The 55,566-nt window shown below is 63.5% G+C and carries 55 protein-coding genes and 1 pseudogene (2 of these 56 only partly in view); 38 read left to right on the top strand and 18 right to left on the bottom strand.

All coding sequences use genetic code 11. The features are described from left to right. The 12 genes from tssJ to ACF8O8_RS25285 form a co-directional block, all read left to right on the top strand. A protein-coding gene (gene tssJ / locus ACF8O8_RS25340; protein ID WP_004576638.1) for a type VI secretion system lipoprotein TssJ crosses the window boundary here: on the top strand, nt 1-359 show its end. 364 nt of this gene lie to the left of the window's left edge; 359 of the gene's 723 nt are visible here — the last part of the coding sequence; the start codon falls outside the window, past its left edge; the stop codon is at nt 357-359. Beyond that, nucleotides 356-1,699 carry a type VI secretion system baseplate subunit TssK gene (gene tssK / locus ACF8O8_RS25335; protein WP_010953991.1) on the top strand — a complete coding sequence of 448 codons (1,344 nt, stop codon included), beginning with the start codon at nt 356-358 and terminating at the stop codon, nt 1,697-1,699. Before tssJ ends, tssK begins: the two co-directional genes overlap by 4 nt. Then, nucleotides 1,696-2,412: a type IVB secretion system protein IcmH/DotU gene (gene icmH / locus ACF8O8_RS25330; RefSeq protein WP_010953990.1), complete on the top strand. Its 717-nt coding sequence runs from the start codon at nt 1,696-1,698 to the stop codon at nt 2,410-2,412. The genes tssK and icmH overlap by 4 nt, the downstream gene beginning before the upstream one ends. A gap of 30 nt (nt 2,413-2,442) precedes the next feature. Next, nucleotides 2,443-6,243, top strand: a complete 3,801-nt coding sequence (locus ACF8O8_RS25325) for a type VI secretion protein IcmF/TssM N-terminal domain-containing protein (protein WP_392510675.1) — start codon at nt 2,443-2,445, stop codon at nt 6,241-6,243. Further along, on the top strand, nt 6,240-7,148 hold the full coding sequence (gene tagF / locus ACF8O8_RS25320; RefSeq protein ID WP_392510674.1) for a type VI secretion system-associated protein TagF: 909 nt from the start codon (nt 6,240-6,242) through the stop codon (nt 7,146-7,148). The genes ACF8O8_RS25325 and tagF overlap by 4 nt, the downstream gene beginning before the upstream one ends. Next, the gene (gene tssM, locus ACF8O8_RS25315; protein WP_221100012.1) at nt 7,145-9,640 is read left to right on the top strand and encodes a type VI secretion system membrane subunit TssM; all 2,496 of its coding nucleotides are present in this window, start codon (nt 7,145-7,147) and stop codon (nt 9,638-9,640) included. Before tagF ends, tssM begins: the two co-directional genes overlap by 4 nt. A gap of 143 nt (nt 9,641-9,783) precedes the next feature. Further along, nucleotides 9,784-10,302, top strand: coding sequence for a type VI secretion system tube protein Hcp (locus tag ACF8O8_RS25310; protein ID WP_012052417.1), 519 nt, complete (start codon nt 9,784-9,786; stop codon nt 10,300-10,302). A 95-nt stretch (nt 10,303-10,397) separates the two neighbouring features. After that, nucleotides 10,398-11,483, top strand: coding sequence for a type VI secretion system protein TssA (tssA, locus tag ACF8O8_RS25305; RefSeq protein ID WP_010953986.1), 1,086 nt, complete (start codon nt 10,398-10,400; stop codon nt 11,481-11,483). Between the two features lie 167 nt (nt 11,484-11,650). Continuing rightward, the gene (locus ACF8O8_RS25300) at nt 11,651-14,167 is read left to right on the top strand and encodes an excinuclease ABC subunit A (protein WP_392510673.1); all 2,517 of its coding nucleotides are present in this window, start codon (nt 11,651-11,653) and stop codon (nt 14,165-14,167) included. An 88-nt stretch (nt 14,168-14,255) separates the two neighbouring features. After that, nucleotides 14,256-14,762, top strand: coding sequence for a sigma-70 family RNA polymerase sigma factor (locus ACF8O8_RS25295; protein WP_010953984.1), 507 nt, complete (start codon nt 14,256-14,258; stop codon nt 14,760-14,762). Next, nucleotides 14,762-15,724 (top strand): FecR domain-containing protein, encoded by a 963-nt coding sequence (locus ACF8O8_RS25290; protein ID WP_049586091.1) that lies wholly within the window; start codon nt 14,762-14,764, stop codon nt 15,722-15,724. Before ACF8O8_RS25295 ends, ACF8O8_RS25290 begins: the two co-directional genes overlap by 1 nt. 149 nt (nt 15,725-15,873) lie before the next feature. Then, nucleotides 15,874-18,291 (top strand): TonB-dependent receptor, encoded by a 2,418-nt coding sequence (locus ACF8O8_RS25285; protein WP_350297814.1) that lies wholly within the window; start codon nt 15,874-15,876, stop codon nt 18,289-18,291. Nucleotides 18,292-18,423: 132 nt separating this feature from the next. Here the strand turns inward: ACF8O8_RS25285 and ACF8O8_RS25280 are convergent, their stop codons facing one another. After that, nucleotides 18,424-19,299, bottom strand: a complete 876-nt coding sequence (locus tag ACF8O8_RS25280) for an AEC family transporter (RefSeq protein WP_014591064.1) — start codon at nt 19,297-19,299, stop codon at nt 18,424-18,426. Between the two features lie 426 nt (nt 19,300-19,725). On the opposite strand from ACF8O8_RS25280, the gene ACF8O8_RS25275 reads away from it, so the two are divergent. The 15 genes from ACF8O8_RS25275 (at nt 19,726) to ACF8O8_RS25205 (ending at nt 37,386) form a co-directional block, all read left to right on the top strand. Further along, nucleotides 19,726-21,024, top strand: a complete 1,299-nt coding sequence (locus tag ACF8O8_RS25275) for an MFS transporter (RefSeq protein ID WP_020190937.1) — start codon at nt 19,726-19,728, stop codon at nt 21,022-21,024. 81 nt (nt 21,025-21,105) lie between these two features. After that, nucleotides 21,106-21,414, top strand: coding sequence for a hypothetical protein (locus ACF8O8_RS25270; RefSeq protein ID WP_392510672.1), 309 nt, complete (start codon nt 21,106-21,108; stop codon nt 21,412-21,414). A 48-nt stretch (nt 21,415-21,462) separates the two neighbouring features. Continuing rightward, a complete protein-coding gene (locus ACF8O8_RS25265; protein WP_350297812.1) occupies nt 21,463-22,014 on the top strand; it encodes a YbhB/YbcL family Raf kinase inhibitor-like protein in 552 nt (183 codons plus the stop codon). Between the two features lie 554 nt (nt 22,015-22,568). Next, on the top strand, nt 22,569-23,630 hold the full coding sequence (locus ACF8O8_RS25260; protein ID WP_014591068.1) for a 3-deoxy-7-phosphoheptulonate synthase: 1,062 nt from the start codon (nt 22,569-22,571) through the stop codon (nt 23,628-23,630). Between the two features lie 80 nt (nt 23,631-23,710). Beyond that, nucleotides 23,711-23,992: a peptidylprolyl isomerase gene (locus tag ACF8O8_RS25255; RefSeq protein WP_003248318.1), complete on the top strand. Its 282-nt coding sequence runs from the start codon at nt 23,711-23,713 to the stop codon at nt 23,990-23,992. 142 nt (nt 23,993-24,134) lie between these two features. Continuing rightward, on the top strand, nt 24,135-25,934 hold the full coding sequence (locus ACF8O8_RS25250) for an extracellular solute-binding protein (protein WP_392510671.1): 1,800 nt from the start codon (nt 24,135-24,137) through the stop codon (nt 25,932-25,934). Beyond that, nucleotides 25,931-26,989, top strand: a complete 1,059-nt coding sequence (locus tag ACF8O8_RS25245; RefSeq protein ID WP_064490558.1) for a microcin C ABC transporter permease YejB — start codon at nt 25,931-25,933, stop codon at nt 26,987-26,989. The genes ACF8O8_RS25250 and ACF8O8_RS25245 overlap by 4 nt, the downstream gene beginning before the upstream one ends. After that, a complete protein-coding gene (locus ACF8O8_RS25240; RefSeq protein ID WP_392510670.1) occupies nt 26,989-28,005 on the top strand; it encodes an ABC transporter permease in 1,017 nt (338 codons plus the stop codon). Before ACF8O8_RS25245 ends, ACF8O8_RS25240 begins: the two co-directional genes overlap by 1 nt. Before the next feature lie 59 nt (nt 28,006-28,064). Then, the gene (locus ACF8O8_RS25235; RefSeq protein WP_392510669.1) at nt 28,065-29,447 is read left to right on the top strand and encodes a sigma-54 interaction domain-containing protein; all 1,383 of its coding nucleotides are present in this window, start codon (nt 28,065-28,067) and stop codon (nt 29,445-29,447) included. Between the two features lie 225 nt (nt 29,448-29,672). Next, nucleotides 29,673-31,064 (top strand): GntP family permease, encoded by a 1,392-nt coding sequence (locus ACF8O8_RS25230; protein ID WP_010953973.1) that lies wholly within the window; start codon nt 29,673-29,675, stop codon nt 31,062-31,064. Between the two features lie 10 nt (nt 31,065-31,074). Next, entirely contained in the window at nt 31,075-31,845 is a 771-nt protein-coding gene (gene hbdH, locus ACF8O8_RS25225; protein ID WP_392510668.1) for a 3-hydroxybutyrate dehydrogenase, read from the top strand. 55 nt (nt 31,846-31,900) lie between these two features. After that, nucleotides 31,901-32,380, top strand: a complete 480-nt coding sequence (eco, locus tag ACF8O8_RS25220) for a serine protease inhibitor ecotin (RefSeq protein ID WP_012052429.1) — start codon at nt 31,901-31,903, stop codon at nt 32,378-32,380. Nucleotides 32,381-32,472: 92 nt separating this feature from the next. After that, complete coding sequence (locus ACF8O8_RS25215; RefSeq protein WP_392510667.1) at nt 32,473-34,425, top strand: acetoacetate--CoA ligase; 1,953 nt, start codon at nt 32,473-32,475, stop codon at nt 34,423-34,425. Nucleotides 34,426-34,520: 95 nt separating this feature from the next. Beyond that, complete coding sequence (locus ACF8O8_RS25210) at nt 34,521-34,796, top strand: peptidylprolyl isomerase (protein ID WP_010953969.1); 276 nt, start codon at nt 34,521-34,523, stop codon at nt 34,794-34,796. A 112-nt stretch (nt 34,797-34,908) separates the two neighbouring features. Beyond that, nucleotides 34,909-37,386, top strand: coding sequence for an autotransporter outer membrane beta-barrel domain-containing protein (locus ACF8O8_RS25205; protein WP_350297809.1), 2,478 nt, complete (start codon nt 34,909-34,911; stop codon nt 37,384-37,386). Here the strand turns inward: ACF8O8_RS25205 and ACF8O8_RS25200 are convergent. After that, on the bottom strand, nt 37,383-38,006 hold the full coding sequence (locus ACF8O8_RS25200; protein ID WP_012052432.1) for a LysE family translocator: 624 nt from the start codon (nt 38,004-38,006) through the stop codon (nt 37,383-37,385). The two genes, ACF8O8_RS25205 and ACF8O8_RS25200, sit on opposite strands and share 4 nt — an antisense overlap. Before the next feature lie 131 nt (nt 38,007-38,137). Between ACF8O8_RS25200 and ACF8O8_RS25195 the strand changes: the two genes are divergently transcribed. Together ACF8O8_RS25195 and ACF8O8_RS25190 are read left to right on the top strand one after the other, a co-directional pair. After that, nucleotides 38,138-38,947, top strand: coding sequence for an AraC family transcriptional regulator (locus ACF8O8_RS25195; RefSeq protein ID WP_392510666.1), 810 nt, complete (start codon nt 38,138-38,140; stop codon nt 38,945-38,947). A gap of 83 nt (nt 38,948-39,030) precedes the next feature. After that, nucleotides 39,031-39,645 (top strand): LysE family translocator, encoded by a 615-nt coding sequence (locus tag ACF8O8_RS25190; protein WP_392510665.1) that lies wholly within the window; start codon nt 39,031-39,033, stop codon nt 39,643-39,645. Here the strand turns inward: ACF8O8_RS25190 and ACF8O8_RS25185 are convergent. Then, nucleotides 39,593-40,318 carry a serine/threonine protein phosphatase gene (locus ACF8O8_RS25185; RefSeq protein WP_010953919.1) on the bottom strand — a complete coding sequence of 242 codons (726 nt, stop codon included), beginning with the start codon at nt 40,316-40,318 and terminating at the stop codon, nt 39,593-39,595. The genes ACF8O8_RS25190 and ACF8O8_RS25185 overlap by 53 nt on opposite strands. 214 nt (nt 40,319-40,532) lie before the next feature. Between ACF8O8_RS25185 and ACF8O8_RS25180 the strand changes: the two genes are divergently transcribed. Together ACF8O8_RS25180 and ACF8O8_RS25175 are read left to right on the top strand one after the other, a co-directional pair. Beyond that, nucleotides 40,533-41,264 carry a carbon-nitrogen hydrolase family protein gene (locus ACF8O8_RS25180; RefSeq protein WP_392510664.1) on the top strand — a complete coding sequence of 244 codons (732 nt, stop codon included), beginning with the start codon at nt 40,533-40,535 and terminating at the stop codon, nt 41,262-41,264. Next, nucleotides 41,261-41,503 (top strand): hypothetical protein, encoded by a 243-nt coding sequence (locus ACF8O8_RS25175; RefSeq protein WP_010953917.1) that lies wholly within the window; start codon nt 41,261-41,263, stop codon nt 41,501-41,503. Before ACF8O8_RS25180 ends, ACF8O8_RS25175 begins: the two co-directional genes overlap by 4 nt. Before the next feature lie 4 nt (nt 41,504-41,507). Here the strand turns inward: ACF8O8_RS25175 and ACF8O8_RS25170 are convergent, their stop codons facing one another. The 3 genes and pseudogenes from ACF8O8_RS25170 to ACF8O8_RS25160 all read right to left on the bottom strand — a co-directional run. Further along, nucleotides 41,508-42,008: a methylated-DNA--[protein]-cysteine S-methyltransferase gene (locus tag ACF8O8_RS25170; protein ID WP_010953916.1), complete on the bottom strand. Its 501-nt coding sequence runs from the start codon at nt 42,006-42,008 to the stop codon at nt 41,508-41,510. A gap of 70 nt (nt 42,009-42,078) precedes the next feature. Then, the gene (locus ACF8O8_RS25165; protein ID WP_020192962.1) at nt 42,079-42,879 is read right to left on the bottom strand and encodes an LPS biosynthesis protein; all 801 of its coding nucleotides are present in this window, start codon (nt 42,877-42,879) and stop codon (nt 42,079-42,081) included. Nucleotides 42,880-43,054: 175 nt separating this feature from the next. Then, nucleotides 43,055-43,213 (bottom strand): annotated as a pseudogene (locus ACF8O8_RS25160) (hypothetical protein); the annotation flags it as partial. A 157-nt stretch (nt 43,214-43,370) separates the two neighbouring features. Here ACF8O8_RS25160 and ACF8O8_RS25155 point away from each other — a divergent pair. After that, on the top strand, nt 43,371-43,577 hold the full coding sequence (locus tag ACF8O8_RS25155) for a hypothetical protein (RefSeq protein ID WP_020191128.1): 207 nt from the start codon (nt 43,371-43,373) through the stop codon (nt 43,575-43,577). A 42-nt stretch (nt 43,578-43,619) separates the two neighbouring features. Here the strand turns inward: ACF8O8_RS25155 and ACF8O8_RS25150 are convergent, their stop codons facing one another. Next, nucleotides 43,620-43,979 carry a hypothetical protein gene (locus ACF8O8_RS25150; RefSeq protein ID WP_010953913.1) on the bottom strand — a complete coding sequence of 120 codons (360 nt, stop codon included), beginning with the start codon at nt 43,977-43,979 and terminating at the stop codon, nt 43,620-43,622. A gap of 169 nt (nt 43,980-44,148) precedes the next feature. Between ACF8O8_RS25150 and ACF8O8_RS25145 the strand changes: the two genes are divergently transcribed. Further along, a complete protein-coding gene (locus tag ACF8O8_RS25145) occupies nt 44,149-44,349 on the top strand; it encodes a hypothetical protein (protein ID WP_049586128.1) in 201 nt (66 codons plus the stop codon). A 225-nt stretch (nt 44,350-44,574) separates the two neighbouring features. On the opposite strand, the gene ACF8O8_RS25140 is transcribed toward ACF8O8_RS25145, so the two are convergent. The 3 genes from ACF8O8_RS25140 to ACF8O8_RS25130 all read right to left on the bottom strand — a co-directional run bounded on the left by ACF8O8_RS25140 (nt 44,575) and on the right by ACF8O8_RS25130 (nt 46,144). Then, complete coding sequence (locus ACF8O8_RS25140) at nt 44,575-44,883, bottom strand: hypothetical protein (protein WP_019438490.1); 309 nt, start codon at nt 44,881-44,883, stop codon at nt 44,575-44,577. A 201-nt stretch (nt 44,884-45,084) separates the two neighbouring features. Further along, entirely contained in the window at nt 45,085-45,453 is a 369-nt protein-coding gene (locus ACF8O8_RS25135) for a hypothetical protein (RefSeq protein ID WP_010953909.1), read from the bottom strand. Nucleotides 45,454-45,856: 403 nt separating this feature from the next. Further along, nucleotides 45,857-46,144: a hypothetical protein gene (locus ACF8O8_RS25130; RefSeq protein WP_012052457.1), complete on the bottom strand. Its 288-nt coding sequence runs from the start codon at nt 46,142-46,144 to the stop codon at nt 45,857-45,859. A gap of 216 nt (nt 46,145-46,360) precedes the next feature. Between ACF8O8_RS25130 and ACF8O8_RS25125 the strand changes: the two genes are divergently transcribed. From ACF8O8_RS25125 to ACF8O8_RS25115, 3 genes are all read left to right on the top strand, one after another. Continuing rightward, nucleotides 46,361-46,888 carry a DUF3455 domain-containing protein gene (locus ACF8O8_RS25125; protein WP_392510663.1) on the top strand — a complete coding sequence of 176 codons (528 nt, stop codon included), beginning with the start codon at nt 46,361-46,363 and terminating at the stop codon, nt 46,886-46,888. A 103-nt stretch (nt 46,889-46,991) separates the two neighbouring features. Then, complete coding sequence (locus tag ACF8O8_RS25120; RefSeq protein ID WP_010953906.1) at nt 46,992-47,540, top strand: sigma-70 family RNA polymerase sigma factor; 549 nt, start codon at nt 46,992-46,994, stop codon at nt 47,538-47,540. After that, nucleotides 47,537-48,229: an anti-sigma factor domain-containing protein gene (locus ACF8O8_RS25115; RefSeq protein WP_049586130.1), complete on the top strand. Its 693-nt coding sequence runs from the start codon at nt 47,537-47,539 to the stop codon at nt 48,227-48,229. The genes ACF8O8_RS25120 and ACF8O8_RS25115 overlap by 4 nt, the downstream gene beginning before the upstream one ends. 52 nt (nt 48,230-48,281) lie before the next feature. On the opposite strand, the gene ACF8O8_RS25110 is transcribed toward ACF8O8_RS25115, so the two are convergent. From ACF8O8_RS25110 to ACF8O8_RS25080, 7 genes are all read right to left on the bottom strand, one after another. Continuing rightward, entirely contained in the window at nt 48,282-48,539 is a 258-nt protein-coding gene (locus ACF8O8_RS25110) for a hypothetical protein (RefSeq protein ID WP_014591103.1), read from the bottom strand. A gap of 241 nt (nt 48,540-48,780) precedes the next feature. Continuing rightward, the gene (gene aroQ, locus ACF8O8_RS25105) at nt 48,781-49,218 is read right to left on the bottom strand and encodes a type II 3-dehydroquinate dehydratase (protein ID WP_010953903.1); all 438 of its coding nucleotides are present in this window, start codon (nt 49,216-49,218) and stop codon (nt 48,781-48,783) included. Nucleotides 49,219-49,222: 4 nt separating this feature from the next. After that, complete coding sequence (gene aroE, locus ACF8O8_RS25100; protein WP_010953902.1) at nt 49,223-50,041, bottom strand: shikimate dehydrogenase; 819 nt, start codon at nt 50,039-50,041, stop codon at nt 49,223-49,225. Beyond that, nucleotides 50,038-51,270 carry a CaiB/BaiF CoA-transferase family protein gene (locus ACF8O8_RS25095; protein WP_010953901.1) on the bottom strand — a complete coding sequence of 411 codons (1,233 nt, stop codon included), beginning with the start codon at nt 51,268-51,270 and terminating at the stop codon, nt 50,038-50,040. Before ACF8O8_RS25095 ends, aroE begins: the two co-directional genes overlap by 4 nt. Further along, entirely contained in the window at nt 51,267-51,722 is a 456-nt protein-coding gene (locus tag ACF8O8_RS25090) for a MaoC family dehydratase (protein WP_010953900.1), read from the bottom strand. The genes ACF8O8_RS25095 and ACF8O8_RS25090 overlap by 4 nt, the downstream gene beginning before the upstream one ends. Next, the gene (locus ACF8O8_RS25085) at nt 51,719-52,117 is read right to left on the bottom strand and encodes a VOC family protein (protein WP_010953899.1); all 399 of its coding nucleotides are present in this window, start codon (nt 52,115-52,117) and stop codon (nt 51,719-51,721) included. Before ACF8O8_RS25085 ends, ACF8O8_RS25090 begins: the two co-directional genes overlap by 4 nt. After that, nucleotides 52,114-53,061, bottom strand: coding sequence for a ketopantoate reductase family protein (locus ACF8O8_RS25080; RefSeq protein WP_392510662.1), 948 nt, complete (start codon nt 53,059-53,061; stop codon nt 52,114-52,116). The genes ACF8O8_RS25085 and ACF8O8_RS25080 overlap by 4 nt, the downstream gene beginning before the upstream one ends. A gap of 93 nt (nt 53,062-53,154) precedes the next feature. On the opposite strand from ACF8O8_RS25080, the gene ACF8O8_RS25075 reads away from it, so the two are divergent. Next, nucleotides 53,155-54,054, top strand: a complete 900-nt coding sequence (locus tag ACF8O8_RS25075; RefSeq protein WP_350297801.1) for a LysR family transcriptional regulator — start codon at nt 53,155-53,157, stop codon at nt 54,052-54,054. 323 nt (nt 54,055-54,377) lie between these two features. Beyond that, nucleotides 54,378-54,857, top strand: coding sequence for a carboxymuconolactone decarboxylase family protein (locus ACF8O8_RS25070; RefSeq protein WP_392510661.1), 480 nt, complete (start codon nt 54,378-54,380; stop codon nt 54,855-54,857). Here the strand turns inward: ACF8O8_RS25070 and ACF8O8_RS25065 are convergent. Next, nucleotides 54,850-55,566 carry the 3' portion of a PLP-dependent aminotransferase family protein gene (locus ACF8O8_RS25065; RefSeq protein WP_392510660.1) on the bottom strand. The gene runs 717 nt beyond the window's last position, so only the last 717 of its 1,434 coding nucleotides appear in the window; its start codon lies off the right edge, out of view; it ends in the stop codon at nt 54,850-54,852. The genes ACF8O8_RS25070 and ACF8O8_RS25065 overlap by 8 nt on opposite strands.

Below are 55,566 nucleotides of genomic sequence, written 5' to 3'. Positions count from 1 at the left end.
TGGCCAAGAACGCGCGCTACGTCGGCGTGGCGGCGTTCTTCCGCGATGAGCAGGACGCGCGCTGGAAAGTCGCCTTCGACGCCAACTCGCTGCGCAAGGACGGTATCTGGTTCTCCTCCGACGGCCTGCGGGTGCTGGTGGACAACACCGAAATCAGCGCCATGCGGGGCGTGGACGTACTGAACAAACCGCCGACCGCCGACCAGCTTGCCGCTGCGCAGAAGGCCAAGGATGCCGACGCGACCCTCACCGACAAGGTGCAGGACGCGGCCATCGACAAAGCCACCGACGCCGCCAGCCAGTCGGCCAGCAACGCCATGGATTCAACCTTCAACTCTTTAGTGGATAGCGTCAAATGAGCAAGCAGAGCCGGGTGATGTGGTCGGAAGGCATGTTCCTGCTGCCCCAGCACTTCCAGTATCAGGACGAATTCCATCAGCACCAGTTGGCTGAGGCGACCCTGCGCAGCACCCCTTTCCATTGGGGGGTTCAGGCGTTGCAGGTGGACGAGGACGCCCTGGCCAATGGTTCACTGCAGCTCAAGCGCCTGAAGCTGGTGTTCCCCGATGGCAGCCTCTACGACGCGCCGCAGCACGATCCGCTGCCGGCCGCGCGCGACCTCAAGGACCTGCTCAAGGCCAACGACCTGAAGGTCTATGCTGCGCTCAAGCTGCCCGAGCCATTCGGCCTCAACTACGTCGAGGATGGCCACGAACACAAGGCCGCACGGCGTTTCCGCAAGCAGTTCGACACCCTGCCCGACCTTAATGAAGGCGAGCTGGAGAACGAAATCACCAGCTTGCGCTTGAACGTCGTACTGCTGGTCGACGGTGACAGCCTCGACGGTTACAGCCACTGCCCTCTGGCCAAGCTGACACGCAACAGCATGGGCGGTTTCAACCTTGACCCGCATTTCGTCCACCCCACCTTGCACCTGGGCAGCCACGAGACCATTGCCGGCATCGGCAAACGCCTGCTCGGCGCCCTGCAGGCCAAGAGCAAGGCGCTTTCCGGCCGGCGCCGCGAGCGCGCCGACCAGATCGCCGAGTTCGGCTCCAGCGATGTAACCCTGTTCTGGCTGCTGAACACGGTCAACCGTGCCCACCCGCAGCTGGCTCATCTACTGGCCCACCCGCGCCTGCACCCAGAGCGCCTGTACCTGTTCCTGGCCGACCTTGCCGGCGGCCTGCTGACCTTCACCCTGGACACCCAGCTCAGCGACATCCCCGAGTACGACCACCACGACCCGGCCGCGTCGCTGGTCAAGCTCGACGAAATGATCCGGGTGATGCTCGACAACGTCGTGCCCAACCAGTGCATTGTCATCAACCTGACCCAGACCAAGCCATCGCACTGGCAAGGCCAACTGCACGACCCGCGCCTGGCCGAAGCCGACTTCTATATCGCCGTGCACGCCGACATGCCCGGCGCCAGCCTGCTGGAGCTGGTGCCCCGTGCCTTCAAGGTCGGTTCGCCGGAAGACATTGAAGTGGTGGTCAACAGCGCCATGCCGGGTGTCACCCTCAATCATGCCGCGCGGCTGCCGAACGCGATTCCGGTGCGCCTGGACAACCAGTACTTCGCCATCGAGCCACACGGCACTGTGTATGAGCGAATGATCAGCGCCCAGGCCATCTGCTTCTATGCGCCCAGCGCCTTTACCAACCTCAAGCTTGAACTGATGGCGGTGCTCAAATGACCGAAGCCGTACTGCAACAGGGCGCCGTCCCGGCCGCCAGCGACAAACCGACGCTCAAGGACCTGGTCCAGGACTTCATCAGCATGGCGTTGATCGTACGTCGCGGCCGCCAGGTCACCTCGGTGCAGGCCTTCGAAGGTAGCGTCGAACGCTTCTTCGCCAACCTGGAACGTGATGCCCGTGCCGCCAACTACAGCGTCGAGCAGGTCAAGGACACCCAATACGCGTTGTGCGCCTTCCTCGACGAAAGCGTCCTGCGCTCGGACGACAATGCGCTGCGTCGGCACTTTGAGCTGCAGCCGTTGCAGTTCCGCTATTTCGGCGTGCACCTGGCCGGCGAAGGCTTCTTCGAGAAGGTCGATGCGCTGCGCGCCGACGTCAAGCAGAACATCGACGTGCTCGAGGTTTACCACCTGTGCCTGGCACTGGGCTTCGAGGGCAAGTTCAGCCTCGGCCAAAAGGACCAGCTGCGTTACCTGGCCAATACACTGGGCCAGGATATCGCCCGCTACCGCAAGGCGCCCAAAGCCCTGTCACCGGACTGGGCACTGCCCGACCAGGTGTCGCAGATGCTGCGCCATGAAGTACCGCTGTGGGTGTATCTGGCGCTTATCGCGTTGGTCTGCGTCGCCGTGTACCTGACGCTGGACTGGTTGCTTGGCAAGGACGTCGCCGCCCTGTCCGAACAAATCCGCCAGCTGTTCAGTGCCTGAGCACATACCAGGTAGCCGAGTCAGGAAGACATGAAAACATTACTGCGTCTGTTGAAAAGTTTCTGGTTGCTGCTGCCATTGCTGTGGCTGGCTAGCCTGTTGATTTGCTGGCTGGCCGCGCCGCTGGTGCCGTGGCTGCGTCATCACGTGCCTGAAGCGCTGGCAATCATCAGTGCCTGCTTCCTGCTGGTAATCGTGCTGCGCCAATACCAGCGTATTCGCGCCGAACACAACCTGGAGAACCTGCTGCAGATCGAGGTCGACCGCTCGTGGAATGCCACTGGCGAGTTCCGTGACCAGCAGGTGCTGCGTGAGCGCCTGAAGCACGCCATCGCCATGCTGCGCACCGACCGCTCCGCCGGTGGCGGCGGCAAGGCGGCCCTGTCCGACCTGCCCTGGTACCTGGTGGTCGGCATGTCGGCGGCCGGCAAGACCTCGCTGTTGACCCATTCCGGCCTGTCGGCCAGCATCGCTACGGCCAACGACAGTGAAAGCGGCACCCAGCACTGCGACTGGTACTTCAGCCCCGACGCCGTGATGATCGACACCGCCGGGCGCTACCTGCGCGACGACCAATCGGCCAGCGAGTTCTCGGCCTTTCTGCGCATGCTGCGTAAGCAGCGCGGCAAAGCGGCGATCAATGGCCTGGTCCTGGTGGTCAGCCTGCCCGAACTGCTGGCGGCCAACAGCGATGAGCGCAATGCCCTGGCTGCCCAGCTGGTGGCCCGGGTGGAAGAATACGCCGAATGCCTCGATGCCAACCCGCCGGTTTACCTGATGCTGAGCAAGACCGACCAGTTGCCGGGCTTCAGCCAGGCTTTCGACGGCCTCGACCTGCACGAACGCCAGCAGCCGCTGGGCATGACCTTTGGCCTTTCGGAAATCCGCACCAACGGCCTGCACGCCGTGCTGCAGACGCGCCTGAGGAAGCTGCAAGCTCATATTCGCCAGCACGTCGACGCGCAGATGATCGCCCTCGGTGCCGAAGCCGACAGCACCCTGCTGAATTTCCCGCAGTACTTCGCCGCCCTCAGCGGTGTGCTCGAGCAATTCCTCGAACACTTTACCCGCGGCCATCGCGGCGGTGCCCCGCTGCTACGTGGCCTGTACTTCACCAGTGCACTGCAGAACGGGCAGCAACTGGGGCAGGTCTATGAAGACGTCATCGCCGACGAATTCGCCCTGCAGGCCGCCTACGATGAACAGGCCGGGCACGTCGGCAAGGCCCTGGGCAACCGCAGCTACTTCATCACCGACACTTTCCGCCAGGTGATCTTCCCCGACCGCGACCTGATCCTTTACCAGTCGCGCCTGGGCCGCCAGGCTGCGTTCAGCCCGCTGCTACTGGGCCTGGCCGCCGCCACCGGGTTGCTGTTTATCGGTTGGCAAGCGCTGTCGTTCGCCAATAACCGCCAGTGGCTGGACAGCCTGCGCGGGCAGCTGGCGCACATCGAACAGGCAGCAGACCGCGAGCAGCAGTTGGCCGCAGGCAAGGGCCTGGAAGTGCTGCGTGAGCAGATGGCCAACGTCGAGGCCCATCGCCTGCAGGGAGTGCCCTTGCAGTTGGGTGGCGGCCTGTACCAGGGCGAGGCGATTCACCAGGTGACCCGCAGCGCCTACCTGGCGCAGCTGCGCAGCCAGGCGCTGGAACCGATCGCACGCAGCCTGCAAGTGCAGATGCGGGCGTTCAATACCTTCGCCAACGGTATCAACCAGGAGCTGGAATTCACCCCGGCCCCGCAGCCGAAGAAGCGCAATGGCAAGCCGCTGGCCCCTGCCATTGCGGCCAGGGCCAAGGCCGCGCTGGGCAACACCCGCGCTGGCGCCTATGCCGCCAAGGTCAACCTGGCCACTGCCAGCGATGGCGCCGAGCTGTCCGCCGCCACCGGTGGGCTGTCACTGTCCGAAGAAATGCTCGGGCGCCTGGACGAGCAGCAGGTGGCCTCGATCATCGAGGCCTACAACACCCTCAAGCTGTACCTGTTGCTGACCGAGCCCCAGGCCCATCCAGACCCGGCCTTCGTCGCTGCCAGCCTGCCCCAGGCCTGGGCCAGCGCCGCAGGCGAAGGCACCCCGGCCGACGCTGGCGTGATCGCAGAAAATGCCCCGCTGTACGTGCACTTGCTGGAGCAGGGCCAGGCGCCGTCGTTGCCGCGCAACGAACAGCTGATCAACGAAACCCGGCAGAACCTCAAGTCGTTCATGATCTCCAGCTCGCTGGTCGATCGCGAATACCTGCGCCTGCAGCTCGAGTCGAGCCGGCAGTTCCCGGCGCTGAGCCTCAACGACCTGGTCCCGCAACCAGGCCGCGCGCTGCTGTACGGAACCGCTGGTGTGCCGGCGATCTACACCCGCCAGGGCTGGGACACCTTCGTCAAGCCCGAGCTGATCAAGCTGGTGTCGGGCAACCTGCGCAACGAGTCGGACTGGGTGCTGGACGGCGAAGGCGGCGATGCCCTCGTGCAGAAGGCCAACTTCGTGCGCGAGTTCATGACCCGCTACAAGCGCGACTACACCCAGGCCTGGTACAAGATGGTCAGCAGCGTTGGCGTGCGCCACTTCGCCGACCTGGCCTCGGCGACCCGGGAGCTGGGGCTGTTGAGCGACGTACAGAACTCGCCAGTGAAGAACCTGCTGCAGGCGGTCAACGACAATACCCAGTGGGACCTGCCGGTCAAGCAGGCCATCCCGGCCCCAGGCACCAGCCGCGATGACGGTTTCTGGAGCAAGGTCACCGGTCTGTTCGACGCCAACGACACCCTGCCTGCCAACGTCGCCCCGGCCCTGCCGGCGGTGGACGACGGCAGCCTGGCCAAGCGCTTCGAGCCGGTGGCGCGGGTGTTCGCCGAAAACAACGCCGAAGGCGCCGACAGCACCATCATGGATCGCTACCTGGCCGCCTTGCGCAAACTCAAGGTGCGCATGAACAACATCCAGCGCTCGCAGGATGTGGGCAAGAGCAGCAAACAGTTGATCAGCGAGACCCTGGAAGGCCAGCCGAGCGAGATCACCACCGTGCGCAACTACGTGGAAAGCAGCGTCGACACCAGCCAGGATGGCCTGTCGCGCTCGCTGCAGGGGCTGTTCAGCCTGCCCATCCAGTATGCCTGGGCGACCCTGCGCGACCCGGCCGGCGAGCAGATCGCCAAGGCCTGGGCGCAGCAGATCGCCAAGCCCTGGGAGCAGGTCATGGCACACCGTTACCCGATTGCTGGCAGCAGCCGCAACGAGGCTTCGGTGAAAGACCTGCAACGCTTCGTAGATCCCGACAGCGGCCTGCTGCCGGCCTTCAAGCGCAACGAAATCGGCAACCTGGCCGGTGGTGAAGGTCTGGGAGTGGGCGATGGCAAGGGGCCGGCGCTGGTCAACCCTGGCATGCTCAACAGCATCGACAAGGCCAGCTCCGTGGGCCAGGTGATCGCCAGCCTGTCGGACCGTGACAACGGCTTCGAAATCATGCTGGAGCCTTCAGCCAACTTCACCGACATCGTCTTCACCCTCGATGGCCAGGAGCAGCACTACCGCAACGGCCGCAGCAGTTGGAACCGCTTCGCCTGGCCGGGCACCAGCAACGCTCCGGGCGCGCGCCTGGACGTCGTCACCCTGAGCGGCACACGGGTCACCGTGTTCGACTTCCCAGGGCGGTGGGGCCTGCTGCGCATGAACGAGAGCGCTCGGGTCGACGACCTGGACGGCATTCAGCAACGCTTCAGCTGGAACACCGCCAGCGGCCGCGTAAGCCTTGTCGTGCGCAACTTCGGCGGGGTCAAGCTGACCGATCTGGGTGACGTCAAGGCCCTGAGCGCCCTCAACAGCAGGGGCGCGCAATGATCGGTTGCTTCGGCAAGCTGCCGTCGAGCGCAGATTTCGTCAGCCTGCATGGGGCGGCGGAAGAAGTCTGCGAGTTCGACGCCTGGTTGCAGTCATCGCTGGCAGCCATGCGCTACCGCGATGACTGGCAGGCGTTGTTCGACGCGCTGCCGATGTGTTTTTTCACCTACCGCGCACGCAACGGCAACTGGCTACTGGGTGGCCTGCTCAGCTCGCGCGATGCCAGCCAGCGGCGCTACCCGTTCTTCATCTTCCAGTTGCTCAAGGGCGATGACAGTACTGGGCTGGTCAACCCGTTCACGCTTGGCGAGCTGTTCAGCGCGCAGATCAAGCCGATGCTGCACCAGGCCGTGCAAGGCGCCGACTGCACCCGCCTGTTCGAACGGATCAAGGCCTTGCGCCCGCTGCAGGGCCAGGACCTGGACCTGTTCCGCCGGGTGCACGCCAAGTTCCTGCATGATTTCAGCTTCGCGGATGTGGCCCGTGCCCTTCATGGATCCTGGCCAGGTTTCGACAGTGCCACTGCCCTCGCCCACCTCAAGCTCGGCCGTGCCTCGCTGCGGGGCGACTTTGCAGGCGGCATCGAATTGCCGTTGCCGGCCGAACGTGGCCTTAAAAACCCCACTGCCGACCTCTGGCTAACTTGGCTGGCCCGCATGAGCGAACACCGAGAGCTGCCGGCAGTGAGCCTGCTGGCCGACGACTTCATGCACCCGCAGCTGTACTGCTTCCCCGCGCGCCACGCCAGCTGTGCCTACCGCCTGCTCAGTGGCTGTGCCGACCCGTGCCAGCACCTGGAGTTGCTCAGCCCGCTGACAACGGTGCCACGGCTGCACGATTACGACCGCCCCCTTGAACATGTCATCGACCAGTTCGTCGATGCACTGGATGCGACGCCTGTATGAACAAGCTCAAGTACTACTGCCTGCGCTACCAACCCTACCTGCTGGGCGTGGCGTTCTTCCTGGCGATCTTCCTGGTCTGGGCCATCGGCCGCGCCTTCGGCTTCGCCTCGCTGCACAGTCTGCTGGCCGGGATCGGCGTGTTTCTGCTGCTGTCGGCGGGCTATGTACTGCTGCTGTACCGCGGAGTGGGTCAGCACCACAACCTTGAAGGCCTGCTGCGCGACGACGCCGACCAGGCTGTACTCAGTGCAGCCCCGGCCGACCGGGAAGAAGTCAGCCTGTTGCGCGAGCGCCTGCTGCAGGGCATCGAGCGCCTGCACAGCAACAAGCCGCGCGGTACTTCGAACAAGGATGCCCTGTATGCCCTGCCCTGGTACCTGGTCATTGGCCAGCCTGCCGCCGGCAAGAGCACGATGATCCTGCAGTCGGGCCTGAACTTCCCCTATGCCGAGCGCGAAGGCGTGCGGGTCGCGGGCCTGGGCGGCACGCGCAACTGCGACTGGTTCTTCAGCTCTGAAGCGGTACTGCTGGACACTGCCGGGCGTTACATGAACAGCCCCGAGGAAGCCGGCAAGTGGCGCGGCTTTTTGCAACTGCTGCGCCAGCACCGCCAGCGCCGTCCCCTTAACGGCTTGATCGTCAGCGTCAGCATCGCCGATATTCTGCATGGCTCGGTCGAAGACCAGGAGCGCGTGGCCAAGCGCCTGCGCGAACGCATTCAGGAAAGCTGCGCGCTGCTTGAAGTGCGCCTGCCAATCTACCTGGTTTTCACCAAGTGCGACCTGATCCCTGGTTTCACTGCGTTCTATCGCCAGCTGGACGACGCCGCGCGTGGTGAAGTGATGGGTAAAACCTTCTCTCACAAGGGGTACGAGCAAGCCGACTGGGGCCAACGCTTCAGCAATGCGATGGACGAGCTGACGCGTTACTGGGGGCAGATGGCGAGCCAGCAGCTGGTGCAGCAGGACATACAAGTCACCCGGCGGAACGACGCTGCCTACCGCTTCCCGCTGGAGCTGGCCGCGCTCAAGCCGCGCCTGCATCAGTTCGTCGACAGCCTGCTGCGTGCCAACCCTTACCAGAATGCCGAAATGCTGCGCGGTTTCTATTTCACCGCGGCGCTGCAGGCCGACGAGGCTCAGTGGGGCTGCCACGGCCAGCATGTGGCCGAACGCTTCGCGCTCGAACACGCAGAAGGAACGGGCACTGCCGGCAGCCAGCCGGCGCCGCTGTTCATCAACAGCCTGTTCCGCAAAGTGATCATTCCCGACCAGCATTTGGTGGCGCTGTACACCAGCAACCACCGTGAACGCCGGCGCAAGGCCGGGTGGGTGGGCGCTGCCGGCCTGGCGGCACTGGTGCTGTGCAGCCTGTGGGGCTGGTCGTACCTGAACAACCGCGCCACCCTGGCCAGCATTGCCGATGAATTGGCCCAGGCCAAGGCCGACGACCAGGCGGCCAGCGGCCAGTACACCGCCTGGCGAAGCCTCGACCGCTTGCGCTTCTGGGCTGCCCACTACCATGAGCAACACCACGCTAAGGGCGTGCCCCTCGGCATGCGCCTGGGCCTGTACCAGGGCCATGAGGTCGAGCCGCTGCTGCGCGACCGCTACTTCGCCACGTTGCAGAATGTGATGCTAAAGCCCACGGCCGATAATCTGACCCGTACCCTGTACCTGCTGACCACGCTCAAGGTCTACCAGCGCAACACCCGTGAGCTGCAGCCAGTGAGCGGCATTGACAGCGTAGAGGCCGAGGCGCTGCCCCATGACAACCGCGCCCAGTCGATCGCCAATTTCGGAAAGGCGGCGCTGGACACTTACGTGATGCTTTCTCCGGGCCAGCGCGAGCATGCCGACCCGGCGTTTCTCAAGGCGCACCTGCCGGACTACTGGTACCCGGCCATCGCCCGCCATACCGGCAAAAGCATGGCCGCCGCTGGCAGCGAGGCCGGTGGCAACCAGGACTACCTGTACGCCAGCCGCCAGATCACGTTCTACAGCGACCAGATCCGTGAGCCAGATGTACCGCGCATCCTCGACAACGCCTTCCTGATGTCCAGTTCGCGCAACTACATCGACAGCCTGCGGGCCCAGTCACTGCGTGCGATCGAGACCATCACGCTGGAATCCGACACCCTGTTCGCCTTCGGCCGCGCCGATTTCCAGAGCCTGAAAAACGAAGGCCAGCATCAGCTGAGCGCCATTGCCAGCAAGCTGCTGAACACCCCGAATATCGGCAAGATCATCATCTCGGGGCACGCCGACCAACTGGGTGACAGCCAGGGCAACCTGCAGGTTTCGAAACAACGGGCGCAAACCATCCGCACCTATCTGGTTGGCAAGGGCGTCCCTGCCGAACTGGTGGTCGCGCAGGGTGAAGGCAGCCGCAAGCCATTGGTCAACTGCGACATGCAACAGCCGCGAACGCAGTTGATCAAGTGCCTGGAGCCCAACCGCCGGGTGGAAATCGAAGTGCGTGGGCTTAACTGAGCCGCGCCGCAAAAACCGGTCGCCGGGGCCTCACAGGATGAGGCCCGGGCGGCGGCAAGCTACCTCTGCCGGCGCGCCCGGCGAGGTCAAAACCAAGGGGCGCATGAGCAACCCTTTACATGTTGTTAATGGAGAGTTTCACAATGGCATTTGACGCGTATATCCAAATCGACGGCATCCCAGGCGAAGTACTGGATGAAAAACACAAGGACTGGATCGAAGTGCTGGGCTACGAGTACGGCGCCACCCAGGCTACGTCGGCAACCGCCAGCTCCTCGGGCGGTGCGTCCTCCGAGCGCGTTGCCCTGAGCGACTTCAAGATCCGCAAGGCAGTCGACAAGGCATCGGCCAAACTGTTCGAACACTGCTGCACCGGCAAGCACATCGCCAAACTGAAGCTGAACGTGAACCGCGCCGGTGGTGACAAGGTCACCTACCTGACCATCGACATGGAAGAAGTGGTGGTCTCTTCGGTCAAGTTTGTCGCCGGTGGCAACCAGAATGGTGAAGACAAGGCGGTCAGCGACCTGCCGGTTGAAGAAATCAGCTTCAACTTCGCCCGCATCAAGACCACCTACACCCAGCAGAACCGCACCGACGGCCAGGCCGGCGGCAACATCGTAGGTGGCTGGGACCGCACCGCGAACAAAGTGTTTGCCTAAGCACGTACCGAACCATGGGCCGCTTCGGCGGCCTGTGTTCCGCAGCGCGCCGGGTTTTCCGGCGCGCTGTTCACTAGCCATGTCCAGAGTGTTCTATGCCTGAAATTCTCAATGACCTCTCGCTGGCCACACTGGTCGCCCCTATCGAGGGTGGCAGTGGCGAAGACTTGAGCTTCTCTGCCTTGTTCGATCAGATCAAGGAGGCACGCCGGGCGGACCCTGACTACCTGACCCAGGGCGACTGGCAAACCGACTTGAAGACTGCCGACTGGGAGCAGGTGATCAACCTGTCGGCTCAAGGGCTTGCGCAGCAAAGCAAAGACCTGATGCTGGTGGCCTGGCTCTGCGAGGGGCTGGCCCAGCGTGAACACTTCGAAGGCATCACCTTTGGCCTCGAGCTGACCGAACAGCTCCTGGTTGCGTTCTGGGAAACACTGTACCCCACCCTCGAAGACGGCCTGGACGAGCGCGCGGCGCGACTGTCCTGGCTGAAGACCACGCTCACCGACATTGCCGGTGGCTTGCCCATTATCCAGGGGCAGAATTTTGGCGTGTTGCGCTATGACGAATCACGCCATGTAGAGAACCTCGCCTTGCAAAACCCCAAGGCGATGCAGACAGCACTGAACGAAGGCAAGATCAACGCCGAGATCTTCCAGCGCTCGGTAGCGCTTACCGACACCGATTACCTGCGCGCCAAGGCGCAGCAGATCGCTACCAGCCTGAATGCATGCAAACGCCTGCAGGCCAGCGCCGACCGCCTGTTCGGCCACGAGGCGCCCAGCTTTGCCAGCCTTGCCGACATGCTTTCGCGTGCCAGCCAGCTGGCGGAAAAACTGCTCAAGGACCGCGGCGTAGAGCTACACCCCGCCATCCCGGAAGAAGCACAGCCACAGGCCATGGCTGCCAACCTCCACGAAGCAGGTGAGCCGATGAATGCCACGCCCCCGACGACCGCGCCAGCAGCCCTGCGCACCACCCCGCTGACCCGCGACGAGGCATTCACCATGCTTGCGGGCATCGCCCAGTACTTCAAACAGAGCGAACCGCAAAGCCCGGTACCCTACCTGATCGAACGTGCGATCAAGTGGGGCAACATGCCGTTGGAAGGCTGGTTGAGTGACGTGATCAAGGACAACAATGTGGTGGACAACATCCGCGATGTGCTGGGCACCCGCTAGGGGCTGCAATAAAAGCCTTGAGACGAACGTCAGGTAAGGCGAAGACAGCCGGCGCCCTGCCACCCCACCGGCTCTATCAGGTAGATTCCTTGACTGCTGCCCACGCAAGGGCGCTGCAATTGCTGTTAACTTGAGCGCACTGCTCAGCTTCAGACAAGGACTGCTTCATGCCTCCAAGCCCGACCACCCCAAGCGGTTTCATCCGCGTCCGTGGCGCCCGCGAGCACAACCTGAAGAACATCGATGTCGATATCCCCCGCGACGCCTTGGTGGTGTTCACCGGCGTGTCCGGCTCGGGCAAGTCCTCGTTGGCGTTCTCCACGCTGTATGCCGAAGCCCAGCGGCGTTATTTCGAATCGGTCGCGCCCTATGCCCGGCGCCTGATCGACCAGGTTGGCGTGCCGGATGTCGATGCCATCGATGGCCTGCCGCCGGCGGTGGCCCTGCAGCAGCAACGCGGCACGCCGAGTGCACGTTCCTCGGTGGGTAGCGTGACCACCTTGTCCAGTTCGATCCGCATGCTCTATTCCCGCGCTGGCCATTACCCGCCCGGGCAAGCGATGCTGTACGCCGAAGACTTTTCTCCGAACACGCCCCAGGGCGCTTGCCCGCAGTGCCATGGCCTGGGCCGTGTCTACGAGGTGACCGAAGCGACCATGGTCCCCGACCCGTCGCTGACCATCCGTGAGCGTGCGGTGGCGGCGTGGCCAATGGCCTGGCAAGGGCAGAACCTGCGCGACATCCTGGTCACGCTGGGCTATGACGTCGATATCCCTTGGCGCGACCTGCCTCAGGCGCAGCGCGACTGGATCCTGTTCACCGAAGAGACGCCCACCGCCCCCGTGTACGCCGGCCTGACTCCGGCGCAGACCCGCGAAGCGCTCAAGCGCAAACTCGAGCCCAGCTATCAAGGCACGTTCATGGGTGCCCGGCGTTACGTGCTGCATACCTTCATGCACTCGCAGAGCGCGCAGATGCGCAAGCGTGTGGCCCAGTACATGCACCCCAGCCCCTGCCCGCTGTGCCAGGGCAAACGCCTGAAGCGCGAAGCGCTGGCCGTGACCTTCGCCGGGCTGGACATCGCCGAACTGTCGCACCTGTCGTTGCAGGCGCTGGCTGAGGTGTTCCGCAAGGTGGCGGCAGCCGACTACCTGACCCAGCAGCAGGACGAGCTGACACTGGAAAAACGCCTGGCGGCCCAACGCATCGCCAAAGAACTGCTCGAACGCATTGATACGCTGCTTGACCTCGGCCTCGGCTACCTGGCCCTGGAGCGCAGCACCCCGACCTTGTCTTCTGGTGAACTGCAACGCCTGCGCCTGGCCACCCAGCTGAATTCGCAGCTGTTTGGGGTGGTTTACGTACTCGACGAGCCGTCGGCCGGCTTGCACCCGGCCGACAGTGAAGCGCTGTTCGAAGCCCTGCAGCGCCTGAAACAGGCTGGCAACTCGGTGTACGTGGTGGAGCATGACCTGGACACCATGCGCCGCGCCGACTGGCTGGTGGATGTAGGGCCCGCTGCCGGCGAACACGGCGGCACCATCCTCTACAGCGGGCCGCCCGCCGGCCTGGCCGAGGTGCAACAGTCATGCACCCGCACCTACCTGTTCGATGCCCCGGTACAGGCCACACGCGCCCCCCGCCAGGCCCGCGACTGGCTGAAGCTTGAAGGCATCACGCGCAATAACCTCGATAACCTGAGCGCCGCATTTCCGTTGGGCTGCTTTACCGCCGTTACCGGTATTTCCGGCTCGGGCAAATCCAGCCTGGTCAGCCAGGCCCTGCTGGAACTGGTGGGGGCACACCTGGGCCATGCCGAGCAACGTAGCGAGCCCGAAGCGCAGAGCCTGGAAGACGAACCTGAACAGACCAGCAGCGGCCACGTAAGCGCCGGGCTTGGCAGCATCAAGCGGCTGGTGCAGGTTGACCAGAAGCCGATCGGCCGCACGCCGCGCTCCAACCTGGCCACCTACACAGGCCTGTTCGACCACGTGCGCAAATGCTTCGCGGCTACCGAGCAGGCCAAGGCACAGGGCTTCGACGCCGGGCGCTTTTCCTTCAACGTTGCCAAGGGCCGGTGCGCCAACTGCGAGGGAGAGGGTTTCGTCAGCGTCGAGCTGCTGTTCATGCCCAGCGTGTACGCGCCCTGCCCGACCTGCCAGGGTGCCCGCTACAACCCCGAAACCCTGGCGGTGAGCTGGCAAGGCATGAACATCGCGCAAGTGCTGCAGTTGACCGTCGACCAGGCCCTGCAGGTTTTTGCCGAGCAACCGCCTGCCCGCCGTTGCCTGCAGGTGCTGCAGGATATCGGCCTGGGCTACTTGCGTCTGGGCCAACCGGCCACCGAGCTGTCCGGTGGTGAAGCGCAGCGGATCAAGCTGGCGACCGAACTGCAGCGCATGGCCCGCGGGGCGACCCTGTATGTGCTGGATGAGCCCACCAACGGATTGCACCCGCAGGACATCGACCGGCTGCTGGTACAACTGAACCGCCTGGTAGAAAGCGGGCATAGCGTGGTGGTGGTCGAACACGACATGCGAGTGGTGGCGCAGAGCGACTGGGTGATCGATATCGGGCCGGGGGCTGGTGATGCCGGGGGCAAGGTGGTGGTCAGTGGCACGCCGCAGGTGGTGGCGGCATGTACCGACAGCCGCACGGCGACGTTTTTGGCAAAGGCCTTGTAACCCCTGCGCATTGCCAGTTTCCTGGGCCGCCGATTAGAATGCGATCAATTCTTGATTGCACTCACGCTTCCGGAGCCTCGCGCCCGCCATGCCACCCGCCGAACCTAGCCTCAACCTGCAGGTCCAGACGCTGTACACCGAGCACCATGGCTGGCTGCAGGGTTGGCTGGGCCGTAAACTGGGCAATGCCTGCGATGCCGCCGACCTGGCTCACGACACGTTCGTGCGCTTGCTCAGCCGCCAAGGCAACCCCTACTTTGGCAACGAACCCCGGGCCTTGCTTACTCATATAGCCAAGGGCCTGGTGGTCGACCGCTGGCGCCGCCAGGATGTCGAGCGGGCCTACCTGGAGGCCATCGCCCATTTGCCGCAACCCGAGGTGCCTTCGCCGGAAACGCGCTGGCTGATCCTTGAAACCCTGTACCGCATCGACGCCATGCTGCGCGACATGCCGGCGCGGGTACGTCAGGTGTTCCTGCTGTCACAGCTGGACGGCCTGACCTACGCCCAAATCGCCGAACAGCTGCAGGTTTCGCTGATCACGATCAAGCGCGACATGCGTACGGCATTCCTTGCCTGCCTGAGCATCGAGTGATGGTGCAGCGCATTGACCCGCTGATCCTGGGCGAAGCGGCTGACTGGCTGGTGCAGCTGCAATCGGGCACCGCCACTGAGGCCGACCACCGCGCCGTGCAGGCCTGGTGCAAGCGCAGTGCCCAGCACGCCCAGGCGTGGCAGCGTGCAGAGGCCATCCTCGGTGATTTCCGCCGCCTGCCCACACCGGTTACCGGTGAAACCCTGCGCCGTCTGAGCCGTAACGGCGCGGTAAGCCGTCGCCAAGCGCTGCATCGCCTGGGGCTGTGGCTGCTGGCAGCACCGGCAGCCTGGCTGGCCTGGCGCGAAACGCCGTGGCAGCAATGGACCGCCGATGCGCATACAGCGGTGGGCGAACAACGCACGCTGACGCTCGCCGACGGCAGCCAGGTGCTGCTTAACACTGACACCGCCATCGATATCACCTTTGACGCGCGACAGCGCCGCATTGACCTGCTGGCGGGCGAAATTCTACTGACCAGCGCCAAAGACCCTGCGACCCCGGCCCGGCCACTGTCAGTGCGCACCCCGCATGGGCAGGCAACTGCCAGGGGCACTCGCTTCAGCGTGCGTATCCATGGCCCGCTGACCCAGGTCGCCGTCCTGGAAGGCGCAGTCGACACTCGACCGCTGCATGCCGACAGCCTGTTGCTCAAGGCAGGCGAGCGCAGCGCTTTCGATGGGGACCGGGTGCTACCAGCCTCACCGCTGGAAACCGGTGACCTGGCCTGGGAGCACGGCATGCTGCTGGCTCGCGACATGCGCTTGGCCGACCTGCTGCAAGAGTTGGCCCGCTATCGCCCCGGCGTGCTGCGCTGCCACCCGGCAGTGCGAGAGCTGAAGGTGTCTGGCGCATTCCCGCTGGCCGACACCGATGCCAGCCTGCGGCTGCTGAGCGACACCCTGCCGGTGAACATTCAGGGCATGACCCGCTACTGGGTAACTGTGGAGCCACACGTGTGAAGCCCTGGCAACGCTCCCGGTGATCGCGCCAAGCTTCAACGTGTGAGCAGGACAGTTGTTCCCACGATGGGCAGCACGATTGATACCTTTTCCTGCGTCGTCCGGTGATGAGTGCAGAACCTTCATTTCTGCACCCACAGGACCCACGCATGACGCCTCGCCAGCCGTACCGCTTGCCTTTGAAGGCCCTGAGCCTAGCCATCGCCATGGCCGCCCTGGCCCCCACCGCGATGGCAGCCGACACCTCCGCGCGCACTTACCACCTGGCCGCAGGCCCGTTGGCCGATGTACTGGCGCGCTTTGCCGCCAACGCCGGGGTGGCGTTGTCATTCGACCCGGCCCTGCTCAGGGGCGTACAAAGCCAAGGCCTGGAGGGCAGCTACAGTATCGCGCAAGGCTTTGCCCGTCTGTTGGCCGGCAGTGGCTACAGCCTGATCACTACCGACAGTGGCGGTTATACCTTGGCGCCGACGGTCGACCTGGGCAATGCCGTGGAACTGGGCGCGACCACCATCAACAGCGACCTGGCCGCCAGCACCGATACCTGGCAAGGTGGCCAGGTAGCCCGTAGTGCCCGCCTGGGCGTGCTGGGCGACCAGGCAATCAGCGACGTGCCGTTCAGCGTTACCAGCTATACCGCCAAGACCATCGCCGACCAGCAGGCCCGTACCCTGGGTGACGTGCTGCTCAATGACGCGTCAGTGCGCCAGTCGGCGGGCTTTGGCAACTTTTCGCAGGTGTTCACCATTCGCGGTTTGCCGCTGAACACCGACGACATCAGCTATAACGGCCTGTACGGGGTGCTACCGAGGCAGATCGTGACGACCGAGGCACTCGAGCGGGTCGAGGTATTCAAGGGTTCCAGTGCTTTTCTCAATGGGGTCGCGCCACAGGGTAGCGGCATCGGAGGGGCGATCAACCTGGTGCCCAAGCGTGCCGAAGATAGCGCCACGCGGCATGTCACCCTCGACTACGCCACGGGCGACAACGTGGGTGGCCACCTCGACCTGGGCCAGCGTTTTGGTGAAGACAACCGTTTTGGCGCCCGCATCAACCTGGCTCAGCATGACGGTGGCAGCGGCGTCGATGACGAGGCCCAGCATTCCACCCTGCTTGCCGTAGCCCTTGACTACCGTGGTGAACGGCTGCGCCTGTCCACCGACCTGGGTTACCAGAAAGAGCGTATCAACCAGGGCCGTGCGGTGATCTACCCCACCGGCAACAAGGTACCCCGGGCGCCATCGGCGCGAGACAACTACTCGCAGGCCTGGAGCTGGTCGCAGCTGGAAGACACCTACGGCATGCTCAACGCCGAGTACGACCTGAACGACGCCTGGATGCTGTATGCCGGCGCCGGGGCCAAGCATACCCGTGAGAACGGCGAGTATTCCTCGCTCTATGTCAGTGACGGGAATGGCACTGCACGCGGCGGGTTCCTCTATGCGCCCCACGACGAAGACAACAAGAGCGCCGTCGCCGGCGTCAATGGCCGCTTTGCCACCGGCCCGGTCAGCCACCGGGTCAATTTTGGCCTGTCCGGCCTGTGGGGTGAGCAGCGCTCGGCCTACGAGGCGCTGGCGGCCAGCAAGCGTTATGACAGCAACCTTTACAACCCGGTCAAGGTGCCGCGCCCGACCGATACCTATTTCGGCAGCGATTTGCACGACCCGCGCATCGTCGGCAAGAACCGCAACAAGAGCGTCGCGTTGTCCGACACCCTGGGGCTGCTGGATGACCGCGTGCTGTTGACCGTGGGCGTGCGCCGGCAGTCGATCAGCGTCGACAGCTGGGCGACTGCCACAGGTGTGCGCAACACGCCTTACGATGAGTCGATCACAACCCCGGTGTATGGCCTGGTGATCAAACCCTGGGAGCATGTGTCGTTCTATGCCAACCGCATCGAGGGCCTGGCCCAGGGGCCAACGGCACCATCGAGTGTCAGCAATGCCAACGAAGTATTCCCGCCCAAGCGCAGCAAACAGGTAGAGGCCGGGGTGAAGCTGGACTGGAACAGCTTTGGTGCGAGCCTGGGCGTGTACCGTATCGAGCAGCCTAACAGCGTGACCTATCGCGCTCCCGGGGCAGCGCTGGACACGTTCAGCATGGACGGCGAGCAGGTCAACAAGGGGGTGGAGCTGAACCTGTTCGGTGAACCGCTAGACGGCTTGCGTCTGCTGACAGGCGCGGTGTTCATGCACACCGAACAGAAAAACACGGCCTATGGCAGCAACGACGGCAACCGTGCTGCTGGCGTGCCGCGCTTTCAGTACAACCTGGGCGCCGACTGGGATGTGCCCGGTATCGAAGGCGCCGCGCTCAGTGCCCGGCTGCTGCGCACGGGTGGCCAGTATGTGAATGCGGCCAACAGCCTGAGCATCCCCGCCTGGACCCGGGTGGACCTGGGCGGGCGCTACCGCTTCAAGCTCGACGACAAGCAGGTGACATTGCGCGCCAATGTGGAGAACGTGGCGAACAAGGCGTACTGGGCTTCGGCGTCGACCTCGAACAACTACCTGACGCAAGGTACGCCGCGGGTTTTGCGCTTGTCGGCCAGTGTAGACTTCTAAGACGCCTTGATGAGCAAGGCTGAACGCTGCAGCGTCTAAAGTTCCTGCAGGGTGCCCCGGGTGCATCCGCAGAACATGATGTGATTGCCACTGGCCTTTCACGGACAAGCCCGCGAAAAGGCCAGAACAGGCTTACATCCACCAAGCCAGCACCACCGGCAACCAGGCAAACGACAGCACCGTAGAACACATCACCAGGTTCGCCACCTGCTCTGGCTCACGGTTGGCCCGCACCGCCATCAGGTAGTTGAACACGGCTACCGGCATCGCCGACTGCACCATCAGCACCGCACGCTCCAGGCTGTCCATACCCAGTACCGCGCCCACTGCCCAGCCCACCGCAGCCCCCAGGCCAATGCGCAAGCCGCCCAGCAGCATGCCGCTGCCCACGTGACGCAGGCGAATGCTGGCCAGTGATACCCCCAGGGTCAGCAGCATGAGCGGAATGGTCATGCCGCCCAGCAGGTCTGCGGTGTTGGCCAGCCAGCGCGGCAGTTCGAAATCGAGAAAAATGATGGGCATGGCGCCGGCCAGGCTGATGACGATAGGGTTGCGCAACAGCGCCTTGAGCGAAGCCGCCGTGCCGGAGATGGCCATGCCGATGGTGAACTGCACGATCGACAGGGTCAGGAAGAATGCCACGGCCAGGGCCAGGCCATGCTCCCCGAAGGCATACAGACTGATCGGCAGGCCCATGTTGCCGGTGTTAGGGAACATGAACGCCGGCAGCAGTACCCGCCAGTGCATGCCCGACGCGCGACACACCAGCAAAGCAGCCAAGGCCATCCCCAGAGTGCACAGCAAGCAGGCCACGGCCATGCTGGTAAAGGCATTCGGGTCCAGCTCGGTACGGCTGAGGGTGGACAGTACCAGCGAAGGTGTGCCGACGGTCATTACCACCCGGGCGATGAAGTCAGTGGGGTAATCCAGGCCCTTGCGGGCCCAGGCAAAACCAATTCCGGCGACGATGAAAACCGGGGCCAGGACTGCGAACAGCGACGCGAACATGGGGGCCTTCCTTGGTGGGGTTCAGCATTATGCAGCACTCAGTGAGATTACCGGGCCGATTTCAACGCACGCAGGAGCCGCCATCGAAAATGTCTGTGGAAGACATGTTCATGTCGCGCTGAGACTGCGGCGTCTCGTCGCACACCCGAGCCCCTTGGGCAAAAGCGTCCAAGCCCGTAGAATCCCGCTTCCTTTTCGCCCGTCGCCTTGAACGGTGGCAACCAGCAGCAATGACAGAGTCAGCGCCTGAACACATGAACGCACATGTGAAGTAGGCTCAACCCTCCCCGCCCGGCCCATCTCCCATAGCGCCCAGCGGTTGAGTCTTGCCCAGGTCGCATCCGTGTCGCCACTCGCCCCTTGCCGGGTCGAGCCGGTGTGCGCGCCGAGAAGGTGCTCATTCCGCTCATCCAACTAGAGGTACGTATGTCTCCGCGTTTGCTGGCCATGGCGCTGGCGCCCCTGCTCGGGCTGTTCATCATTGCCCTGGGCAACGGCTTCATGTCTTCCCTGACCACCCTGCGCCTGGGCGCCGCCGGTGAGTCTGCAACCACCATTGGTATCGTCTCGTCGACCTACTTCATCGGCCTGACCCTCGGCGCCATCTTCAACGACCGGCTGATCCTGCGCATCGGCCACATCCGCGCCTACACCAGCTTCGCCTCGCTGATCGCCGTGACCATCCTGCTGCAAGGGTTGTTCTACGAGGTCACCTGGTGGTCGGTGCTACGCCTGATCAACGGCTGGGCCGCAGTGGGCGTGTTCCTGGTGATCGAAAGCTGGCTGTTGCTGGCCGGTGACGCAAAGATCCGCGGCCGCTTGCTGGCGCTGTACATGATCGCCTTCTACGGCGCCGGGGTGATCGCCCAGGCTGGCCTTGGCGAAATCACCCAGCTGGGCGATACCGCCCCGTTCATGCTGGCCGGCGTGCTGGCCGCCCTGTCGGTGTTGCCGATCGTGATCCTGCCGCGGGTGTCGCCGCTGCTGGACCAAGTCGAACCCCTCAAGCCCCGCCAGTTGCTGGGCGTGGCACCGTCGGGCCTGGTCGGCTGCTTCGGCTCGGGTGTAGCGATTGCCGGCATTTATGCGCTACTGCCACTGTACTTGCAGCGCATCGGCCTGGAGGTGGGTGAGGTCGGCAACATGATGGCCTGGGTGATCCTTGGCGCGATGCTGCTGCAATACCCGGTCGGGCGCTGGTCCGACCGCAAGGACCGCCTCGATGTGCTGCTCGCGCTGGCCGCGTTGTGCGTTGTCCTGTCGCTTGTAACGGTGTTCCTGCCATCGGACTCGTTCCTGCTGCCGGCCATGCTGTTCCTGCTGGGTGGTGGCGTGTTCACCCTGTACCCGGTGGCGGTCAGCCATGCGGCCGACCGCGCGCCGTCCGATGCGCTGGTGCCGATGATCCAGGGCCTGCTGCTGATCAACTCGCTGGGCTCGGCCATGGCACCGGTGGCCATTTCGCCGATGATGACCGAGTTTGGCGAGGCTGGGCTGTTCTGGGCGTTTGCCGTGGTCAACCTGGCCATGGTGTGCTTCTTCATGTGGCGCCGCGGCAAGCGCCCGGCGGCAGAGCACCCGGCGCCGTTCACCGCTTCGACCACCTTCTCGCCAACCGGTGCCGAGTTGCGGGTGACCGAAGACCTGATGCATGCGGCGCAGGAGCATCCGCCGCTGGAGCCGGTCGAAACCCCGGCGACCGCACAGCGCTCGGAATCCTGTTGATTGCCACTCGTCGCCCAGAAGGCACCCCGCCAGCAGCTGCCAGCCAAACGAATGACAGATCTTGCACAAAGGAGAAGTCCCATGATCCGCATTCGCCCGCTGTCCCTGAGCCTGGCGCTGGCCCTGACCAGCCTCACCGGCGCTGCCTTCGCCGCCACCGACACCCATACCGACAGCCATCCGCAAACTGACCAATCCGGCGGCAAGACCGCCGGTGAAGGCAGCAGCGTCAACAGCCCCGGTAGCAGCAAAGGTAACGACAGCAGTGACACCGGCAGCAACACCGATGCCGCCGACGGTGCCTCTGGCGGCTCCAACAGCACCGGCGAAGCCACCGGCTCTGGTGCCGGAGCCAGCGGAGGCACTGCCGAGGACCAGGACAGCCGCTGAAGCAGACCTGGGCTAGACTGAGCCGTGACGCCCTGCCAAGGATTGACCATGCACCTCAGACACTGGCTGTTCGCTGCTTTGCTGCCCTGCACAGCGTTGGCCGCCGCAGGCGGCCAAGGCGCGATGTCGGTCAGTTCCTCGTCTTTCACCGATGGCGGCGTCATTGCCCTGCAACAGGTCGGCCAGGACCCGGCATGCGGTGCCGGTGAAGAGCGGACCCCGCAACTGAGCTGGGACAACCTGCCCGCAGGTACGCGGTCGCTGGCCCTGATCATGTTCGACCCGGACGGTGGCAAGGGTGTGGGTGTGGTGCACTGGGTGGCCTACAACATCGATCCCGAACACGATGGGCTCAAGGAAGGCACGGCGGGGTTGAGCGGGCCCTACGTGACAGTGGGCCGCAACTCCCGTGGCACCCAGAGCTACCGCGGCCCCTGTCCTCCCGCCGGCGACAACCCCCATCATTACGCCCTGACCCTGATTGCCACCGACCTGCCCTTGGGTACCTTGCCCGAGGGGCTGGACCGCAGCGGCCTGCTGCAACTGCTGCAAGGCCACGCCCTGGGGGCGCAGAGCCTGGTCGGGCGCTACGGCCATTGAACCAGTCAGTACAAAAATAAATGATCGGCCCCATAGCATTTATCCATTGAATGGCCCGCACGAACTGAAGTAAGCTCGGGCTCATTCACTGGAGAGCAACATGCCGAAACACACCCGCAACCACGCCAACCACACCGGTCGCAGCCTGCGCCCTGTGCTGGCCGTTGCCGGCTGCGTGGCACCTGCCAGCTATTACTTTGGGTATTGGTTTAGCCACTAGGCGCCGATACCCACCCGGCGTCCACCTTCGAGGGGCCGCCGAACATGAGAATACTCAAACCCCCGGTCGGCCTCCCGACCGGGGGTTTTGTTTTTCAGGCCTTTGACCAACACAGATTCACTTTGAGGACAGATTCATGAACTACGCCACTTATTACTACGCAAACACCTGCGCCTGGCGATTTAGCCAATCCCGTTCGGGCCAGCCTGCCGCCTCCGATCGGTCTTCTACAGGTGGCAATGCAGCAGCCAATACGAATTCAACGATCTGTCGAACACCTCGATAGGGCCGACCATGCGGGCTTGAACCCGCTGTCCGCCCAGGGAAAAACGCCATGCACGCTTCCAGCCTCGCCCTGCCCCTGACCCAGCCGCAAGCGGCCAACACCACTGTCAGCAAACGCCTGCCCAGCCCGCACCTGCTCAAGCAGCAGATGCCACTGCCCAGCGAACTGGCCCAGCAAGTCCAGGCCCATCGCCAGGCCATCCGCAACATCCTCGAAGGCCGCGACCCGCGCCTGCTGGTCATCGTCGGCCCCTGCTCGATTCATGACCCACGCTCGGCCCTTGAATACGCCGACCGCCTGGCCGCCCTTGGCCGCGAAGTCAACGACAAGCTGCTGCTGGTGATGCGCGCCTACGTCGAAAAACCGCGTACTACAGTGGGCTGGAAAGGCCTGGCCTACGACCCGCACCTCGATGGCAGTGACGACATGCACTCGGGTATCGCCTTGTCTCGCGGGCTGATGCTGAGCATGATCGAACGCGGCCTGCCGATCGCTACCGAGTTGCTGCAACCGATGGCCGCCGGTTACTTCGACGACCTGTTGGCCTGGGCGGCGATCGGCGCACGCACCACCGAATCGCAAATCCACCGCGAAATGGTCAGTGGCCTGGAGCTGCCGGTCGGCTTCAAGAACGGTACGGACGGCGGCATCGCCATCGCCAGCGACGCCATGCGCAGCGCGGCCCACCCACACCGCCACTTCGGTATGGATGCTCAGGGCCACCCGGCGATCATCGAGACCTTGGGCAACCCGGACACACATCTTGTACTGCGCGGCGGCCACAAAGGCCCGAACCATGATGCAAACAGCATCGCCATGGCCCGCCAGGCATTGGCCAAGGCCGGTCTGCAGGCACGGATCATGGTCGATTGCAGCCACGCCAACAGCGGCAAGGACCCGGCGCGCCAGCCAGCGGTCTTCAATGATGTGCTGGAACAGCGCCTGGCCGGCGACCGTTCGTTGGTCGGCGTCATGATCGAAGGGCACTTGTTCGATGGCTGCCAGGCGTTGGGCAAGGGCACACTGAAATACGGTGTGTCGATTACCGACGGCTGCCTGGGCTGGGCCTCGACCGAAACCCTGTTGCGTGAGGCGGCACAAAAACTGTAGGCCAATGGTTGCAAGCCTGGCGAGACATACCCCGGACAAGTGCGCTAGGCTTGCCTTTTTACCCCCAAGGAGCAGTACCCATGGCCCGTGCAACCGCCCGCCACATTCTGGTCAGCAGCGAAGACAAGTGCAACGAACTCAAAGCCCAGATCGAAGCAGGCGCCGACTTCGCTGAAATCGCCAAAGCCAACTCCACCTGCCCGTCCAGCCGTCAGGGCGGTGACCTGGGCTCGTTCGGCCCAGGCCAGATGGTCAAGGAATTCGACACCGTGGTCTTCAGCGCACCGGTCAACACCGTGCAAGGCCCGGTGAAGACCCAGTTCGGCTACCACCTGCTGGAAGTGACCAGCCGCCAGGACTGATTCACCCCTCCCGGTGATCAGCCCCCCTGTGGGAGCGGGTTTACCCGCGAAGAGGCCAGACCAGACAACCTCGTTGCCTGCTCCGACGCATTCGCGGGTAAACCCGCTCCCACAAGTATTGTGGGGGCTTGTATTTTCGTGCATGGGCTTTACGGTCCAGGCCGCTCCCACCCACGCCCTCACGGTCTACGGCGAAGCCCCCCGCTACGCCGCCAGCTTCAGGCATTTCGACTATGTAAACCCCGACGCCCCCAAGGGCGGCATCTTGCGCCGTTCGGCCATCGAGATCGGCCAGTTCGACCATATCCTTCCCTATATCGACAAAGGCATCGGTGTCAGCGAAGTCGATGGCCTGCTGTACGCGCCACTGGCGGTACGCTCTTACGATGAACCCTATACCGTTTACGGCCTGATCGCCCGGCGCATGGAGCGCGGCCCCAATGATGAGTGGCTGCGTTTCGACATCGACCCACGCGCCACCTTCGCCGATGGCAGGCCGGTGCGCGCCGAAGACGTGCGTTTCACCTTCGACCTGCTGATGAGCAAGGGCAGCCTGAAGTACCGGACCCAGTTCGCCGACGTGGCCCGCGTGACCGTAGAACGCCTGCACAGCGTGCGATTCGACTTGAAGCCCGAGCACGGCCGCACCCTGGCGCTGGACCTCGCCAGCCTGCCGGTAATGCCCGAGCACGACCTGCAGCAGCGCGACTTTGCCAACGGTGCCGGCTTCGACAAGCCAGTCGGCAGCGGGCCATACCGCATTGGGCGCATCGACAACGGCCGCAGCATCACCTTCGAACGCGACCCGTCATGGTGGGCACGTGACCTGCCCGCCAGCCGTGGCCGCTACAATTTCGACAAGCTGCGCATCGAGTACTTCGGCGACACCGAAGTGGCGCGCCAGGTACTCAAAGGCGGTGGCTACGACTACAACCGCGAGTTCTCCGCCACGGCCTACACCTTGGGCTACAACGGTGCGCAACTGGACGACGGCCGCCTGCAGCGCGCCCACCTGGGCCCGGCCAAACCGCAGGTGGCCCAGGGTTTCGTGTTCAACCTCGACCAGCCGCAGTTCAAGGACCGCCGTGTGCGGCAGGCGCTGGGTATGTTATGGGACTTCGAGTGGAGCAACCGGCAGATGATGCGCAACCTGTACATCCGCCAGCAAAGCGTGTTCTCCAATACGCCGTTGGCCGCTCGCCAGTTGCCGGATGCGGGCGAGTTGAAGCTGCTCGCCCCCTTGCGCGGCCAAGTGCCAGATGAAGTGTTCACCACGGTGTTCACTGCCCCGGTCACCGATGGCTCGGGGATCGTCCGTCAACAGCAGTTGCAGGCCCTGGCCCTGCTCGAACAAGCCGGCTGGCACCCCGAAGGCGACCGCCTGGTCAATAGCCAGGGCACGCCGCTGGCGTTCACGTTCCTCAATGGCCAGGCGGGCCTTGAACGCCTGCTGCTGCCGTGGAAGCGCAACCTGGCCCAGATCGGCGTGACCCTGAATATCCGCAACGTCGACTCGGCCCAGTACGTCAACCGGCTGATGGCGCGCGATTACGACATGATCGTCACCGGCTACCCGGTCACCCTGTCGCCGGGCGCCGAGTTGTACAACTACTTTGGTTCGGCGGCCGCTCACGACCCCGGCTCGAACAACCTGATGGTTTTGCAGGACCCGGCCGTAGACCACCTGATCGACGGCCTGGTCCGCGCCGACACCCAGGCCGACATGCTGCGCCACGCCCATGCCCTGGACCGCGTGCTGCAATGGAATTACTACTGGATCCCCAACTATTACCCGCCGGGCAGCTCCACCGTCTGGTGGAACCGCTTCGGTCTGCCCAAGGTCCAGGCCACCTATGACGAGGGTCTGGACACCTGGTGGGAGGTAAGCCCTACCCCGCTGACCAACGCGCAGATGGCCGAACGCCGGAAGGCCTCGCCATGACCGCTTATATCCTGCGCCGTCTGTTGCTGATCATCCCGACGCTGCTGGCAATCCTGCTGGTCAATTTCGCCATCGTCCAGGCCGCGCCGGGTGGGCCGGTGGAGCAAGCCGTGGCGCGCCTGCAGGGCATCGGTGGCGGCGCACCCGGCGCGCGAGCCGAAGTGGTCCATGGCGAATCCCGGGCCACACGCGGCCTGGACCCGAAACTGATCGAAGAAATCAAGCGCCAGTATGGCTTCGACAAATCCGCCCCCGAGCGGCTTTGGTTGATGCTCGGCCAATATGCCCGGCTGGATTTTGGCAACAGCTTCTTCCGCGGCGCCAAAGTCACCGACCTGATTCTCGACAAGTTGCCGGTCACCCTCTCGCTGGGCTTCTGGGCCACGCTGATCACCTACCTGGTGTCGATTCCGCTGGGCATCCGCAAGGCGATGCGCCACGGCAGCCGCTTCGATGCCTGGAGCAGCGCGTTGATCGTGATCGGTTACGCCCTGCCTTCGTTCCTGTTCGCCCTGCTGCTGATCGTCCTGTTTGCCGGCGGCACTTCGCTCAACTGGTTCCCGGTGCGCGGCCTGGTCTCGGACAATTTCGACGAGCTCAGCCTGCTGGGCAAGGTCGCCGACTACTTCTGGCACCTGGTGCTGCCGGTTGCGGCCCTGGTGATCGGTGGGTTCGCCACCCTCACGCTGTTGACCAAGAATGCCTTCCTCGACGAGGTTTCCCGCCAATACGTGGTCACTGCCCGGGCCAAGGGCCTCAGCGAACGCCGCGTGCTGTATGGCCATGTGTTGCGCAACGCCATGCTGCTGGTGGTGGCCGGGCTGCCACAGGCGCTGATCACCGTGTTCTTTGCCGGCTCGTTGCTGATCGAGGTGATCTTCTCGCTCGATGGCCTGGGCCGCATGAGCTATGAGGCCGCCGTGTCGCGGGATTACCCGGTGGTGTTCGGCACGCTGTTCATCTTTACCCTGGCGGGCCTGCTGATTCGCCTGATCGGGGACCTGTCTTACACCCTGCTCGACCCGCGCATCGACTTCGATACGAGGGCGCACTGATGCTATCGCCCCTGTCGCGCCTTCGCCTGCAACGTTTTCGCCGCCACCGCCTGGGCTGGGTGTCGCTGTGGTTGTTTGCCGGCCTTCTGCTGCTCAGCCTTTGCGCCGAACTGGTGGCCAACGACAAGCCACTGCTGCTGGGCTACAAGGGCAATGTGTACGTTCCGGCGCTCAAACGCTACACCGAGCAGCAGTTCGGCGGGCAACTGCCGTTTCAGCCCGACTACCGCAGCGCCTATGTGCGCCAACTGATCGCTGAACAGGGTGGCTGGATGCTGTTCGCACCTATCCCGTTCAGTGCCGACACACCTAATTACGACCTGCAGGTGCCCACCCCCAGCCCGCCCAGTGCCAGCAACTGGTTAGGCACCGACGACCAAGGCCGTGACGTGCTGGCGCGGGTGCTTTATGGCACGCGGGTATCGCTGCTGTTCGCCTTTGCCCTGACCGTGGTCAGTGTGCTCATTGGCGTGGCGGCGGGCGCCCTGCAAGGCTACCACGGGGGCTGGGTCGACCTGCTCGGCCAGCGCTTGCTGGAAGTATGGTCGGGGTTGCCAGTGTTGTATCTGTTGATCATCCTCAGCGGTTTCGTCGAGCCGGATTTCTGGTGGCTGCTGGGGATCATGGCGCTGTTCTCCTGGCTGACCCTGGTCGACGTCGTGCGCGCCGAGTTCCTGCGTGGGCGCAACCTGGAGTATGTAAAGGCAGCGCGGGCGTTGGGGTTACCGGACAGTCAGGTGATGTTGCGGCATATCTTGCCCAATGCCATGAATGCCACGCTGACCTATGTGCCGTTCATGCTGACCGGGGCGATCACCACACTGACCGCGCTGGACTTTCTGGGCTTTGGCATGCCAGCGGGCAGCGCCTCGCTGGGCGAGCTGGTGACCCAGGGCAAGCAGCACCTGGAGGCGCCGTGGCTGGGCTTTACCGCGTTCTTTGCGCTGGCGGTGATCCTGTCACTGCTGGTGTTTATCGGGGATGCCTTGCGTGAGGCGTTTGACCCCCGACGATGAGTTTTCAGGCCTGCCCTTTTCGCGGGCTTGTGCCAATACATGATTCAGGATGTTCACCCATGCACGACAGCGACAGCCTCAAGGACTACCCCCAGGTACGGCAACTGGCGATCCGCTCACTGTTCGAGATCATCGAGCAGTCCAGCGAGGGCACGGTGATCGTCGACCGCCAGGCACGCATCGTCTGGATGAACGAACGCTACGCCCGACGCTTTGGCCTGGCCGACGCTGCCAGTGCCATCGGCCAGCCGTGTGAAACGGTGATCCCCGGCAGCCTGATGCGCGACGTGGTGAGCAATGGCCGGCCCATCCTGCTGGACATGCTCGACACGCCGAACGAACCATTGGTGGTCATGCGCCTGCCCATCCACGATGACCAGGGCGCGCTGATCGGCGCCATCGGCTTTGCCCTGTTCGACGAACTGCGCAGCCTGTCGCCGCTGCTCAAGCGCTACGCCAGCATGCAGCAGGAACTGGCCTCGACCCGCTCGCAACTGCGCGCCCGCCAGGCCAAATACAGCTTCGCCCAGTTCGTCGGCAGCAGCGCGCCCAGTCTGGAAGCCAAGCGACGCGCCCGGCGTGGCGCCGGCAGTGATTCGCCCGTATTGCTGCTGGGCGAAACCGGCACCGGCAAGGAGCTGCTGGCCCACGCCATTCACGCAGCATCAGCACGGGCACACAAAGCTTTTGTCAGCATCAACAGCGCAGCCATCCCGGAGACGCTGCTGGAAGCCGAATTCTTCGGTACTGCGCCGGGTGCCTTTACCGGTGCCGACCGCAAGGGCCGCAGCGGCAAGCTGCAACTGGCCGAAGGCGGCACGCTGTTCCTCGACGAGATCGGCGACATGCCGCTGGCCCTGCAGAGCAAGCTGCTGCGGGTGCTGCAGGAAAAGGAATACGAACCGGTCGGGTCGAACCAGATGCTGCGCAGCGATGTGCGCATCATTGCCGCCACCTCCATCGACCTGCAGGCTGCCATGGCCCGCGGGGCCTTCCGCGCCGACCTGTATTACCGGCTGAATGTGCTGCCGATCGATGTTCCGCCGTTGCGGCAACGGCTGGAGGACCTGCCCGCGCTGTGCGAGGCCATATTGGCTGAGCTGGGCAGCCAGTACGAGCTGGAAGCTGAAGCGCAGCAACTGCTGGCCAGGCATGCGTGGCCGGGGAACATTCGCGAGCTGCGCAATGTGCTGGAGCGCGCGACCCTGCTGGCGGATCAGCCCCGGCTGGGGGTTGCGGACCTGCGTGCGGCATTGGGGCCATTGAGCCCGCTGGCTGAAGCGCCCGTGCGGCAGAGCTACCGTGAGGCCTGCGAGGCCTTTGAACGCGGCCTGATTGCCGGGGCGCTGGCCGAACAGGGAGGAAAAGTGCCAGAGGCAGCGGCAGCCTTAGGGCTGGGACGGTCGACGCTGTACAAGAAGATGGCGGCACTTGGTCTCTGATTGGAGACTTTTGTTTCTGATTTGAGATTACCGCCAGAGCTGCGCCCTTTAACACAGGAAAGCCAGCGATGGGCTGTAAGGCAGCCCATGGCGTCTCTGATTGTAGACACAGACTTCTAACAAAACCCTTTAACCCTTACAAATCAGCCAGTTACATACTTGGCACGATTCCCGCTATCTCCTGCTCAACGATAAAAACAAGACTCACCCAGGAGACCCACCCCGATGACCGTGCTCATCGCACTCGCTGCTTTGGCCTTGCTGATGCTGGCCGCCTACCGCGGTTACAGCGTAATCCTCTTCGCCCCCATCGCCGCCCTCGGCGCTGTCCTGCTCACCGACCCTGCCGCCGTCGCCCCTGCGTTCACGGGGGTGTTCATGGAAAAAATGGTCGGTTTCATCAAACTGTACTTCCCGGTATTCCTGCTGGGGGCGGTGTTCGGCAAGCTGATCGAGCTGTCCGGTTTCTCCCGCTCGATCGTCGCCGCGGCCATCCGCCTGCTCGGCACCCGCCAGGCGATGCTGGTCATCGTACTGGTCTGTGCCCTGCTTACTTACGGCGGTGTTTCGCTGTTCGTGGTGGTGTTCGCGGTGTACCCGTTCGCCGCCGAAATGTTCCGTCAGAGCAATATCCCCAAACGCCTGATCCCGGCCACCATCGCCCTGGGCGCATTCTCGTTCACCATGGACGCCCTGCCCGGCACCCCACAGATCCAGAACATCATCCCCAGCACCTTCTTCAACACCACCGCCTGGGCCGCACCGTGGCTGGGCCTGATCGGCACGCTGTTCGTGTTCTTTACCGGCATGGCCTACCTGCAGCGCCAGCGCAACAAGGCCCAGCGCGCCGGTGAAGGTTATGGCACCGACTTGCGCAACGAACCGGAAACCGCTGCCGACCTGAGCCTGCCCAACCCTTGGCTGGCGCTGTCGCCGCTGATACTGGTGGGGGTGATGAACCTGGTGTTCACCCACTGGATACCGCATTGGTACGGCCCCAGTCACAGCCTGCAATTGCCAGGCATGAGTGCACCGGTACAAAGCGACGTGACCAAGCTGACGGCCATCTGGGCTGTGCAGGCCGCGTTGCTGGTGGGCATCCTGATGGTCCTGGTGTGCGCCTTTGGCGCCATTCGTACACGCCTGGCCGAAGGCACCAAAAGCGCGGTGGGGGGTGCCTTGCTGGCGGCCATGAACACCGCTTCGGAATACGGCTTTGGCGCGGTAATCGCCTCTCTGCCGGGTTTTCTGGTGCTGGCCGATGCCCTGCGCAGCATCCCCAACCCCTTGGTGAACGAAGCCATCACCGTGACCTTGCTGGCCGGCATCACCGGCTCCGCTTCGGGCGGCATGAGCATCGCCTTGGCAGCCATGGGCGACACGTTCATCGCCGCCGCCCACGCGGCCGATATCCCGCTGGAAGTGCTACACCGGGTAGCCGCCATGGCCAGCGGTGGCATGGACACCCTGCCGCACAATGGCGCGGTGATCACCTTGCTGGCGGTGACCGGCCTCACCCACCGCGAGGCCTACAAGGACATTTTTGGTATTACCCTGATCAAGACCCTGGCGGTGTTCGTGGTCATCGCCACGTTCTACGCCACTGGCATCGTCTAAGGAGCATTGCATGACCCTTGAAGGCAAAACTGCACTCGTCACCGGTTCCACCAGCGGCATTGGCCTGGGCATCGCCCAGGTATTGGCCCGGGCTGGCGCCAACATCGTGCTCAACGGCTTTGGTGACCCGGGCCCCGCCATGGCGGAAATTGCCCGGCACGGGGTGAAGGTTGTGCACCACCCGGCCGACCTGTCGGATGTGGTCCAGATCGAGGCTTTGTTCAACCTGGCCGAACGCGAGTTCGGCGGCGTCGACATCCTGGTCAACAACGCCGGTATCCAGCATGTGGCACCGGTTGAGCAGTTCCCGCCAGAAAGCTGGGACCAGATCATCGCCCTGAACCTGTCGGCCGTATTCCATGGCACGCGCCTGGCGCTGCCGGGCATGCGCACGCGCAACTGGGGGCGCATCATCAATATCGCTTCGGTGCATGGCCTGGTCGGCTCGATGGGCAAGGCAGCCTACGTGGCAGCCAAGCATGGCGTGATCGGCCTGACCAAGGTGGTCGGCCTGGAAACCGCCACCAGTCATGTCACCTGCAATGCCATATGCCCGGGCTGGGTGCTGACACCGCTGGTGCAAAAGCAGATCGACGATCGTGCGGCCAAGGGTGGCGATCGGCTGCAAGCGCAGCACGATCTGCTGGCAGAAAAGCAACCGTCGCTGGCTTTCGTCACCCCCGAACACCTCGGTGAGCTGGTACTCTTCCTGTGCAGCGAGGCCGGTAGCCAGGTTCGCGGCGCCGCCTGGAACGTCGATGGTGGCTGGTTGGCCCAGTGACGGGCGGCCTGGGCCTGGCGACGGTCGCGCATTCGTTTATCAGCAAGGAGGCCTTATGCGCCCTACCCCAATGACCGCGATTCTGGCCCTGAGCCTGGCCGCCGCCGCACCTGCGATGGCCGCCAGCCTGAAGGACATCGCGCCCTACCCCGAGGCGGAAAAAGGCTTCACCCGGCAGGTTATCCACCTGCCGGCCCAGGCCGACGAGTCGGCCTATAAACTGGAAATCCTCGCTGGCAAGACGCTGCAGGTCGACTGCAATCGTCAGCGCCTGGGCGGCAACCTGGAAGCACGCACCCTGGAAGGCTGGGGCTACAATTACTACCGCCTGGACAACGTCAGCGGCCCGGCCAGCACGCTGATGGCCTGCCCGGACGGCAAGAAGACCGAGGCCTTCGTGCCGGTGGTCGGCGATGGCTTCCTGCTGCGCTACAACAGCAAGCTGCCGGTGGTGGTGTATGTGCCCAAGGATGTCGAAGTGCGCTACCGCGTGTGGTCGGCATCGCAGGATGTGCAGAAGGCTAAAGTAGAGTAGGCAGGACCGCTTTCTCTGCTGGGTCAGCCTCTTCGCAACACGAGGCTGATCCTGCCCTGAGCCTGCTTTTGTTCCGGTAAAGGAGATTCGGCATGAACGATGTGCTCTGGCGACCGTCCACAACGCAGATCGAGGCCAGCCGGATGGATGCCTTCCGCCGCCGGGTCAACCTGCGCTACAACCTGCAACTCAACGACTACCAGGCCCTGCACGGCTGGAGCATCGAACAGCGGCCCGCCTTCTGGCAAACCCTGGCCGAGTATTTCCAGGTTCATTGGCATACCCCACCCAGCCAGGTGCTCAGCGAAGGGCCGCAAATGCCCGATGCACAGTGGTTCGCCAATGCCACCCTGAACTTTGCCGAACACCTGCTGCGCCGCCGTGACGACCGCCCAGCCGTGGTCGCCGTACGCGAAGACGGCCAGCGCGAAGTGTTCAGCCATGCTGAACTGGCCGCACAGGTGGCCGGGCTGCAAACGGCATTCAAGGCGGTAGGTATCGTCCCAGGCGACCGGGTAGCCGCCATCATGCCCAATACCTGGCAAACACTGGTGGCCATGCTCGCCTGCACCAGCCTTGGCGCGGTCTGGTCTACCTCCTCGCCCGAGTTCGGCGTGCACGGCATCATCGACCGCTTCGGCCAGATCGAACCCAAGCTGCTGATCGTCTGCGCCGGTTACCAGTATGCAGGCAAGGCCATCGACCAGGTGACCAAGGTCAACCAGGTGTGTGCGCAGTTGCCTGGCCTGGAGCACCTGATCGTGGTGCCCCATACCCGCAAAGGCACGCGTGCCGATGAATTCCAGGCAGCCAACGTCAGCCTGTGGGATGACTTTTTCCAGCCCGGCGGCGAGCCCCGTTTCACCCCGCTGCCGTTCGACCACCCGCTGTACATCCTCTATTCCAGTGGCACCACTGGCGTGCCCAAGTGCATTGTCCATCGCGCCGGAGGCGTGCTGTTGCAGCACCTCAAGGAACACGGCCTGCACAACGACCTGAAGGCCGATGACGTGCTGTTCTACTACACCACCTGCGGCTGGATGATGTGGAACTGGCTGGCCAGCGGCCTGGCGGTGGGTGCCACGCTGGTGCTGTACGACGGCTCGCCGTTCCACCCGGGCCCCGAGCGCCTTCTGGACCTGATAGAGGCCGAGGGCATCCACGCCTTCGGCACCAGCGCCAAGTACCTGGCGGCACTGGAGCAGGCAGGCCTGGAACCTGCCAACAGCCACTGCCTGACCAGCCTGCGGCTGCTGCTGTCCACCGGTTCGCCGCTGTCACCGCACAGCTATGACTATGTATACGACAAGATCAAGGCCGACCTGTGGCTCGTGTCCATGTCGGGCGGTACGGATATCGTCTCCTGCTTCGTGCTGGGCAACCCGACCCTGCCTGTGCGTCGCGGCGAAATCCAGTGCAAGGGCCTGGGTATGGCGGTGGAGGTGTGGAACGAGCAGGGTCAGCCCGTGGTGGACGAAAAAGGCGAGCTGGTGTGCACGCGCAACTTCCCCTCGATGCCACTCGGTTTCTGGAACGACCCGGACGGTCGCCGTTACCACGATGCCTACTTCAGCCAGTTTCCGGGGGTGTGGGCCCAGGGCGACTACGCCGAGCAGCGTGCCAGCGGGGGCATGGTGATCCACGGTCGCTCGGACGCCGTGCTCAACCCGGGCGGCGTGCGCATTGGCACGGCGGAGATCTACCGCCAGGTGGAAAAGGTCGAACAGGTTGTGGAAAGCGTGGCCATCGGCCAGGACTGGAACGGGGATGTGCGGGTGGTGCTGTTCGTGCGCCTGCAAGACGGCCTGCAGCTGGATGAAGCCTTGCGCCAGCACATCCGCCAGGTGATACGCCAGTACACCACGCCCCGCCATGTGCCGGCGGTGATCGCCCAGGTCAGCGACATACCGCGCACCATCAGTGGCAAGCTGGTGGAACTGGCGATTCGCGATGTGGTGCATGGGCGGCCGGTGAAGAACACCGATGCCCTGGCCAACCCGGCGGCGCTGGAGCAGTTTCGCGATCGCGCAGAGCTGAAGAGCTGAAGAGCTGACATTCATCGCGGCCATTTAGGCGCGATCGCTTCAACGGGATTCAATCAGGCATAATGCCGCCTTTGTCCCCGATGCACAGGTAGCCCATGAAAGCCCAAGCCCGCCACATTCTGGTCAAGACCGCTGACGAAGCCGAAAAGCTCAAGCAGCGCATCGCCAACGGCGAGGCTTTCGACGTGCTCGCGAAAAAGTTCTCTCTTTGCCCATCCGGCAAGCGCGGTGGTGACCTGGGCGAAATTCGCCCCGGGCAGATGGTCGGCGCCATCGACCAGGTGATCTTCAAGAAGCCTTTGCGTGTGGTACACGGGCCGATCAAGAGCAAATTCGGCTACCACCTGGTGCAAACGTTCTACCGCGACTAACGCGCTAGCCCTTTGCCACCTGACATTTTTGCCAGTTGTGGTCGTGACGCACTCCTCTATACAACCCCGGTAACCCTGTGCACCACGCGTGGTGCGCAGGTCTCCCTGGAGAATGGAGGATTTCCTGATGCGTCTACGCCTGATGCTGACCCTGGGTTCGCTCCCGCTGCTGGGCATGGCCTCGCCCGCTGCACACGCGGCTTGTACCTTCTCACCCGGCCCGGGTAACGACACCTACACCTGTGACAGCGGCACTGCGCCCTCGCTGGTGGACACCAGCGGTGATAACCGCCTGGTATTCCCGGCATCCGGTAGCGGCGCCATCACCGGCGACGTAACCTTCGGCGCCGGTAGAGACAGCATCGACATGGCCTCTGGCAGCGTCGGCGGGAACGTCAACCAAGGCGCTGGCATCGATGACTTCGTCATGAGCGGCGGCGTCATCGAAGGCAACCTCAACCAGGGTGATGGCCTGGACACCTTTCACATGAGCGGCGGCTGGATCAAGGGCACGTTCGACAGCGGCGACTATGCCGAAATGGACGACGGACGTATCGGCAACGTCAACATGCGGCTGGACGAGAACACCTTCATCATGCGTGGCGGCAGCGTCGACCGGAACGTCATCACGGCCTTCGACAAGGACTACATCGAAGTCTTCGAGGGCAACATCGGTGGCAACATCAGCGTCAGCGGTGGCGACGACCAGGTGCTGGTGCACGGTGGCCAGGTTGGCGGCGATGTGTTGCTGAGCACTGGCAACGACCGCTTCACCTGGGACGGTGGCCGTATTGGCGGGCGCGTGGATGCCGGGCCAGGTGATGACACGGCACTGCTCAAAGGCCTTACGCCCGAGGTGCTGAGTATCACGTTGGACGGCGGCGAAGGTAACGACAGCCTGACGTTCGATGCCAGCCAGCCGGCAGGCGGTGCCCACTATGTGAACTGGGAGCGCGTGGCGCTGAACAACGGCAGCCGGCTGGCACTTGATGACACGCTGGTACTGGGCGACAGCAACAGCAGCACGGGCAGCCTCGCCCTCGACGCCAGCAGCCGCATCACGTCACGCCAAGGGGTAATCACTGCGTTTGCCCCTGGCCAGCGCGCCGCAATCAGCAACGCAGGCACACTTGACCTCACCGCCGGCAATGATGCCATGGGCCGCTTGCGCATCGAGGGCGATTACACCGGCAACAACGGCACCCTGCGCCTGAACAGCGTGCTGGCCGGCGATGGCGCTGCTTCCGATCGCCTGGTGGTCAGCCGCGGCGCCATCGCCGGCTCTACCCAGGTGCTCATCAACAACCTCAACGGCGCAGGTGCGGCGACTGCCCAGAACGGCATCCAGGTGGTCGAAGCCCGTAACGGCGCCACCAGCACGGCCACCGCCTTTGTACAGACCAAAAGGCTGTCGGCCGGTGCCTACGACTATCGGCTGTTCAAAGGGGGCGTTACTGCCGGCAGTGAAAACAGCTGGTACCTGCGCTCGACGCTGGTTGCGCCACCCGCTCCAGCCCCTGTGCCGGCACCGGGCGAGCCGCCGGTGATCGCCCCAGCCGTCACCCCGCCCGTCGCTGCGCCAGCGCCCGGCCAGGCCGAGCTGCCGGCGCCGGTGCAGGGCCAAAGCCTGCCGCTGTACCGCCCCGAGGTCCCGGTGTATGCCGCAGCGCCGCGGGGGGCCGCGATCATCGCCCGCCAGGCACTGGGCACCTTCCACCAACGCCAGGGCGACCAGCTGTTATTGCAGGGTGAAAGCGCCCTCCCCGCCAGCTGGGGGCAAGCCTACGGCGGCACGCTGCGCCAGCAATGGAGCGGCACGGTCAGCCCGAGCCTGGATGGCGACCTTTACGGTTTCAAGGTGGGCCAGGACCTGTATGCCAAGGTTGGCGACAACGGTTACCGCCAGCATGTTGGTATCTACGTAAGCCATAGCCGCCTGGACGCCGACGTCAAAGGGTTTGCCCTGGCCGTTCACGACCGCAGCGTGGGCGACCTGAAGCTCGATGGCGACAGCGTGGGCACCTACTGGACGCTGGTCGGGTCACAGGGCGCGTACCTGGACGCGGTGTTGCAATACACCCGCCTGGATGGCCGCGCCCGCTCCGAGCGTGGCGACACGCTGAACCTCGACGGCCACGCCTGGACAGCTTCACTGGAATCGGGCTACCCCATCACCCTGTCCGAGCGCTGGCGCGTGGAACCGCAAGCTCAGCTGATTGCGCAAAAGGTCGCGCTGGACAGCGCCCGCGACAGCGTCTCGCGCATCAGTCATGACGCCCAGGTCGAGCTGACCGGCCGCTTGGGCCTGCGCCTGGAGGGTGCGTTCACGGGGAGCAGCGGGCGCCTGTTGCAGCCCTATGCGCAGGTCAACCTGTGGCACGGCGACGGTGGGCGCGACACCTTGACCTTCGATGACGCTGACAAGATCAAGACCGATTACCGCTATACCTCAGTGCAACTGGAAAGCGGTGTGGTAGCGCAGGTCAACGAAGCGCTGAGCCTGCATGGCGGCGTGCAGTACACCGCCAACCTGGACAGCCGCCAGCAGGAAGCCAGCGGCGTGAACCTAGGCGTGCGCTGGCAGTTCTAGCGGCGCGCAGCCAGCAGACCGAGACCCGCGCAGCCCAGCAAGGACGCGCTGACCCGGTTGAACATCCGGCGTGGGCCGGGCTGGCTGAACCAACGCTGCATGTAGGCGCCCAGGCCTGAGTAGATGGCGATGGCCGCCCATTCCAGCAGCAGGAACAACACACCCAGCCAAAGGAACTGCTCACTCACCGGGGTGCTGCTACCGACCGAGACGAACTGCGGCAGGAAGGCGGTAAAGATCAGGATGGCCTTGGGGTTGCCGGCCGCCACCCAGAACTCCTGGCGCGCCAGGCGCCAAGTGCCGCCTGGGTGATCGCTTGCCACCACGGTCTCGCTCACGGGTGCGCGCCACAGTTGCCAGGCGATGTAGAACAGGTAGGCCGCGCCCACCACCTTGATGGCCAGGAACAGGTATTCGCTGGTATGCAACACCACTGCCAGGCCCATCGCTGCCAGGGCGATCATGCCGCAGAAGGCAAGGATACGGCCGGCGCCGGCCACGCAGGCGGTGCGCAGGCCGTAACGGCTGGCGTTGTGCAGTGACAACAGGTTGTTAGGCCCTGGCGCCATGTTCAAGGCGAAGCAGGCAGGGATGAAAAGCAGCAGGCTTGAAAGGTCCATTCTCGTTTTCCTCTGACAACAGCCCTCTATTTCGGCGCGTTCCGGGCCCTGCGGTCAAGTAACAGCCAGCGATAAAAACTGTACGGGTTCACGGTACCTGTTACCCTGCCGGCAATACCGAGGAGCCTGTAATGCCCCGTTCCCACGCCGACCTGTGGCGCGATCCGGCCCTGGCACATGTCGAAAGCCGGCGCGCCTGCCACAGCCGGGCCTGCTACAAGGCCCACAGCCACCCGACGTTTTCCATCGGTGCGGTGGATGCTGGCCGCAGCCATTTCACCGGGGCTGCCGACGGGCAGCAACACTTGGCGCCCGGCACGCTGGTACTGGTTCCGGCCCACCGCGTGCATGCGTGCAACCCGGCCCCCGGCCTGGCGTGGAGCTATCAGATGCTGCATGTGGATGCCGACTGGCTGACGCAGTTACGCCTGGAGTCGGGCTTTGGCGGTATCGAAGCCGGCGAACCGGTGCGTATCTGCAGGGAGGCCGAGGTATATCGGCAGTTCTGCGCGCTGAACAGGTTACTGTTTTCCAGTGCCTGCAATGGCGAGAAAGATGCGGCGCTGATTGCCTTTTTGGGGGACCTGGATTTTTCCGCGCACCCACCGCTGGCAGCGGCCCCCGCCCTGCAAGCCGCCACCTTGAGCGGGTTGCTTGCACGCATCGAACACCAGGACCCTGCGCAATTGAGCCTGGAGGTGTTGGCGCGGGAGGCCGGGCTTGGGCGCTATCAGCTGATCCGCGCGTTTCGAGCGGCTACCGGGTTCACGCCGCATGCCTACCTGCTCAATGCCCGGGTCAATCGCGGGCGGCAACTGTTGAGTGAAGGGCTGGCCCTGGCGGAAGTGGCCTACCAGCTTGGCTTTGCTGACCAGAGCCATTTCCAGCGGGTGTTCAAGGCCCATGTGGGGGTTACGCCGGGGCAGTACCGCGGAAACTGAAAGCTGCTGCATATGCAATATTGTTCAATACGCCAGAACGGGCCCGGCAGCAGACTGCGGTTTTTTCCGTAGAGCAGCCCCCAATGCAACAATTCATGATCATCGCCCTGGCCCACTTCCTTGCCCTGCTCTCACCTGGACCGGACTTTTTCCTGGTCGCACGCAACGCGATCAGCAGCGGCTGGCGCATCGCCAGCGGCGCCTGCCTGGGCATAGCGCTGGCCAATGGCGCGTTCATCGTCATCGCCTTCACCGGGCTTTCGGTACTGCAGCAAGGCAGCCTGCTGTTCAGCGCCCTGCAACTGGCCGGCGCCAGCTACCTGCTGTACATCGGCGTGCTGTTCCTGCGCCATGCCGGGCAAACCAGCCTGGGCACAGTCGCCGGCAGCCAGCGGGTGCATGGCTGGTGGCGCAGTTTGGGCATGGGCTTCTTGTCTGGCATCCTCAACCCCAAGAACGCGCTGTTCTATGCCAGCCTGGCCAGCATGGTCGCCAGCGTCAGCCCCAGCTGGAAAACGGCCTACGCGCTATGGATGTTCAGCATCGTCCTGCTCTGGGACTTGCTGGTCGCCGTGGCCATCGGCAACCAGCGGGTATTGCGGCGCTTCGCCCGCAGCCTGGCGTGGCTGGAGCGGGCCTCGGGGGTCATGCTGGTGATGTTGGCGGGGGCGTTGTTGCTGCATCTGGCCCGGGGCTGACTTGTTGCAAGGTGCGCATGTCGACCAAGGTGAAATGGCCGCTGGCCCAGCCCCCTGTGTCCAGGTGCCACACATTGCCCAGCAGCTTGGCCTCCAGCACCGGGGTGTGGCCGACCAGCAGGGCTCGCAGGCCCTGCACCGGTTGGGTGTCTCCCTCTTTCAGGCGCCGACGTGACCACTGGCACACTTGGCGCACTTCAGGGTCGTCATCCAGTTCCAGCCAGGAGCGTAAGTCTGTCCAGTCGGCAAACGGGCTGTCTGCATGCAGCAGGCCTACCAGACCGTCCGCACTCTCCACTTCCATGGCAATCGGCAACTGCTCGAAACGCTCCACGAAACGCAGTTGCTCGCGCCGCGGCAAGTCAAGGAACCAACCACCCCCGGCGGCGCGGTACATGCCCAGGTCGAGCCGCCCACCGCGCACGCGGGTGATTGCCAAGGCCTCATGATTGCCCTGGACGGCATGGAACCAAGGCTGGGCCAGCCATTCCAACGCTGCCTCGCTGTGCGGCCCACGGTCGACCAGGTCACCCACGCTGAACAGGCGGTCCACCGCCGGATCGAACCCTACCGCATCCAGGCATTGTTGCAGGCGCTGGAAGTGGCCATGGATATCGCCCACGGCCAGATCCCGTCCCCGGATATTGGCGATCATCCGCCGAAACCGTGCCATTACAGTGTTCCTCCGCTGGTAGCACCCTGCCCGGCTTCGCGCGGGCCGTGCGCATGGCGCTGTCACTGGACAGCATGGCACAAGGTACCGTGGCTGCGCAGGTTGGGAGGCGTTTTGCTGCGCACCCCAGGCTTCCTGAAAAACCCTTCACTGGAATAGGCGTTGGTGCCGGTAGTATGCTCGGCCCGTCAATCTTCACCAGGGAATGGTTCTGATGAAACTGTGCGCCGTACAACTGGCGTCGCTCAAGGGCGATTTGCCACGCCATCTGGTTTGCATCGAGCAGGCTGCGGCCCTGGGTGCCGAACTGGTGGTGTTCCCCGAGCTGTCGCTGACCGGCTATGAGCCGAGTGTGGCGCGCCAGGCCGCCCTGCCCGTCACCTCCGCGCGCCTGGACCCGCTGCAGGCAGCCTGCGACCGCTTGGGCATTACCGTTGCCGTGGGCCTGCCATTGCCGACGCCCGACGGCCTACGCATCGGCATGCCCATCTTCTGCCCTGAGGCGCCGCGCCAGGTCTATGCCAAGCAGCGCTTGCATGATGATGAGCTGCCTTACTTCACCCCAGGTGATCAGGCATTGCTGCTGGAGGTGGGTGAACACCGGGTGGCGCCGGCGATCTGCTACGAATCGATGTTCCTGGCGCATGCCGCCGTTGCCCGCGAGCGCGGTGCCGACCTGTACCTGGTCAGCGTTGCGAAAACCGCCAAGGGTATCCGCGAGGGATATGCGCACTACCCAGAGGTGGCACGCGAACTGGGCATGCCGGTATTGATGGCCAACTGCGTGGGGCCGGCCGACACTTTCATTGGTGCTGGCGGTTCTGCAGCATGGGACAGCCAGGGGCACTTGCTGGCCAGCCTGGATGACCACAGTGAAGGGCTGATCGTACTCGACACCCGCAGTGCCAGCGCGATCACCCTGCCCTTGAACCCGTACCTTGCATGATCTATCTGTTTCTAGCGTTGCTGAGTTACGCCTGCACCTACTGCCTGGTCGGTTTGCTGATTCAGGGTCAACTTGCCGATGTGGCCGAGGGTTTGCGCCATCGGCCCGATGCGCCTACGCCCGGCGAGTACCTGCGTGAGGTCGGGCCCCGCGCACGTCAGGCCCGGCGGCAATACACCCTGATCGCCGGTTCGGTGCTGGCCGTGCTGGCCTGCCTGATCGCCAGCGGGTTCGGTTGACGCCTTACAGGTCCAGCGCCAGGCTTTGCCGCCCTTCCAGCGCCAACAGATACTGCTTGGCCGCCAGGCCACCGGCAAAGCCGGTCAGGCTGCCCGACGCGCCGATTACCCGGTGACAGGGAGCAACGATCGAAATCGGGTTGCGGCCATTGGCAGCGCCAACCGCGCGTACCGCCCTGGGGTTGCCGAGCTGCCGTGCAATGTCGCTGTAGCTGCGGGTTTCGCCGAACGGTATCGCCAGCAATGCGGCCCACACCTGGCGCTGGAACTCAGTACCGGCAAAGTCCAGCGCCAGCTCGAAACGCTGGCGCTTGCCGTCAAAGTACTCACCCAGCTGGCGAGCGGTTTCCCGCAATACCGGGCACTGGTCGTCCCGGTGCAGTGCGCCCAGGCGTACGCGGTTTTCCCGCTCCTCTTCCCACAATACGGCTGCCAGGCAATTGCCACGGGCCACAAGGGTCAGCATGCCGACGGGCGATGGCATGATCGTGAATGCGCTGGACATAGCGGGCTCCTGCAAGTTGCGATCGGCCCACTGTACGCATCCACAGTCCTTGATGCACCCGCTTTCTTGCTCAGTTCATTGCGCAGCCGGCAATGTGCCGCGCCTGGCTGAGCGTGACCTTGGGGATCAGCTCAGCTGGAATGCGTGATGTTGCCGACAGGTTGTAGACATGGAAATGCTCGCTGACCACTTCCCTGGCCATCAGCTTCAACGACGGCAGGATGCGGCTGTCCCAATGCTGGTCGAGTCCGCACGGCGAAGACGGGCCCTGGCCGTCCTCGTAAAAGCGCCCGACGCTCTGGTCGAGGTCTACCCCCACCAGCAACACTTGCTCGAAGCCCAGGTGATAGGCCAACTGCAAGGCCACATAAGCCACCGTGCGGGCATCGAAAAAGCCATGGGCCATGTCTTTACTGAAGGCGATCGAGCGGCTGCGTTTGCTCCACAGTGCCCGGTTGCACACGCAACTGTCACCATGGCCACGCAAACCGTCCAGCAGGCTCGGCATGTCGGCTTTGTGCAAGGCATAACACTGAGTGTGGGCTGGCACATCGGCACGCGCATACTGCTCAGGCCACAGGGCCAGGCGTTCGCTGTCGCGCACGGCAGTGGCGAACAAGGCCGGCTGTTGCTGGCAAAAGCTTTTGTCGGTGCACACGTAGAAGAAGGGTTTGATGCCGTGTTCGGCGGTCATGGCGACCGACCCGTTCATGGCGATGATGGGCAAGTGCGCAAACTCGCCCAGCGGAAAATGTTTGGCAGAAGCGCCGGAGGCAAGGATCACCACGGGGCCCTGCTGGGAATTGCGACACGCCTCGAAACCGGAGAACGCCCCGCGTTCAGCGCTTGGCTGCGAGGGAAGTGTGTTCATCAATGGCATCTTCAACTGGACAGTACAAACCACACTACTGATCCGTGTATATGCCGTGGCCGCTTTTACCTAACTTTACGTCGGTGAACTTAAGTCAACCGCCATTCCCTTGTTTGGCGGGGTTTTGGGGCTGCACACCAGCAAAGATCACGCCAGCAACAAGATGGGGCTAAGGGTGCCTGGCCAATGCAGGCTGGTCCAACTGCACACCTTCATGACAGACCACCAAGGCCAAAGGTTGTTCCCCCCACTGCGGATCAGGAATACCGATCACCGCGACCGAGGCGACGGACGGGTGCTGGCTGATCAGGTTTTCCAGCGCCACCGAACTGACCTGCGGGGTGCTTCGCATCGGACGACAGCGGGTTTTCATTTGATGACAGTACTGTCGACCCACCGGCGTTCGGACCAGCGCCTTTATTCATGAGGCTGCTTGATGGTTACCTCTTGCGAGACTAATACTTAAATCTCTGCCTGGGGAGGCACGAAAAATGCAACCAAGATTCGTTATCGTTCCCGCTGTGCCGATCGAAAAGGAATCGTTCCGCGTTGGCAGCCGCTACTACGCCGCTACCGTGTGTGGAGGGTTCGACATTTATGACAATCAGGCAAAGGAGCGGCTCAAACCCAGCTATCCGAGCCGAATGGAGGCGCAGGTGAAGTGCGAACATTTGAACAAGCGGGATGAGTTGGGATAACTGCAGGCGATCGGGGCGGCACAACCCGTTCGGGTCACTGATTCAATCCAGGCATTGCCTGACAGCCTGGCGTAACTTGTCGCCAGACAGAAAGCTGCCCTTGTAGAAGGTCGCGCGGCTGCCCTCGTGAGCGTCAACCACATCAAGCACATCGTCGCTTGCCACGGCGCTTGGCGCCGTGAGCCGGTAGCCGTGGGCTATCGACTTCTGCGTGGCCTGTGGCGCCAGCGCCTGCCATTTCGGCAGGACACAGGCGGCGTACTGCTGCGGCGATTTCCTGGTCAGTTGGCTGGCAGTGGGTTTGCCGGGGGTTGCGCAACCGGCGAGGCAGGCAACCAACACAGTAGCGATAAAAATACGAAAGTCAGGCATTTGCAATCGGCCGTTATGGATAGGCTGCATTTTAACGGGGGTGACGTCGCGTTACCAATCAACCAAAGTCTTGCTGCAGGACGGCGCCCAAGCGGGATCCGTGCAGCGCACCTGATATTTCTGCCAGTAGCAAGGTCACGCTGCAACAGTGAAACTGCCCATGGCACATCACACCACGACTCGGCAGGGGCTTCAGACTATGCAAACCAACGCCAACAACACTCAGTTCTTCTATCAGAATGGCAAACTCGTCACCCTTAAAACCGGTGAACAAGGCCGTAGCATCTTTCGCTCGCCGGACGTACCACTTGCCGAGCGACAATCAGACGACACCGACGCCGGCGGATTGCTGGCAACTGACGACAAGGGTTCGGTGCTGCAGGTACAGCAGAAAAGCTGAAGTCCTCATGATGCTCCGGCACCATTGCGAACCAAATGCGGGCTCAGGGCTTGGCTCCCCTGTACAAAACGATGGCTGCTATATCCAGGGCCAGCACACTGCCGACAATCACGAACATGATGTACAGATCTTCAGAGAGCATTGCCGTATCCCCCAGATGCACCGGTTTCAAAAGGGGTAAGCAAATACTGATCCAGTCAGTGCATCAGGAATGCGAGCTGAGACTCAGCTGAACTTCAACTTGACCACTTTGCTCAGCGCCCAGCCACTGAAGACATAGAACGCATCCAGGTAGAAGCGCCCTGCATAGTTGGGCAACGGTGATTGATTCAACAGCACATCCGGCTCGGGCGCGGGAGGAAACAGTGCATAAAAGCCGTTGGGCAGAACGGCCAGTACCAGCAATAACAGGTAAGTCGAGGCTTGTAGCAGGGTGGCACGATTACTGGATCTGGCGGACCACTTCAGCCCGTAGTAGGCAACCAGGCCGGCAACAGGCAAAACCCAGAAATGCGTCGGAATCCCAATGAACATTTCGGCAACTACGCTTCTTGCTTCCACCTGCGACTCTCCATCCAAATACAACGATTATTACGGGCGGGGCCGGCAAATGCAAAGCAACGCTGCTCAGGCCATACCGGCTCCACCCGCCCTTTTTTGAACGTTGCCGGGCAGGCGATGGGCACACAAAAAGCCCGCTCTCGACGGCGGGCTATTGGTGTGGGGGTTGGATGATTACGCTTTTGAACACATCAGTGCAGCATCCAGCAACCTGCCATGGTCGTACCAGGCATCACGTTGATAGGCCGTGAAGTGGCGCTCGCTTCCCGTGCCCCGCAACTCTACAAGACCTTCTGCCTTGTCGGGGTCAGTGCTTTCGACGAAAAGCCTGACCGCGTTATCACCCTCGACTTCATAAGTTTTCACATTCCCTTGTAGCTCGCCTTTGACGCAGCCCAGATAAGCGGGTGGGCTTTTCACGGTAGTGCCAGCGGTATAATCGTGGCTGTCACGCACATCAGGGTTTTGTGCGCAGCCTGCGACGAACAACGAGGCTGCCCCGATTACCAGTATTGCACCTGCCAGCGATCTTGAGTTTTTCACGCGACACGCTCCTGCAGCCCCATCGAAAACTGGGAAATGTTGCCAAGCAGCCTGCCCCTTTTTTGGTTTTTGTCCTGCCCATGTTACTGCTCAACTACAACAGGGCATCAGGTTTGTTTGCTATATAGGGTTCGGGGCGTTTCCCTCACGCCCTGCCTTGCCCCCGATTACGAGTAAGGCCTACCCATTACCGGGGTCAGGGGATGGCGTTGAGAAACACATAAGTCGCCGCCAGATCGAGTACCAGCACAGCAACCACGCTGAAAATCATGTAATAGCGGTCATCCTGAGTCATTTCTGCGTACTCCGCATGATCAATGTCTCAGGGGTCACAGCAATTCCCGTTCCAGCGCCCTGATGCAGCCCGCTGACACTGCGCCAGCCCAACCGCGCAATCGCGCAGTCAGTCCTTGATCTGGCATACGCCATTGGCTTTGTTCTTACCGGTATACGAGACGTCAGGCGAGCCGTCCGGGTTGATCGACAACGATACCGTTACCCCGCCACCTTTGGCCTCGAAATAGTTGTCATTGAATTTCTTCAGCGTGGCTTCCTTGCCGTTGATGTAGACAGGCCCACCTTTATCGGCATGGACCTCGATATTGCCGGGGCATGTTGCGTTCAACAGCGGAATACCGGCGTGGGCAGCGCCCGATGCGGCAAGCAACAGGCCTAGTAACAAACGCTTCATTTGCAGTGTCCTCGTGGGGTTGTCGGGGTGCGCGCGTTAAAGCAGTCCTGCGATGACGAAGAGGCTCATCGCTCGTTCGAGATGGTAGGCAAGCACATGCAGGGTCATCTCGCTACGCATTTTTTTTCATTCCGTGCATCCAGTCCACCCGTTGGCGGGTATTGCTAGTGGGCGGCCTTTGACTGCCCGGCCCAATGACTTTCAGGAGCACTGCCCATGAACTTCAAATACTCCACCTGCCTGCTTGCCTGCAGCTTCGCCCTTGCGCTGCCGCCCGCCCACGCCCAGACCGCGCTGCCAGAAGCGGTCAAAGTCCCTGATGGCCATCGCGTCCTGCTCGAAACCGTCGGCGTCGGCGAGATCACCTACGAGTGCCGCGACAAGGCCAACACCCCCGGTCAGGCCGAATGGACTTTCGTCGGCCCCAAGGCAGTGCTCAATGACCGTACCGGTAAACAGGTGGGCGACTACTTTGGCCCACCCGCTACCTGGCAGGCCAAGGATGGCTCGAAGGTCACCGGCACCCAGCTGGCAGTGGCACCGGCGGACAATGGCGCCATCCCCTATCAACTGGTCAAGGCCAACCCGGCCGAAGGCAAAGGCGCCATGCAGGGGGTCAGCTATATCCAGCGCCTGGCTACCCGCGGCGGTGTGGCGCCGTCAGTCGACTGCACGGCGCAGAACAAAGGTGCCAGGCAGGTCGTCCAGTACCAGGCTGACTATGTGTTCTGGACAGCCAAGTGACACGCACCCGACCCTACGCCCTGCGAGTGATGATCTACGCTCGATGGCAAGCCCCCCGGCTGGATGGCCGGGGTACTTGCCTTACACAAGGAAGCCACACACGTTGAACTCGCCGGCCGCCCCCTTCGACTTCCACCGCTGCCTGTTAGCCTGTGCACAGGGTGACCGACGGGCCCTGCAGGCGCTCTACGATCACGAAGGCGCGCGCCTGCTGGGCGTTGCCCGGCGTATCGCACGTGACGACGCCACCGCAGAAGATATCGTCCACGATGCGATCATCCGCATCTGGACCCGCGCAGCCAGCTACGACCCGGCGCGCGGCTCGGCTCGAGGCTGGATCTACAGCATTACCCGCCACCTGGCGCTGAATTCGATACGCGATACCCGCCGTGAAACTGTACTGACCGATGCCGACACCGAAACTGCATCAACATTGCACGGGAGGGTTGATGACCTTGACCTCTGGTCCGGCTCAGCAAAGATTTACCGTTGCCTGGAACAACTGCAGCCCGCACCGCAACGCTGCATCCTGCACGCCTACGTGGACGGCTGCAGCCACGCCGAGATAGCCGGTTTATTGGGTGCGCCACTGGGCACCGTCAAGGCCTGGATCAAACGCAGCCTCAAAGCGCTACGGGAGTGTCTGGAATGAAGCCCGATTCTGCCGAAGAACTGGACAGCCTCGCCGGGGAATACGTGCTGGGGACCTTGTCGCCGGAGCAATATGCCGTAACGGCCGAACGCCTGCGTACCGACCCCGCGCTTCGCGCCGCCGTGGATGCCTGGGAGGCCCGGCTGCTGGAACTGACCGCGCTGTCTACCCCGCAGCCCCCTAGCCCCCGCCTGTGGCGCCGTATCCAGCGCAGCCTCGACGAGCTACCCGCACCGCGCATGCAGGCTCGCTGGTGGCAACGCCTCGGCCTGTGGCAAGGGCTCAGCGCCGCGGGGCTGGCGGCAAGCCTGCTGCTGGCGTTTACCTTGCTGACCACGCCCGCCTCTACCACGGAATATCTGGTGGTGCTGGTGGCGCCGAACAGCCAGGCCCCCGGCTGGGTGGTGCAGGCCAGCGACAGCCACATGATCGAACTGCTGCCGCTGGGTAAGGACAAGGTCCCCGACGGCATGGCCCTGCAGTTCTGGACCAAGGGCGAGCAATGGCGTGCCCCGGTTTCGCTTGGCCTGGTCAAACCGGGCGAACCCTATCGAGTTCCGCTGGAAAGTTTGCCACCCCTGGAGGCCAATCAACTGTTCGAGCTGACGCTGGAGAAAGCCGGTGGCTCGCCGACCGGTCTGCCGACAGGGCCGGTGAAGTTCATTGGTCGCGCGGTGAAAGTGATATGACACGACAGGGCCGCAGAACGCGACTGCGGCCTTCGCAAGGCTGGACCTATGGTCAGGCGCGGATCACCTCAAGGCGATCCCGCCCAGCCTCTGTGATGGCGTTCTCTCCTTCATCGCTGATGCGATAACGTCCTGACACCATTTTGGTAATTGAGAACCGGACCAGCCCGCTTTGGGACAAGGCTTGGCCTGCTTCGAAGCTCATTGCCTGCTCCAGGTCGAAGATCTTGATTTCTCCGATTTTGTAGCGTGCAAACGCGACCAAGGCGTTATCCAGTTCTTGTTGACTGATCGTTGTAGCGACGTCCATTCGACCTCCCAGGTCATGAGAGCCCCGGTCCGTGGGGTTGGAGGCAACGAACCGGGTGGCTTGTTGAAGGCGGACCGTACTATGCAGTCACGGAAGTCGCTACTGGCTTTCCATCCATGCTGGATGGGTAGGCAGCACGACATCCACCACACCTACGGTCACTTCAGGCGCCGTCGCCGCATGCCCCGCGCCACCTGCTTCGCGGGTAGACGCGCTCGGAGATCCGACCCCTGCGCCCTGCTCAGACCATGCTCATCGCCGCACGCAGCGCCAGCAGGTAGGTTTCGACACCAAACCCGCAGATCTGCCCGCGCACCACCTCGGCAAATACCGAGTGATGGCGGAATGGCTCCCTGGCATGAATGTTGGACATGTGCACTTCAACCACCGGCACTTCGATAATGGCCAACGCATCACGAATGCCGTAGCTGTAATGGGTCCAGGCACCGGCATTGATCAGCACGGCATCCACCCGGTCCTCATAGGCCTGATGGATGCGCTCGCACATGGCGCCCTCGAAGTTGCTCTGGAAGCTCTCGACCTGCGCCCCCAGCTCCTCGCCCAGGGCCTGTAACGCCTGGTCGATGTCGGCCAGGGTCGCTGTGCCGTACTGGCGCGGGTCGCGCTTGCCGAACATGTTGTGGTTGATGCCATGCAGCATCAGTACATTGGCGACCATCGACCTACTCCAGGGGAATCGTCAGCTGATTGATCACCGCACGTGTGTCGGGCCGCACCCCGCGCCACCAGGCAAACGCCTCGGCGGCCTGCTCCACCAGCATGCCGACGCCATCGGCCAGGCGCGCCTGGCCCTGCTCGCGAGCCAGGCGCAGGAAAGGCGTGAGGCCTTTGCCATAGGCCAGCTCGTAGGCCAAGGCCGCCTCGCCCAGCACATCAGCCGGCAGGGGCGGCAAGTCCGCGGTCAGGCTCGCCGAGGTGGCGTTGACGACGATGTCGAACGATTGCCCTTCCAGCGCTTCGTAGCGGCTGATGCGCAGACGCGAGTGATCGAGCTCGTTACGCAGCGCCAGCGCCTTGGCCATGTCCCGGTTGGCGATCACCAGCTCGCTAGGCCCCGCCTGCAGGAACGGCAGCAACGCCCCGCGCACCGCGCCGCCAGCACCCAGCAGCAGCACACGGCGGTTGCGCAGCGGCTCGCCAAGGTTCTCCTCGATGTCCCGCAGCAAACCGATGCCATCGAAGTTTTCGGCGACGATGCGGCCATCCTCGAACTTCAGCGCATTGGCCGCCCGTGCCAATTGCGCCCGCTCGCTGCGCCGGTCGGCCAGCTCGAAGGCACGCAGCTTGAACGGGGCGGTGATGTTCATGCCCTTCCCGCCTTCGCTACGAAACTGCAGTACCTGGGCTTCGAAGTCGTCCAGCGAGCCTTCGATAGCCCCGTATTCCAGCTGCTGGTTGCTGGCCTGGGCGAACAGGCCATGAATCAGCGGGGACTTGGTGTGGTTGATCGGTCGGCCGATCACTGCGTAGCGGTCGCTCATCGTGCATCTCCGTGGGTAAACAACACGCCATCCGCCTGCAAGGCAGTGATTTCTTCAGGGCTGAAGCCAAGCCCGGCGGCCACTTCGGCGTTGTGCTGGCCAAGGTCCGGGGCTACTTGGTGAATCGTGGTATCGCAGTCGGAAAAGCGGAACGGCAGGTTGGCCAGGCGCAGCGTGCCGTAGCGTGGGTGCTGCTGCTCGATGACCATGTTGCGTGCCTGGATCTGCGGGTCGGCCAGCACTTCATCGATGCGTTGAACCTTGGCACTGGGGATGTCGATGCCATCGAGCAACGCCAGGATCTCGGCCACCCGACGCGCGCCAACCCAATCGCGGACCACCGCCAGGATCGCCTCGCGGTGGGCGTTGCGGCCGTTGAGGCCGTGGTAGCGGCGGTCGCTGCCGAACCCGGGCGGGCCGCCGTTGGCTTCGAGCATGGCCGCGAAGCGCTGCCAGGCATCGTCGACCTGGGCGGCGATCACCAGGTCGCCGTCGGTGGCGCGGAACACGCCGTACAGGGTCGAGGTGGGCATGTCGTGGCCGGTCTGCTGGGGCAACACAGTGCCACCGGACAGCGTGTAACACTGCACCGCGTATTCGTGCATCGACACCAGGGTGTCGTACAGCGCCATGTCGATGTGCTGGCCACGGCCACTGCTCACCCGGCCGAGCAGCGCGGCATTGATCGCCGCCACCGCGTGGATGCCGGTGTACATGTCGCCCAGGGAAATACGCAGCAGCGGCGGTGCCTCGCCCGGCACGCCCACCATCTGCATGATCCCGCTCTTGGCCTCGGCGATCAGACCGAAGCCGGCGCGGTGGGCGTCCGGCCCGGTATGGCCGTAGGCGGAAATCGAGCAGTACACCAGGCGCGGGTTGCGCGCCGACAGCTCGGCGTAGCCCAGGCCCAGCTTGTCCAGGGCGCCGGGGCGGTAGTTCTCGATGAACACGTCGGCCGAATCGGTCAGGCGCTGCATGAACGCCTTGCCGCGCGGGTCCTTCATGTTGACGCTGACGCCCTGCTTGCCCATGTTCAGCTGCAGGAAATAGCCGCTCTGCTGGTCGTCCAGGGTGAACGCATGCTGGCGGCCGGCGTCGCCGCTACCCGGCCGCTCGACCTTGATCACCTCTGCGCCGAGCGCCGCCAGGCAACGGCCGACATAGGGGCCGGCGAGGAAGTGGCTGTAGTCAACGACGCGGATACCCGCCAATGGCAATGTCTGGCTCATGCTAATGCCCTGCGCGGCACCATCAACCGGTGCTCGCCACGTTGCACGACTTCGCCGTGCTGGTTGATCAGTTCCGAAGGCAGCACCACGATGCCCCAGCCAGGTCGGCTGTTGCTCGGGCGCATCGCACCCACCCGCATGCGCACATGGAGCACGTCGTTGACCTTGATCGGCAGCACGAAGTCCCAGGTCCAGCCCAGCGACATGCCCGGCAGGAAGCGGTACTCGCACTGGGTCTTCAGGCCGTCGGCGATCGACAGCCCGAACAGGCCGTGGGCGACCAGGCAGCCAAAGTGGCTGGCGTTGGCGTAGGCCTCATCGACATGCACCGGGGTGTGGTCGCCGGTGAGGTCGGCGTAGGCCAGGATGCGTTCGCGGGTCACGGTGTAGGTCGGGCTGATGCACTCATCGCCTTCGCGGGCATCGTCCCAGTACTTTTCAATCACGCTCATGCCTGCACCTCCGCGCGCGGGTCGATGGCCAGTGCCTGGGCTACGCATTTGGCCGGCAGCGCCTGGATGAACTCCACCGCCAGGCCATCAGGCAGGCGCAGCCAGTTGCGGCCCTGGGGCATCTCACTGACGCCAAAGCGTTGGGCGGCGGCCAGCGCCGCTTCCAGGTCTTCGCACATGATGCCCAGGTGCGCCAGGCGCCCTTCAGGGCCAGCGAAGTCCGGCTGGTGAATGAACTGCAGGCCGCCGAGTGTCCAGTACTGCGCCGGTTGCTCGACGTCACCCTGCACTTCACGCATGGTCATGCCGCACACCTCGCTGAAAAAGCGGATATGCCACTGAATGTCCTGCACCCAGAACGCCACGTGTTCGAGGTAGGCTTTTGGCTGGCTCATGGGGTTTCCCTCTTCTGGTGATCGGCCATGGCGCGCTCGATACCCTTGATGCAGGCCACCAGGGTCGCGTTGACCGGCGTGGCCACGCCATGGCGCTGGCCCCAGCGCACGACGGAGCCGTTGATGAAGTCGATTTCGGTGATCGAGTTTTTTTCCAGGCTCTGCAGCATCGAGGTGCGGAAGCTCGCCGGCAGGCCTTCGGCGGCCAGTGACCAGGCAGCCTCGGGGCTGGTCAGGCTCAAGCGGATGCCGGCGCGCTCGGCCACGGCGATGGCCTCGGCCACGGCGGCCTTGGCGGTGCTTTCCAGCAGCGGCTCGCTGTACAGCTGGCCGTAGCTGAGCCTGGTGATGCCGCTCAACGCACCGGTGGCGACGTTGACCAGCAGCTTGTCCCACATGGTGCCGAGGATGTTGTCGCTGACCGTGGTGGCCAGCCCGGCATTGTTGAACGCTTCGGCGATGGCCTGCACGCGGGGCGTCAGCTGGCCGTCGAGCTCGCCGATGAAAGTCTGTTTGCCGGCCACACCGGCGCGGATCGAGCCCGGCGCGAGGAGCACGCCGCCGACATAGGTCTTGCCAGCCAGCACCCGCTGGCGACCCACCACTTCGGCCAGGATGTCCTCGTGGCCGAGCCCGTTCTGCAGCGACAGCACCAGCGTCTGTGGGCCTATCAGCCCGTGGGCACCGGCGATGGCCTCGGCAGTGTGAAACGACTTCACCAGCACCACCACCAAATCGGTCACGCCAACGTCTACGGCTTCGATGGCCGCCTTGACCGGTACATGGCGCTCGCCCCGTTCGTCCTGCACCCGCAGCCCATACTGGTTGATCGCCTCGACATGCGCGCGGCCGCGGTTCAGCAGCCAGGTTTCATGCCCTGCCTCGCTCAAGGCCGCGCCGATGGCGCAACCCAGTGCACCGGCGCCCAGAATGCAGATTTTCACGTCGCAGACCTCCTGTGATTTGCGATCACCTTATGCAGCGGGGTTTATTTGCGCTATACAATGCCCTCAATACCGCTATTGAGAATTCCAATAATGACTAGCCTGGAGGCCCTGCCCGAACCCAAGCTGCTGCAGCTGTTCGACGTGCTGTACCAATGCCGCAGCGTGACCCGTGCCGCCGAACAGCTGGGGCAGAGCCAGCCGACCATCAGCATCTGGCTGGCGCGCCTGCGCGAGCAATTGAACGACCCGCTGTTCGTACGCACGCCGGGCGGCATGGCCCCTACCCCGCGCGCCGATCAGCTGATAGGGCCGTGCCGCGAGGTGCTGGAATCGCTGCGCCGGCTGACCGCCTGGGAGCCGCAGTTCATCGCCGCCACAGCGCAGCGGCGTTTTCGCCTGTGTGTCAGCGATGCCAGCCACATCACCTTGCTGCCCAGCATCCTCAACCATCTGCGCTGCCATGCGCCGGGCATCCGCCTGGAGGCGGCGCGGATCGACGGCAATACCGAGAGCGCGCTGGAATCGGGCGAAGCGGACCTGGCCATCGGCTTCGTGCCCTGGTTGGGCGGGGGGATGTATCAACAGGTGCTGTTCGAGCAGGACTGGGTGTGCCTGAGCAACCCGCAGCATCCGCGCCTGGGCGATGGCATGAGCCTGGAGCGGTATCGGGCCGAGGGGCATGTGCAGATCAGTTTCGGCACCGGGCAGAAGCTGCTGGAAGCGGGATTGGCGCGGGCCGGGATCGAACGGCGGATCATGCTCGAGCTGCCAGCGTTTCTCGGGCTGGGGAAGATAATCGGGACTACCGACCTACTGGGCACCTTGCCGCGGCATATCGGGCAGACACTGGCCGATATGCATGGGCTACAGGTCCATGACTGCCCGTTCGAAGTGGAGGGATTCACGGTCAAACAGCATTGGCACGCCCGCTATCATCAGGACAATGGAAATCGATGGTTGAGGGAGGTCGTTCGCGGATTGTTTCAGTAAGCCAGCCAAGCAGGATCACGTTTCGACTTAGATAGCAGAGCTGATTCAAGCCGACCGCGCAGGCCGCAAGGCTACCTTGGCGATGGACGGTTTTGGGTCGTGAATGGGCATTCACGACCGGCCGCCTTCGGTCCATAGCTGACATTCGCGGATGCCAATCAACGGCTAGGATCGCCCTCCAAAGTCAGCGCTACTCAGGACGGGTCCAATATCCGTCGAGCCAATATGGCCTAGTTCGAAGTCGCAATCTTGGTTCTGTCAGGCAGGGCCATGCATAACTACAGTGGGCACCGACAACACCTTTCCACTGCGAGCAACCACCCATGAAAAGCCGTATTGATTACTTCAAACTGTCCCCTCAGGCCTCCAACAAGCTGGTGGAGCTTACCCTGCACCTGAGCAAGAAGCCGCTGCTGGCCGAGCTTGCTCACCTCGTCATGCTTCGGGCTTCCCAGCTTAATGGCTGTGCGTTCTGCGTGGATATGCATGTGAAAGAGGCCAAGATTCATGGCGAGCGCGAGTTGCGTCTTCACCACGTTGCCGTCTGGCGTGAGTCGCAGCTGTTCTCGCCTGTCGAGCGCGCCGCGTTGGAGTGGGCCGAAGCCCTGACCCAGTTGCCACCCCATGGCATTCCTGAAAGCGTGTATGCGAAAGTGCGTGAACACTTTGCCGAACAGGATTTGTCGGATCTGACGTTCCTGATCGTCGCGATCAATGGTTGGAATCGCCTGAATGTGGCCTTTCAGACGATCCCGGGTTCGTCCGATGAGGCATTCGGGTTGACCAAGGCCAACCTCAACTGAGCATCCTGCTGATCAAAGCGCCAAGCTGCTCGCTTTGGGCAGCCGTGGCGCAGTTTGTAAAGCTCAGCAGCAACCCCGAATGACGTTGAGACGATAAGTACCAGCGCGACAATGCCTGTACTGACATGCCCCTTGCCAACAATTGCTCGGCCAGGGCAATGTCGTTTGTATCTTCCGGTAAACGCAACAGCAAATGCATGCCGCCTGGGGAGCGATCTACCTGAACGCCCTTCGGCAGAGTCCGCTCCAGCGCTTCAATGGTTATCACCCTGCGCTCGTTATAGAGCCGGCGCATGCGCTGAATATGGCGGGTGAAATGACCCTCTGCGATGAACGCCGCCACCAGGGCCTGGGTAATGGAGGGTGAACCGGCGGAAAATAACGTCCGACCCACGCGTTCAAACGCCGCTACCTGCGCCTGGGGCACCACCAAGTACGCCAGGCGGATACCGGGAAACAGCACCTTGCTGAAGGTGCCGGCATACAGAACCCTCCCATTGCGATCCAGACTGGCGAGCGCTGGAAGCGGACGACTGACATAGCGATACTCGCTGTCGTAGTCGTCCTCGACAATCCAGGCGCCGGTGCGGGCCGCCCAATCCAGGAGCAGCTGCCGTCTAGGCAGCGATAAGGCCATCGACAGCGGGCTCTGATGCCCCGGTGTCACCGTGGCTACCTGCGCAGGCTTGGATGTAGCGATAGCCTGTTC

It is taken from the genome of Pseudomonas sp. TYF_14, assembly GCF_043105275.1.
In the GTDB taxonomy this organism is placed as follows: Bacteria; Pseudomonadota; Gammaproteobacteria; order Pseudomonadales; family Pseudomonadaceae; genus Aquipseudomonas; species Aquipseudomonas alloputida.
Note: the sequence above shows the minus strand (reverse complement) of the source record. Positions and strands in the feature narration are given on the sequence as shown.

Bases quoted from the DNA above. Each gene is read 5' to 3' on its own strand.
- ACF8O8_RS25265 (WP_350297812.1), top strand. From the start codon at position 21,463: ATGCACCTCAGACACTGGCTGTTCGCTGCTTTGCTGCCCTGCACAGCG.
- ACF8O8_RS25110 (WP_014591103.1), bottom strand. From the start codon at position 48,539: ATGGACGTCGCTACAACGATCAGTCAACAAGAACTGGATAACGCCTTG.
- ACF8O8_RS25255 (WP_003248318.1), top strand. From the start codon at position 23,711: ATGGCCCGTGCAACCGCCCGCCACATTCTGGTCAGCAGCGAAGACAAG.
- ACF8O8_RS25185 (WP_010953919.1), bottom strand. From the start codon at position 40,318: ATGGCACGGTTTCGGCGGATGATCGCCAATATCCGGGGACGGGATCTG.
- tssK (WP_010953991.1), top strand. From the start codon at position 356: ATGAGCAAGCAGAGCCGGGTGATGTGGTCGGAAGGCATGTTCCTGCTG.
- ACF8O8_RS25180 (WP_392510664.1), top strand. From the start codon at position 40,533: ATGAAACTGTGCGCCGTACAACTGGCGTCGCTCAAGGGCGATTTGCCA.
- ACF8O8_RS25205 (WP_350297809.1), top strand. From the start codon at position 34,909: ATGGAGGATTTCCTGATGCGTCTACGCCTGATGCTGACCCTGGGTTCG.
- ACF8O8_RS25280 (WP_014591064.1), bottom strand. From the start codon at position 19,299: ATGTTCGCGTCGCTGTTCGCAGTCCTGGCCCCGGTTTTCATCGTCGCC.
- tssM (WP_221100012.1), top strand. From the start codon at position 7,145: ATGAACAAGCTCAAGTACTACTGCCTGCGCTACCAACCCTACCTGCTG.
- ACF8O8_RS25200 (WP_012052432.1), bottom strand. From the start codon at position 38,006: ATGGACCTTTCAAGCCTGCTGCTTTTCATCCCTGCCTGCTTCGCCTTG.
- ACF8O8_RS25290 (WP_049586091.1), top strand. From the start codon at position 14,762: ATGGTGCAGCGCATTGACCCGCTGATCCTGGGCGAAGCGGCTGACTGG.
- ACF8O8_RS25260 (WP_014591068.1), top strand. From the start codon at position 22,569: ATGCACGCTTCCAGCCTCGCCCTGCCCCTGACCCAGCCGCAAGCGGCC.
- aroQ (WP_010953903.1), bottom strand. From the start codon at position 49,218: ATGGTCGCCAATGTACTGATGCTGCATGGCATCAACCACAACATGTTC.
- ACF8O8_RS25210 (WP_010953969.1), top strand. From the start codon at position 34,521: ATGAAAGCCCAAGCCCGCCACATTCTGGTCAAGACCGCTGACGAAGCC.
- ACF8O8_RS25075 (WP_350297801.1), top strand. From the start codon at position 53,155: ATGACTAGCCTGGAGGCCCTGCCCGAACCCAAGCTGCTGCAGCTGTTC.
- ACF8O8_RS25165 (WP_020192962.1), bottom strand. From the start codon at position 42,879: ATGAACACACTTCCCTCGCAGCCAAGCGCTGAACGCGGGGCGTTCTCC.
- ACF8O8_RS25170 (WP_010953916.1), bottom strand. From the start codon at position 42,008: ATGTCCAGCGCATTCACGATCATGCCATCGCCCGTCGGCATGCTGACC.
- ACF8O8_RS25085 (WP_010953899.1), bottom strand. From the start codon at position 52,117: ATGAGCCAGCCAAAAGCCTACCTCGAACACGTGGCGTTCTGGGTGCAG.
- tagF (WP_392510674.1), top strand. From the start codon at position 6,240: ATGATCGGTTGCTTCGGCAAGCTGCCGTCGAGCGCAGATTTCGTCAGC.
- ACF8O8_RS25140 (WP_019438490.1), bottom strand. From the start codon at position 44,883: ATGTTCATTGGGATTCCGACGCATTTCTGGGTTTTGCCTGTTGCCGGC.
- ACF8O8_RS25195 (WP_392510666.1), top strand. From the start codon at position 38,138: ATGCCCCGTTCCCACGCCGACCTGTGGCGCGATCCGGCCCTGGCACAT.
- ACF8O8_RS25145 (WP_049586128.1), top strand. From the start codon at position 44,149: ATGCAAACCAACGCCAACAACACTCAGTTCTTCTATCAGAATGGCAAA.
- hbdH (WP_392510668.1), top strand. From the start codon at position 31,075: ATGACCCTTGAAGGCAAAACTGCACTCGTCACCGGTTCCACCAGCGGC.
- ACF8O8_RS25175 (WP_010953917.1), top strand. From the start codon at position 41,261: ATGATCTATCTGTTTCTAGCGTTGCTGAGTTACGCCTGCACCTACTGC.
- ACF8O8_RS25310 (WP_012052417.1), top strand. From the start codon at position 9,784: ATGGCATTTGACGCGTATATCCAAATCGACGGCATCCCAGGCGAAGTA.
- ACF8O8_RS25285 (WP_350297814.1), top strand. From the start codon at position 15,874: ATGACGCCTCGCCAGCCGTACCGCTTGCCTTTGAAGGCCCTGAGCCTA.
- ACF8O8_RS25130 (WP_012052457.1), bottom strand. From the start codon at position 46,144: ATGAAGCGTTTGTTACTAGGCCTGTTGCTTGCCGCATCGGGCGCTGCC.
- ACF8O8_RS25300 (WP_392510673.1), top strand. From the start codon at position 11,651: ATGCCTCCAAGCCCGACCACCCCAAGCGGTTTCATCCGCGTCCGTGGC.
- ACF8O8_RS25270 (WP_392510672.1), top strand. From the start codon at position 21,106: ATGATCCGCATTCGCCCGCTGTCCCTGAGCCTGGCGCTGGCCCTGACC.
- ACF8O8_RS25125 (WP_392510663.1), top strand. From the start codon at position 46,361: ATGAACTTCAAATACTCCACCTGCCTGCTTGCCTGCAGCTTCGCCCTT.
- ACF8O8_RS25090 (WP_010953900.1), bottom strand. From the start codon at position 51,722: ATGAGCGTGATTGAAAAGTACTGGGACGATGCCCGCGAAGGCGATGAG.
- eco (WP_012052429.1), top strand. From the start codon at position 31,901: ATGCGCCCTACCCCAATGACCGCGATTCTGGCCCTGAGCCTGGCCGCC.
- ACF8O8_RS25115 (WP_049586130.1), top strand. From the start codon at position 47,537: ATGAAGCCCGATTCTGCCGAAGAACTGGACAGCCTCGCCGGGGAATAC.
- icmH (WP_010953990.1), top strand. From the start codon at position 1,696: ATGACCGAAGCCGTACTGCAACAGGGCGCCGTCCCGGCCGCCAGCGAC.
- ACF8O8_RS25095 (WP_010953901.1), bottom strand. From the start codon at position 51,270: ATGAGCCAGACATTGCCATTGGCGGGTATCCGCGTCGTTGACTACAGC.
- aroE (WP_010953902.1), bottom strand. From the start codon at position 50,041: ATGAGCGACCGCTACGCAGTGATCGGCCGACCGATCAACCACACCAAG.
- ACF8O8_RS25235 (WP_392510669.1), top strand. From the start codon at position 28,065: ATGCACGACAGCGACAGCCTCAAGGACTACCCCCAGGTACGGCAACTG.
- ACF8O8_RS25245 (WP_064490558.1), top strand. From the start codon at position 25,931: ATGACCGCTTATATCCTGCGCCGTCTGTTGCTGATCATCCCGACGCTG.
- ACF8O8_RS25240 (WP_392510670.1), top strand. From the start codon at position 26,989: ATGCTATCGCCCCTGTCGCGCCTTCGCCTGCAACGTTTTCGCCGCCAC.
- ACF8O8_RS25230 (WP_010953973.1), top strand. From the start codon at position 29,673: ATGACCGTGCTCATCGCACTCGCTGCTTTGGCCTTGCTGATGCTGGCC.
- ACF8O8_RS25150 (WP_010953913.1), bottom strand. From the start codon at position 43,979: ATGCAGCCTATCCATAACGGCCGATTGCAAATGCCTGACTTTCGTATT.
- ACF8O8_RS25295 (WP_010953984.1), top strand. From the start codon at position 14,256: ATGCCACCCGCCGAACCTAGCCTCAACCTGCAGGTCCAGACGCTGTAC.
- ACF8O8_RS25325 (WP_392510675.1), top strand. From the start codon at position 2,443: ATGAAAACATTACTGCGTCTGTTGAAAAGTTTCTGGTTGCTGCTGCCA.
- ACF8O8_RS25275 (WP_020190937.1), top strand. From the start codon at position 19,726: ATGTCTCCGCGTTTGCTGGCCATGGCGCTGGCGCCCCTGCTCGGGCTG.
- ACF8O8_RS25215 (WP_392510667.1), top strand. From the start codon at position 32,473: ATGAACGATGTGCTCTGGCGACCGTCCACAACGCAGATCGAGGCCAGC.
- ACF8O8_RS25155 (WP_020191128.1), top strand. From the start codon at position 43,371: ATGCAACCAAGATTCGTTATCGTTCCCGCTGTGCCGATCGAAAAGGAA.
- ACF8O8_RS25070 (WP_392510661.1), top strand. From the start codon at position 54,378: ATGAAAAGCCGTATTGATTACTTCAAACTGTCCCCTCAGGCCTCCAAC.
- tssA (WP_010953986.1), top strand. From the start codon at position 10,398: ATGCCTGAAATTCTCAATGACCTCTCGCTGGCCACACTGGTCGCCCCT.
- ACF8O8_RS25190 (WP_392510665.1), top strand. From the start codon at position 39,031: ATGCAACAATTCATGATCATCGCCCTGGCCCACTTCCTTGCCCTGCTC.
- ACF8O8_RS25250 (WP_392510671.1), top strand. From the start codon at position 24,135: ATGGGCTTTACGGTCCAGGCCGCTCCCACCCACGCCCTCACGGTCTAC.